This is a genomic window from Serratia sp. S4, assembly GCF_000347995.1.
GTDB classification, from domain to species: domain Bacteria; phylum Pseudomonadota; class Gammaproteobacteria; order Enterobacterales; family Enterobacteriaceae; genus Serratia; species Serratia quinivorans.
This window is the reverse complement of record NZ_KB661120.1, coordinates 575,230-632,335: the sequence shown is the minus strand read 5'-3', so window position 1 is coordinate 632,335 and position 57,106 is coordinate 575,230. Positions and strand designations below refer to the sequence as shown.

Annotated in this window: 54 protein-coding genes (2 of these 54 running past the window's edge); 26 read left to right on the top strand and 28 right to left on the bottom strand. The window is 57.2% G+C overall.

The features are described from left to right. Positions 1-247: the 3' portion of a homoprotocatechuate degradation operon regulator HpaR gene (hpaR, locus tag SERS4_RS0103570; RefSeq protein ID WP_012005077.1), read on the top strand. Its footprint begins 209 nt before the window's first position; 247 of the gene's 456 nt are visible here — the last part of the coding sequence; the start codon falls outside the window, past its left edge; its stop codon occupies positions 245-247. A gap of 49 nt (positions 248-296) precedes the next feature. On the opposite strand, the gene SERS4_RS0103565 is transcribed toward hpaR, so the two are convergent. From SERS4_RS0103565 to SERS4_RS0103545, 5 genes are read right to left on the bottom strand one after another with little or no spacing between them, the layout of a single operon-like run. Further along, positions 297-1,079: an SDR family oxidoreductase gene (locus SERS4_RS0103565; protein WP_017891524.1), complete on the bottom strand. Its 783-nt coding sequence runs from the start codon at positions 1,077-1,079 to the stop codon at positions 297-299. Between the two features lie 4 nt (positions 1,080-1,083). Further along, a complete protein-coding gene (locus SERS4_RS0103560) occupies positions 1,084-1,881 on the bottom strand; it encodes a MoaF C-terminal domain-containing protein (protein WP_017891523.1) in 798 nt (265 codons plus the stop codon). A 10-nt stretch (positions 1,882-1,891) separates the two neighbouring features. Then, entirely contained in the window at positions 1,892-2,674 is a 783-nt protein-coding gene (locus tag SERS4_RS0103555) for an SDR family NAD(P)-dependent oxidoreductase (protein WP_017891522.1), read from the bottom strand. Next, the gene (locus tag SERS4_RS0103550) at positions 2,667-3,254 is read right to left on the bottom strand and encodes a DUF3156 family protein (RefSeq protein ID WP_017891521.1); all 588 of its coding nucleotides are present in this window, start codon (positions 3,252-3,254) and stop codon (positions 2,667-2,669) included. Before SERS4_RS0103550 ends, SERS4_RS0103555 begins: the two co-directional genes overlap by 8 nt. Continuing rightward, positions 3,229-4,722, bottom strand: coding sequence for an APC family permease (locus SERS4_RS0103545; RefSeq protein ID WP_017891520.1), 1,494 nt, complete (start codon positions 4,720-4,722; stop codon positions 3,229-3,231). Before SERS4_RS0103545 ends, SERS4_RS0103550 begins: the two co-directional genes overlap by 26 nt. Before the next feature lie 563 nt (positions 4,723-5,285). Here SERS4_RS0103545 and SERS4_RS0103540 point away from each other — a divergent pair. From SERS4_RS0103540 to SERS4_RS0103525, 4 genes are all read left to right on the top strand, one after another. Then, the gene (locus SERS4_RS0103540; protein WP_012005071.1) at positions 5,286-5,933 is read left to right on the top strand and encodes a LuxR C-terminal-related transcriptional regulator; all 648 of its coding nucleotides are present in this window, start codon (positions 5,286-5,288) and stop codon (positions 5,931-5,933) included. A gap of 140 nt (positions 5,934-6,073) precedes the next feature. Next, on the top strand, positions 6,074-7,246 hold the full coding sequence (locus tag SERS4_RS0103535; protein WP_017891519.1) for an MFS transporter: 1,173 nt from the start codon (positions 6,074-6,076) through the stop codon (positions 7,244-7,246). A 13-nt stretch (positions 7,247-7,259) separates the two neighbouring features. Further along, a complete protein-coding gene (locus SERS4_RS0103530) occupies positions 7,260-8,372 on the top strand; it encodes a class II histone deacetylase (RefSeq protein ID WP_017891518.1) in 1,113 nt (370 codons plus the stop codon). 89 nt (positions 8,373-8,461) lie between these two features. Beyond that, positions 8,462-9,268, top strand: a complete 807-nt coding sequence (locus SERS4_RS0103525; RefSeq protein ID WP_017891517.1) for an alpha/beta hydrolase — start codon at positions 8,462-8,464, stop codon at positions 9,266-9,268. A gap of 37 nt (positions 9,269-9,305) precedes the next feature. On the opposite strand, the gene SERS4_RS0103520 is transcribed toward SERS4_RS0103525, so the two are convergent. The 3 genes from SERS4_RS0103520 to SERS4_RS0103510 all read right to left on the bottom strand — a co-directional run bounded on the left by SERS4_RS0103520 (position 9,306) and on the right by SERS4_RS0103510 (position 11,852). Beyond that, a complete protein-coding gene (locus tag SERS4_RS0103520) occupies positions 9,306-9,671 on the bottom strand; it encodes a cupin domain-containing protein (RefSeq protein ID WP_012005067.1) in 366 nt (121 codons plus the stop codon). Positions 9,672-9,692: 21 nt separating this feature from the next. Further along, the gene (locus tag SERS4_RS0103515; protein WP_026142182.1) at positions 9,693-10,994 is read right to left on the bottom strand and encodes an FAD-binding oxidoreductase; all 1,302 of its coding nucleotides are present in this window, start codon (positions 10,992-10,994) and stop codon (positions 9,693-9,695) included. Between the two features lie 99 nt (positions 10,995-11,093). Beyond that, positions 11,094-11,852: a response regulator transcription factor gene (locus tag SERS4_RS0103510; RefSeq protein ID WP_017891515.1), complete on the bottom strand. Its 759-nt coding sequence runs from the start codon at positions 11,850-11,852 to the stop codon at positions 11,094-11,096. Between the two features lie 266 nt (positions 11,853-12,118). On the opposite strand from SERS4_RS0103510, the gene SERS4_RS0103505 reads away from it, so the two are divergent. Next, the gene (locus SERS4_RS0103505) at positions 12,119-13,246 is read left to right on the top strand and encodes an iron-containing alcohol dehydrogenase (protein WP_017891514.1); all 1,128 of its coding nucleotides are present in this window, start codon (positions 12,119-12,121) and stop codon (positions 13,244-13,246) included. Positions 13,247-13,530: 284 nt separating this feature from the next. Here SERS4_RS0103505 and SERS4_RS0103495 read toward each other — a convergent pair whose 3' ends face one another. Next, a complete protein-coding gene (locus tag SERS4_RS0103495) occupies positions 13,531-14,106 on the bottom strand; it encodes a GNAT family N-acetyltransferase (RefSeq protein ID WP_253275382.1) in 576 nt (191 codons plus the stop codon). Positions 14,107-14,213: 107 nt separating this feature from the next. Beyond that, a complete protein-coding gene (locus tag SERS4_RS0103490) occupies positions 14,214-15,143 on the bottom strand; it encodes a LysR family transcriptional regulator (protein ID WP_017891511.1) in 930 nt (309 codons plus the stop codon). Positions 15,144-15,273: 130 nt separating this feature from the next. On the opposite strand from SERS4_RS0103490, the gene SERS4_RS0103485 reads away from it, so the two are divergent. The 3 genes from SERS4_RS0103485 (at position 15,274) to SERS4_RS0103470 (ending at position 19,364) form a co-directional block, all read left to right on the top strand. Continuing rightward, positions 15,274-16,614 (top strand): aspartate aminotransferase family protein, encoded by a 1,341-nt coding sequence (locus SERS4_RS0103485; RefSeq protein ID WP_017891510.1) that lies wholly within the window; start codon positions 15,274-15,276, stop codon positions 16,612-16,614. A gap of 15 nt (positions 16,615-16,629) precedes the next feature. Continuing rightward, positions 16,630-18,138: a CoA-acylating methylmalonate-semialdehyde dehydrogenase gene (locus SERS4_RS0103480; RefSeq protein ID WP_017891509.1), complete on the top strand. Its 1,509-nt coding sequence runs from the start codon at positions 16,630-16,632 to the stop codon at positions 18,136-18,138. 116 nt (positions 18,139-18,254) lie between these two features. Further along, positions 18,255-19,364 carry a P1 family peptidase gene (locus tag SERS4_RS0103470; protein ID WP_017891507.1) on the top strand — a complete coding sequence of 370 codons (1,110 nt, stop codon included), beginning with the start codon at positions 18,255-18,257 and terminating at the stop codon, positions 19,362-19,364. Between the two features lie 34 nt (positions 19,365-19,398). Here the strand turns inward: SERS4_RS0103470 and SERS4_RS0103465 are convergent, their stop codons facing one another. From SERS4_RS0103465 to SERS4_RS0103420, 9 genes are all read right to left on the bottom strand, one after another. After that, entirely contained in the window at positions 19,399-20,649 is a 1,251-nt protein-coding gene (locus SERS4_RS0103465) for a phospholipase D-like domain-containing protein (protein ID WP_017891506.1), read from the bottom strand. Further along, positions 20,642-21,292, bottom strand: a complete 651-nt coding sequence (locus SERS4_RS0103460; protein ID WP_017891505.1) for a MotA/TolQ/ExbB proton channel family protein — start codon at positions 21,290-21,292, stop codon at positions 20,642-20,644. Before SERS4_RS0103460 ends, SERS4_RS0103465 begins: the two co-directional genes overlap by 8 nt. A 19-nt stretch (positions 21,293-21,311) precedes the next feature. After that, entirely contained in the window at positions 21,312-23,555 is a 2,244-nt protein-coding gene (locus SERS4_RS0103455; protein WP_017891504.1) for a TonB-dependent receptor, read from the bottom strand. A gap of 39 nt (positions 23,556-23,594) precedes the next feature. Next, positions 23,595-24,341 carry an energy transducer TonB gene (locus tag SERS4_RS0103450; RefSeq protein WP_017891503.1) on the bottom strand — a complete coding sequence of 249 codons (747 nt, stop codon included), beginning with the start codon at positions 24,339-24,341 and terminating at the stop codon, positions 23,595-23,597. Position 24,342: 1 nt separating this feature from the next. Then, a complete protein-coding gene (locus tag SERS4_RS0103445; protein ID WP_012005055.1) occupies positions 24,343-24,750 on the bottom strand; it encodes a biopolymer transporter ExbD in 408 nt (135 codons plus the stop codon). Between the two features lie 235 nt (positions 24,751-24,985). Then, positions 24,986-25,312, bottom strand: coding sequence for a DNA-binding transcriptional regulator (locus SERS4_RS0103440; protein ID WP_017891502.1), 327 nt, complete (start codon positions 25,310-25,312; stop codon positions 24,986-24,988). Further along, a complete protein-coding gene (locus SERS4_RS0103435; protein ID WP_017891501.1) occupies positions 25,302-25,655 on the bottom strand; it encodes a type II toxin-antitoxin system RelE/ParE family toxin in 354 nt (117 codons plus the stop codon). Before SERS4_RS0103435 ends, SERS4_RS0103440 begins: the two co-directional genes overlap by 11 nt. A gap of 249 nt (positions 25,656-25,904) precedes the next feature. Then, complete coding sequence (locus SERS4_RS0103425; protein WP_012005053.1) at positions 25,905-26,825, bottom strand: L,D-transpeptidase family protein; 921 nt, start codon at positions 26,823-26,825, stop codon at positions 25,905-25,907. A 166-nt stretch (positions 26,826-26,991) separates the two neighbouring features. Continuing rightward, a complete protein-coding gene (locus tag SERS4_RS0103420) occupies positions 26,992-27,870 on the bottom strand; it encodes a helix-turn-helix domain-containing protein (RefSeq protein ID WP_017891498.1) in 879 nt (292 codons plus the stop codon). Positions 27,871-27,992: 122 nt separating this feature from the next. Between SERS4_RS0103420 and SERS4_RS0103415 the strand changes: the two genes are divergently transcribed. Next, positions 27,993-28,811, top strand: a complete 819-nt coding sequence (locus tag SERS4_RS0103415) for a helix-turn-helix domain-containing protein (protein WP_172641806.1) — start codon at positions 27,993-27,995, stop codon at positions 28,809-28,811. A gap of 20 nt (positions 28,812-28,831) precedes the next feature. Here the strand turns inward: SERS4_RS0103415 and SERS4_RS0103410 are convergent, their stop codons facing one another. The 6 genes from SERS4_RS0103410 to SERS4_RS0103385 form a co-directional block, all read right to left on the bottom strand. Further along, complete coding sequence (locus tag SERS4_RS0103410; RefSeq protein ID WP_017891496.1) at positions 28,832-29,602, bottom strand: 3-hydroxybutyrate dehydrogenase; 771 nt, start codon at positions 29,600-29,602, stop codon at positions 28,832-28,834. Between the two features lie 12 nt (positions 29,603-29,614). Continuing rightward, complete coding sequence (locus SERS4_RS0103405; protein ID WP_197724607.1) at positions 29,615-31,009, bottom strand: GntP family permease; 1,395 nt, start codon at positions 31,007-31,009, stop codon at positions 29,615-29,617. Positions 31,010-31,081: 72 nt separating this feature from the next. Then, the gene (locus tag SERS4_RS0103400) at positions 31,082-32,005 is read right to left on the bottom strand and encodes a 3-hydroxyacyl-CoA dehydrogenase family protein (protein ID WP_017891495.1); all 924 of its coding nucleotides are present in this window, start codon (positions 32,003-32,005) and stop codon (positions 31,082-31,084) included. Between the two features lie 17 nt (positions 32,006-32,022). Next, a complete protein-coding gene (locus tag SERS4_RS0103395; protein WP_017891494.1) occupies positions 32,023-33,204 on the bottom strand; it encodes an acetyl-CoA C-acetyltransferase in 1,182 nt (393 codons plus the stop codon). Between the two features lie 23 nt (positions 33,205-33,227). Beyond that, complete coding sequence (locus SERS4_RS0103390; protein ID WP_012005046.1) at positions 33,228-33,881, bottom strand: CoA transferase subunit B; 654 nt, start codon at positions 33,879-33,881, stop codon at positions 33,228-33,230. A 10-nt stretch (positions 33,882-33,891) separates the two neighbouring features. Then, positions 33,892-34,590, bottom strand: a complete 699-nt coding sequence (locus SERS4_RS0103385) for a CoA transferase subunit A (RefSeq protein WP_012005045.1) — start codon at positions 34,588-34,590, stop codon at positions 33,892-33,894. A gap of 169 nt (positions 34,591-34,759) precedes the next feature. Between SERS4_RS0103385 and SERS4_RS0103380 the strand changes: the two genes are divergently transcribed. From SERS4_RS0103380 to SERS4_RS0103365, 4 genes are all read left to right on the top strand, one after another. Further along, positions 34,760-35,662, top strand: coding sequence for a LysR family transcriptional regulator (locus tag SERS4_RS0103380; RefSeq protein ID WP_017891493.1), 903 nt, complete (start codon positions 34,760-34,762; stop codon positions 35,660-35,662). Positions 35,663-35,781: 119 nt separating this feature from the next. Then, complete coding sequence (locus SERS4_RS0103375; RefSeq protein ID WP_017891492.1) at positions 35,782-36,786, top strand: hypothetical protein; 1,005 nt, start codon at positions 35,782-35,784, stop codon at positions 36,784-36,786. After that, complete coding sequence (locus tag SERS4_RS0103370) at positions 36,786-37,178, top strand: hypothetical protein (protein WP_017891491.1); 393 nt, start codon at positions 36,786-36,788, stop codon at positions 37,176-37,178. The genes SERS4_RS0103375 and SERS4_RS0103370 overlap by 1 nt, the downstream gene beginning before the upstream one ends. Before the next feature lie 345 nt (positions 37,179-37,523). Then, entirely contained in the window at positions 37,524-38,600 is a 1,077-nt protein-coding gene (locus SERS4_RS0103365; RefSeq protein WP_017891490.1) for a YncE family protein, read from the top strand. A 168-nt stretch (positions 38,601-38,768) separates the two neighbouring features. Here SERS4_RS0103365 and SERS4_RS0103360 read toward each other — a convergent pair whose 3' ends face one another. Next, positions 38,769-39,104 carry a hypothetical protein gene (locus SERS4_RS0103360; RefSeq protein WP_017891489.1) on the bottom strand — a complete coding sequence of 112 codons (336 nt, stop codon included), beginning with the start codon at positions 39,102-39,104 and terminating at the stop codon, positions 38,769-38,771. A gap of 194 nt (positions 39,105-39,298) precedes the next feature. Here SERS4_RS0103360 and SERS4_RS0103355 point away from each other — a divergent pair, with 194 nt between their 5' ends. The 11 genes from SERS4_RS0103355 (at position 39,299) to SERS4_RS26090 (ending at position 54,937) form a co-directional block, all read left to right on the top strand. Further along, positions 39,299-40,672, top strand: a complete 1,374-nt coding sequence (locus tag SERS4_RS0103355; RefSeq protein ID WP_017891488.1) for a glutamine synthetase family protein — start codon at positions 39,299-39,301, stop codon at positions 40,670-40,672. A 63-nt stretch (positions 40,673-40,735) separates the two neighbouring features. Next, a complete protein-coding gene (locus SERS4_RS0103350) occupies positions 40,736-41,446 on the top strand; it encodes a trehalose-6-phosphate synthase (protein WP_017891487.1) in 711 nt (236 codons plus the stop codon). 238 nt (positions 41,447-41,684) lie between these two features. Then, positions 41,685-43,865 (top strand): carbon starvation CstA family protein, encoded by a 2,181-nt coding sequence (locus SERS4_RS0103345; protein ID WP_026142180.1) that lies wholly within the window; start codon positions 41,685-41,687, stop codon positions 43,863-43,865. Between the two features lie 66 nt (positions 43,866-43,931). Then, positions 43,932-44,135: a YbdD/YjiX family protein gene (locus SERS4_RS0103340; RefSeq protein ID WP_004953088.1), complete on the top strand. Its 204-nt coding sequence runs from the start codon at positions 43,932-43,934 to the stop codon at positions 44,133-44,135. Positions 44,136-44,147: 12 nt separating this feature from the next. After that, a complete protein-coding gene (gene yjiA, locus SERS4_RS0103335) occupies positions 44,148-45,110 on the top strand; it encodes a GTPase (RefSeq protein ID WP_017891485.1) in 963 nt (320 codons plus the stop codon). 418 nt (positions 45,111-45,528) lie between these two features. Continuing rightward, positions 45,529-45,813 carry a 2Fe-2S iron-sulfur cluster binding domain-containing protein gene (locus tag SERS4_RS0103330; protein ID WP_017891484.1) on the top strand — a complete coding sequence of 95 codons (285 nt, stop codon included), beginning with the start codon at positions 45,529-45,531 and terminating at the stop codon, positions 45,811-45,813. 16 nt (positions 45,814-45,829) lie between these two features. Further along, positions 45,830-46,759 carry a diiron oxygenase gene (locus SERS4_RS0103325; RefSeq protein WP_071592989.1) on the top strand — a complete coding sequence of 310 codons (930 nt, stop codon included), beginning with the start codon at positions 45,830-45,832 and terminating at the stop codon, positions 46,757-46,759. A 269-nt stretch (positions 46,760-47,028) separates the two neighbouring features. Beyond that, positions 47,029-52,563, top strand: coding sequence for a non-ribosomal peptide synthetase (locus SERS4_RS0103320; RefSeq protein WP_017891482.1), 5,535 nt, complete (start codon positions 47,029-47,031; stop codon positions 52,561-52,563). Next, positions 52,550-53,362 carry a cyclase family protein gene (locus SERS4_RS0103315; RefSeq protein ID WP_017891481.1) on the top strand — a complete coding sequence of 271 codons (813 nt, stop codon included), beginning with the start codon at positions 52,550-52,552 and terminating at the stop codon, positions 53,360-53,362. Before SERS4_RS0103320 ends, SERS4_RS0103315 begins: the two co-directional genes overlap by 14 nt. Next, positions 53,359-54,096, top strand: coding sequence for a tryptophan 2,3-dioxygenase family protein (locus SERS4_RS0103310; protein WP_017891480.1), 738 nt, complete (start codon positions 53,359-53,361; stop codon positions 54,094-54,096). The genes SERS4_RS0103315 and SERS4_RS0103310 overlap by 4 nt, the downstream gene beginning before the upstream one ends. 70 nt (positions 54,097-54,166) lie before the next feature. Continuing rightward, on the top strand, positions 54,167-54,937 hold the full coding sequence (locus tag SERS4_RS26090; protein ID WP_071592988.1) for a thioesterase II family protein: 771 nt from the start codon (positions 54,167-54,169) through the stop codon (positions 54,935-54,937). A gap of 3 nt (positions 54,938-54,940) precedes the next feature. Here SERS4_RS26090 and SERS4_RS0103295 read toward each other — a convergent pair whose 3' ends face one another. Further along, the gene (locus SERS4_RS0103295; RefSeq protein WP_017891477.1) at positions 54,941-56,110 is read right to left on the bottom strand and encodes an MFS transporter; all 1,170 of its coding nucleotides are present in this window, start codon (positions 56,108-56,110) and stop codon (positions 54,941-54,943) included. Between the two features lie 104 nt (positions 56,111-56,214). Between SERS4_RS0103295 and SERS4_RS0103290 the strand changes: the two genes are divergently transcribed. Then, positions 56,215-56,982, top strand: a complete 768-nt coding sequence (locus SERS4_RS0103290; protein ID WP_012005034.1) for a helix-turn-helix domain-containing protein — start codon at positions 56,215-56,217, stop codon at positions 56,980-56,982. Here SERS4_RS0103290 and SERS4_RS0103285 read toward each other — a convergent pair. After that, positions 56,979-57,106: the end of a LacI family DNA-binding transcriptional regulator gene (locus SERS4_RS0103285; RefSeq protein WP_156816636.1), read on the bottom strand. Its footprint extends 907 nt past the window's final position; the window shows 128 of its 1,035 coding nt (coding positions 908-1,035); its start codon lies off the right edge, out of view; it ends in the stop codon at positions 56,979-56,981. The two genes, SERS4_RS0103290 and SERS4_RS0103285, sit on opposite strands and share 4 nt — an antisense overlap.

Below are 57,106 nucleotides of genomic sequence, written 5' to 3'. Positions count from 1 at the left end.
GCGCGACAAGCTGATTTTCCGCCTGAAACCGGTTAACGATCAGCGCAAGCTGTATGTATCGCTGACCCAGCAGGGCCAGGAGCTGTATGAAGTGGCGCGCCATCAGGTGGAACAGGGCTACGCGGAGATTGAAGCCGCCTTTTCACAGCAGAAGATGGGCCAACTGATGACGCTGCTGGACGAACTGATCCGGCTTGGCGACCAACTGCCCGCCAACGTGACCGCCCATCCAACAAAAAAACCGTAGGGGCACTGCCTGCTGCGCCCGTATAAATCGGGACGAACCTGTTCGTCCCTTACGGATGGGCCTCGGGGAGTAATGCGCCGCCGTCCACCACCAGCGTTTGGCCGGTGATATAGGCCGCCACCGGAGAGGCGAGAAACACCATCGCCGCCGCGATGTCTTCCGGCTCCCCCAGCCGCCCAAGCGGTACCGCTGCAGCAATCGCCTGATTGACCGCCGCGCCCCCCAGATTGGCCATTGCCGGCGTGCGGATCATCCCCGGCTCCACGCCATTGACCCGGATGCCCGCCGCCGCCAGCTCCAGCGCCGCCGCCCGAATAAAACCGTTCACCCCGGCTTTAGAGGCGGCATAGTGCGCCAGCCCCGGATAAGCCACCCGTGGCCCGGTCACCGACGAGGTCACCAGAATGCTGCCGCCGCCCTGGCGCTGCATCCACGGCAACGCCGCCTGTGCCAGAAAAAACGGGGCCATCAGATTGACGCTCAGCGTGCGTTGCAACAGCACCACGTCAATCTCGGCAAAAGGGGTCAACGGGAAGTAGGCCGCGTTGTGAATCACCACATCCAGCCGCTGATGCTGCTGCCCCACCGCCGCCACCCGTTCGGCTATTTGCCCAGGGTCGGCCAAATCACAGGCCATCGCCTGCACCCGCCAGCCCTGCTGCTGCAGCGTCTCGGCGGCATCCTGCGCCTTTTGCAGTTGCAGATCCGCCATCACCACCGTCGCCCCCAGCCGGGCAAAGGCGCTGACAATCGCCAGCCCAATGCCCTGCGCGCCGCCGGTCACCAGCACCACCTGACCGCTAAAGGCATCGGCCGCATAAGTTGTCTTCATCGGTCTAGCCCTGTGGATGACGCGTGGTGTTCAGCACCTGTGCATGAGCACCCACGGCAAAATTGCTCAGCGCGCTGAAATCGTTTCCCTGATAACCGAGGATCTTACCGTCGGTGCGCATGCCCTGCAGATCAATCATCACCACGCCCAGCGTCGGCACGATCTTCTCGCGCCACACGAACAGGTAAAGTTTTTCCGCCACCTTCACGTAATGACAACGATCGACATCCGCCAACCCCTTCTCTACCCCGTCCAGACACTGCCAGGCATAAAAATTGTCGTTCAGGTAGATATGTTCGTAGCGTTCGGTCGGGCTGTAGGTGTACATATTGCGCATGCCGATTAACTCATCGGTGAAATCCGGCGGTGCAACGGTAGCATCATCCAGCGTGCCAAAATGGAACTCCGCATTGACCGCCGTCAGCGGCAACCCCTGCTCGACGCGGCTGAAGGCGTCCAGACGGGTTTGCTGTTCGTCCGGCAGCTGGCCGTAGACCGCCGTGAAATTGCCCTGATTGCGATCGCACACCAGCGTAATACTGGCGTTGTCCTGCGCGGGATCGAGAAAATCAATAAACAGAATACCGGGGCGAATGCTGGTGGCGCGATAAGCGATGCCCCGGTACTCGCCCCAGCTCAGCGTTTGCTGATCGACGAAATGACAGCTCAGCGTTTCCCCGTCGGCAAAGCGCAGTGCCAGCGTGGTGCCGCTCAGGCCGTGCTGCTGTTCCAGCGTATTGCTGTGCGGCGCAAAGCCTTCCGCCAGTGCGCCAACCTGAATGAATATCGCTTCTGTACTCATTTGCTGCTCCTTAAAGGGAAGTGAATGCCAAAGTCGGCACGTCGACAATGGTTGAGCCGCCGTCGGCCACCAGCGCCGCGCCGGTAATAATTGACGCCTCTGCCGAACAGAGAAAACGGCAGATGCCGGCGATTTCTTCGGCACTGGCCGGGCGGCGTAACGGCACGTCGCGGCACACCCGCTGGTAGGCTTGTTCCAGCGTCAGTTGGTGCGCGGCCATCAAAGGCTGCATCTCTTCATCCGCCATCGGCGTCGTCACCCAACCAGGGCACACCGCGTTGGCGCGCACCCCCAGCGGGCCGTAGTCACGGGCAATAGATCGCATCAGCCCGATCAGCGCATGTTTGGCAGTCACATAGCCGCAGACTTCCGGCCCGGCTGCCAGTGAAGCAATAGAGGCGACAAACAGCAGGTTGCCGCCGCTTTTCACCAGCTCCGGCAGGCAGGCACGGGCGCTGGCAAAGGCGCTGTTAAGGTTGCTGTCCAGCGCCTGACGCCAGTCATCGTCACCGATCTCGGTAATACGCCCCAATCCCATGCCGCCGGCGCAGCCGATCAGGCAGTCGATGCGCCCGGCCTGTTGCAAAATGGCCGGCAGCAGCAGGTTTTGCCAACACTCCCCGCTGGCGGCGTCGCCGACCAACGCCTGAGCGCCAATCTCATCGGCCAGTGCGGCCAGCGGTTCACGGCGGCGCCCGATGATAAACACCCGATCTCCATTGGCTGCCAATAACCGGGCGCAGGCAGCCCCCACGCCGGTGCCGCCACCGGTAATCACCACCACTCTACTCATCGATTTTCTCCATCAATTGACCGATCATCAGCAGGCTGCTGAGCAGCAACCGCCGTTGCTCCGGTTCCAGCCGCAGATAGCGACGACCGGCGGGCAAACGGCTGACCACTTCCGAAGCGGCAAAATGTTCGATCTCCAACCGCCAGCGACCGGCAACCACCGTCAGTTGAATACGACGAAAATCAAGTTGCTCCAGCGTTTGGCCGATCTGCGGATAACGCTGCAGGGCAGCTATCACCCGTTGCGCCGTTGCGTCATTCCAGCTGGCGCGATAAACCACACCGCTTCGCCGTAACCATCCCCCGGCGGTAATACGCAGCGTCAGCGGCTCTGTCAGCCGACAGTCCCCCTGCCGTTGAAAACGCTGGCTGACGATATGTGCCATAAACAGCGCGCTAACCTGTTCGCTGATGTCGACAACCGGCCCCTGTGGCAACGTCAGCCGCAGCAGACACGGCGTAATGCGCTCGCAGGCGTAGGGCTGCAGGTTGTTCGCCAGACGGCTGAGGGTCACCCCCGGCTGATAGCCCGCCGGGGAACGCTGCCAGAGGCGGTTAAGTGAGGGAAGTAAGCCGATCAAACTGCGCCTCCTCGTTTTCTGCCTTGGCAAAAGCGGTTTCCAGCACCTGCTCAACCGGCACCGGTTTGAACGGGTTGACCTTCTGTACGCACAGGGTCCAAAACAGTGCGTAAGCGGCTGTCAGGCCAATCATGATGCTGAAAGGGATATACACCGCGCGCGGGTTCATGCCTGGCGGAGTGATATAGATAATCGCCAGCACGATACCGACGCTGGAGACGATTTGCGGCAGCGGGAACCAGGGCGATTTGTAGGCACGCGGCAGATCCGGGCGGCGGATCCGCAGGATCACCACCGAGCAGGTCACCAGCAGGTAGGCCACGCCCCAGGCGCACACCGCCGCCAGCACCAGCGGAATGATACGGTCGAGATCGCCCTGGATGGCGAAGGCGTGCACACAGGGGATCAACACCGCCACCAGGATCCCCACCACCGGGGTTTTAAAACGCGGATGCAGATAAGCGAAAATGCGCGGCAGCGCGCCATCCAGCGCCATGCCGTAGAGAATACGCGGCACCGCCGCCATCAGCGTATTGATGGTCGCGGCCCCGGCCAGCAGCAGCCCGATGCCCAGCCAGTATTTGCCGAATTCCCCCATCACCTGGCCGGCAAAGGCCGGAATGGCCATCGGCGTGTCCAGCAGATGAACGCCATTGGCGGCATCCACCAGCACGTTTTCCACCTGGTGGCTGAGCGCGGCGCCGTATAACGCCATGCAAACCGCCACGCCGCATAGCCCCAGCGACATGGCACGCGGGATCACGCTGGCGGAGCGTTTGATCTCCGGCGCCATCGGCGTGACCAGTTCGCAGCCGACGAACATAAACATCGCCATACCGATCAGGCTAAATACCGCGAACGGATCGTTCAGGCTCAGCGTGCTGCCGAACCAGCCTTCCAGCGGTACCGCATGCGGTGACAACAGCCCGGCAATGCCGAAGATCACCAGCGTGCTCCACATGGCGAAGGTCAGCACGATTTCCGCCTTACCGAACGCCTCGATACCGAAGGCGTTGAGGATGCCGAACACAATCACCAGCCCAACCCCGACCATCCAGGAGGCATTGTGGGTTTCCATCAGGGTGTTGAGGTGCTCGAAATTCACCAGCGCCATGATGCCGGAGAGAATGGTTTCGGCGGTACCGGCAAAGATGTGCACGATCAGGTAGGCCGACAGTGCGCCGGTAATGGCAAAAAAGCGCCCCATGCCGCAGGCGATGTAGTCATATACCGAGCCGGAAGTCGGCAGTATCGCCGCCGCCTCGGAGAAGGTGGTGAGCTGAGCCTGCATCATGATAAAGGCGATCAGCATTGCCAGCGCGAACGTATCACCGCCGATACCGAAACCGCTGGTGACGGTGAGGATCACCGGACTGGCCATAATCACCCCGACCGAACTGGCCAGCGTGGTAGGGAATCCGACCTTGCCCCGCTCAAGATGGGCGTGAAGCCGCGACGACAGGTTCATGGGTATTTCCTCTTATAGTTTTATCGTTTTGCCCTGATGTTGCATTTGCAGGTGTAGCGTCGCCAGTGGCGGCAATATCACTATAGAGAGGAAAAGAAAATGCTGACTATCGTCCTTAAGAACGAGACCTAGCCATAGTTTTTTCGTCTTACCCTGGTCGCCCAGTCAGCCGTTATGGTTTTAACCGGATCGAAGCGGTTTTCACCGGGGAATAAGAGAGGTTGCGTTTGTCTATCGTTCTTAGGAACGAGACGCCAATGGCGGCTCAACGGGGCGATAAAAGGAGGATTCGTGGCGGGGACGTCACTCTAAATGGGAAATCGCTGTAAATTCAGCGGGAAGGATACAGCGCACTCGTTAATATATTAATGAAATATTGACCCCCAAGGACCGTCAGGGTCTTCAACCACCGGCCGCCACCTTGTTATTTATGTATTTTATTGCAATCCGGCTCACGTTGTTAATATGTTTTTATTGTGTTGCGAAATTGCTACAACTATGCTTGTATCGTTCATATATTGACCGAACCTTCCAGAGCGAACGGGTAAAGGGGGAAATGAATCATGCACACCGCACCATCCGATGCCTTTATCACTAGCTGCCTGAACACCATTGCGCACCTGATCCCGGTGTCCGCCGGGGTATTTTATTTGGTGAACTCGGATCTGCGGCCAGACCATTATATTTTGCATGGTATTTCCGATAAGACCCATCAGCAGTATTTGAATCATTTCCAGCAGATTGATCCGCTTAAACCGGCCAACTTCCACCAGCAGGATATCAATATGGTCGGTATGAGCCCGGCGGCGATCAACAATAACCGCCATTATTATCATGACTTTATGCTGCCCAATAATATGCGCGATATGACAGAGATATTTATCCGCCAGCGCAAGCGCATTGTCGCCGGGGTGTCTTTAATTCGCGATACGCCGTTTACCGAACTCGAACGCGGTCGTCTGCGCGCGGTGATGCCGCTGATTGAACTGGCGACCCGCGATCTGTTGCCCGAGGGGGAGGCCCAATTGCTGACCGCCAAGGAACAAGAGATCGTCAATATGGTGCGCGAAGGGGCCAGTAATAAACGCATCGCGCTGAAATTGGGTATTTCCCTGTCCACGGTAAAAACCCATATGCGTAATATTTTTGCCAAAACCGAAGTGGTCAATCGCACCGAATTGGTCGCCAGCAGCTTTATTGCTCACGGTTAATAAATTAAGCCATAGCAATGGCTTATGACCGATAAATAAAACGCGTTAATTATTCGCCATTAATGGCGCGGTTTCCGCCTGCCCAAAACAGGGTACCGCGGATATATCTGACCCAGACTTGCCCGGTGGAGATAATTTTTATGTCCAGTGATTCTGTTTCCGTACCCGCAGCCGGGGCGGCTCTCCCCTGCCCGCCGCGGCTGTTGACCGCCATTATTATCTTTGCCGCCATTGCGCCGGGCATTCTGATGACCGCACCGGCGGTAGCGGCACAACTGGCCAGCCAGTGGCAGCTGACCCCGGCACAAGTCGGCCACCTGTTTTCGACCGAACTGGGGGCGATGAGCCTGGCCACGCTACCCGCCTGGTGGTGGATTGGCCGCGTTAACTGGCGTCGGGTGGCAGCGCTGGCGGCAGGGGTGTTTATCGCCGGTAACCTGGCCTCGGCGTGGGTCAACGATTTCAGCCTGCTGCTGGGGTTGCGCTTTGTCGCTTCGCTGGCAGGCGGCACCCTGATGATCCTGTGCATCACCTGCGCCGCCGGCACCGCCAACCCCAGCCGGGTCTATGCCCTGTGGGTGCTGGGCCAACTGGTGCTGGGGACGATCGGGCTGCTGGTGCTGCCGCCGTTGTTTGCCCATTTTGGCCTGATGGCGGTTTATCTGATCCTGGCGGCCATCATGCTGTGCTGCCTGCCTCTGATCGCTGCCTTCCCCAGCGGATTTCACCCGGCACAATCCGCCGCCCGGTGCGCCGCAATCCCCTGGTTTCGTAAACTCTTCGCCGTGCTGGCGGTACTGACTTTTTACATCAGCCTGAGCGCGGTCTGGACCTTTATTGGCAGCATCGCTGCTGCCGCCGGTCTTTCACCGGTCAATAGCGGACAGATACTGGCCGCGGCCACGCTGTTCGGCATCGCCGGTGCCGGGGGTGCGGCGTTAATCAGAGGGCGGCACGCGGGTAATCGACTGATTTGGCTGAGCTATGGCTTGTTAATCGCCGGTATCGCGCTGCTGACTCGTGAGCCCCTGCTATTGCGCTTTGCGGTGGCCGCCGTGTTGTTCAAGTTCACCTGGACCTTTGTACTGCCGTTTATTCTGGCTCGCGTCGCCGGGCTGGATAACAACGGCAAGTTGATGAACAACATCAATCTGGTGATTGGCGGTGGCATGGCGATTGGCCCGACGCTGGCCGGTTATCTGATTGAATCTTTCGGCGGTTTCGACGCACTGCTGGCCGGGGCGCTGGGCTGCTCGCTGCTGTCGTTGCTGTTGATTTTGTTGGCTTCACCGCGCGCACGCCGCGCCGTTTAACAGGAGTAATAAGGTGAAAAGAAAAACCGGTTTCTTGTTTGATGAACGCTGCTTCTGGCATAGCACCGGCCTGCACGCCACTACGCTACCGGTCGGCGGCTGGGTGCAACCGCCTTCGGGGGCCGGCCATGCCGAGTCGCCGGAGACCAAACGGCGGATGAAGAACCTGATGGATGTGTCCGGCCTGTCGCGCCAGCTCTCACTGCTGAGCGCCGAGCTGGCGACCGATGAAGACCTGCTGCGCATTCACCCCGCCAACTATCTGCAACGTTTCAAACAGTTAAGCGACAACGGCGGCGGCATGCTGGGAGAGGAAGCTCCGCTGGGGCCGGGCAGTTATGAAATAGCCAAACTGTCCGCCGGGCTGGCCTGCGCCGCCGTCGAGGCGGTACTGCAGGGAGAGCTGGAAAACGCCTATGCGCTGTCGCGCCCACCCGGCCACCACTGCCTGCCGGACCAGTCGATGGGCTTTTGCTTTTTGGCCAATATTCCGATCGCCATCGAACGTGCCAAGGCCAAATACGGCCTGGGCAAAGTCGCGGTGCTCGACTGGGACGTGCATCACGGCAATGGTACCCAGCATATCTACTGGCAGCGGGATGACGTGTTGACGCTGTCGCTGCATCAGGACGGCTGCTTCCCCGCCGGGTACTCCGGTGAACAAGACCGTGGTGCCGGTGCGGGCGAAGGCTATAACATCAATATTCCGCTGTTGGCCGGGGCCGGTGACGACGGTTATCTGTACGCCATGCGCCAAATTGTCATCCCGGCGCTGGAGCAATTCCAGCCGGAGCTGATCATTGTCGCCTGCGGCTACGATGCCAACGCGCTCGATCCGCTGGCGCGCATGCAGTTGCACAGTGACAGTTTCCGCAGCATGACGGCTTTGGTGCAGGACGCCGCCGATCGTCTGTGCAACGGCAAACTGGTGATGGTACACGAAGGGGGTTACGCCGAATCCTACGTGCCGTTCTGTGGCCTGGCGGTGATGGAACAGCTCAGCGGCATCCGCACCGAAGTGCAGGATCCGCTGCTGGCCTTTATCCAGCAACAGCAGCCGCGCGACGCCTTTAATCAGTTCCAGCGTCAGGCTATCGACCGGCTGGCGCAGCAGTTCAAACTGTAATGTCTCTTCGGGGCACAGCACGTTGTGCCCCTTGGCAATTATGGCTTTGCCGCTACGCTGAATATGACCCTACCGTTGAGAACAATAATATGTCTGAACAAAAAATAAGCTTTATCAAAGGCAGCCAGGGCGATATTGCCGTGCATGACTGGGGCCATGATCAGCCGCGCTTTCTGGCGCTATTGGTACACGGGTACGGCGAACATCTTGGCCGCTATCAGTACGTGGCGCGCACGTTAGAGGCGCAGGGCGCACGGGTATTCGGCCCCGACCACCTTGGCCATGGGTTGTCGCAGGGCGAACGCGTATTGATTGAGGATTATGATGCCGTGGTCGACGACGTTCACCGCGTAGTTGAGCATTTTAAGGCTTTGCACCCTGATCTGCCGCTGGTGGTCATCGGCCATTCCATGGGCGGCATGATTGCCACCCGTTACGTTCAGCGTTATGGCGATAACGTACGTGCGCTGGTGCTGTCCGGCCCGTTGATCGGCGAAAGAACTCAGATCTCCGATCTGCTTGAATTGCCGAAGATCCCCGACGAACCGCTCGATACCGCCACCCTGTCGCGTGACCCGGCGGTGGGAGAGGCTTATCAGGCCGACCCGCTGGTATGGCATGGGCCATTCAAACGCCCGACGTTGCACGCCATGCAACAAATGCTGGCTAAAATCAACGCCGGGCCGGGCTTCGGCACACTGCCCACGCTGTGGATACACGGCGATGACGACCGGCTGGTGCTAATGGCGCAATCGCAAACCGCCATCAACCTGCTGAAGGGCAACGATTTTGAAGTCATGATCAATCCGGGCGGGCGGCATGAAAGCTTTAACGAGACTAACAAGGATCAGATATTAAGGCGGATCGGCGATTTTATTGAGCGGGTGCTGGGGTAGCGGATCCCCTCTCCAACGAAGAGGGGAAAGTTCGAGATTAGCCTTCGACAATCGCCAGATAGTGTTTCACAAAGCGATCGGAGGTGATCTCCCAGCGCACCGGGGTTCCCTTCTCGACAAACCACGAGTCACCGGCCTGATACTGCACGGATTGACCGGTGTTCTCATCGGTCAGGGTCGCGGTGCCTTCCCACACCGTGGCATGCTCGGCAAACGGATACTCCATCACGAAGGTGCCACGGGTGCAGCTAAAGATACCGCAGCTCAGGTTATCGGTCGGTTCCCCAAAAATGCCCGCCACGCCAACGTTCGGCTCACCGGCGATCACGGTGGCGCCCAGGTTGCTGACGCTACCAATTTCCAGCAGTTCAGGCAGCGGTTGTTTAAGCAGTAATGGTTTCATTTCTCTCTCCTCAGGTAACAATTAGCGGCGGCCTTTCCAGTAGCCGGAAGTCTGGTGCCACACCTTGCCGGCGGTAGTCATCACCCGCCGTAGTTTGTCCTTGCCGAAGATATTGACGTGTGGGATCGAGCTCATCAGATCGTAACGATCGGATCCTTCACTCATGCCCTCCGCCAACACCTTGCAAACGATATGGCTCGGGGTCACGCCAAAGCCGGAATAACCCTGCACGTAGAACACGTTGTCGTGCTGCGGCAAGGTACCGATCTGTGGGAACAGGTTGGCGCTGCAGCACAGCGGCCCGCCCCAGGCCAGGTCAATTTTGACGTCGTGCAAATAGGGGAACACCTTCAGCATCAGGTTGCGGTTCCAGGCTTTGAGATCCGCCGGAATGTATTCGATCAATCGGGTAGCGCTACCGAACAGCAGGCGGTTTTCGTTGGTCACCCGGTAATAATCAATCACCGGGCGGATATCGCTGTAGGCCCCGCGGATCGGGCTGATCTGGCGGATCAGCTCGTCAGACAGCGGTTCGGTCGCCAGTTGGAAAGCATAGGTATTAATGGTTTTGTTGTAGATGAACGGCTCCATGCCGTTGAGAAAACCGTTGCATGCCCACAGCATTTTGTTGGCACGCACTGACCCCATGGCGGTACGCACTTTTATGCGCGGGCCATACTCCACGTCAATCACACTGCTGTTTTCAAAGATCTTCACGCCGTAGCCACTCAACGCCTGGGCCTCGCCCAGTAGCAGATTGAGCGAATGTACGTGGCCGCCGCCCATGTGTTTCAATGCGCAGGTGTAAGCGTCCGATCCCACCACCTGCTTCACCTCGGCACCGGTATAGAGCTCGATCTCTTCATTCGGCGAGACCGCCTTAAACTCCTTCAACCAACTGCGCAGGGTTTTCTCCTGACGCGCATTGCTGCCGAGGTAGCCGTAGCCAAAGCAGAAATCAGCATCGATTTGGTATTTTTTGATGCGTTCGCGAATGATCCCGGCGCCGAGATTGCTGATTTTGAAGATGGTTTCCAACCCGGCCGGGCCGACGTGACGTTTGATCTTCTCCAGATCGTGGCCGATGCCGGCCATCACCTGCCCGCCGTTGCGTCCGGTGCCGCCGTAGCCCAAATGGCGGCCTTCCAGAATAGCGATATTGGTGATGCCCCGTTCCGCCAGCTCCAGCGCGGTGTTGATGCCGGAGAAGCCACCGCCGATGATCACCACGTCAACGTCCAGATCTTCTTCCAGCGTCGGGAAGCGCAGATCGTACTTTTTGGTTGCCGCGTAATAGGTTAAGGATTCGATATTATTATTCACTGCCGCACTCCCGATGCCCTGCTCTGTCATCGGATTATCGGCAAGCGGCCGGGCGGCCACCATGTCCCCTTAGGGACATTCGCAACAAATAATTAACACTCAGGCGCTGCGACGCAGCGGCGTGGCCAGCAGCAGGCTGAACAGTTCGGCCTGCGAGCCGATATCCAGCTTGCTGTAGATGTTCTTGCGGTGGTTTTTCACCGTACCCAGACTGATAAACAGCCGGTCGGCGATCTGCTGCGAGCCGCAGCCGTCGAGGATCAGATCCACAATCTCGCGCTCGCGTGGCGTCAACAGATAACGTGCCTGTACGGCACTGTCCGTTACCCGATCTGGCGTGGCAGGCGCAACCCGCACTTCGCCATGCAGGCGAGCGACGCTTTTCAACAGCGTCAATGCATCACGCAGGTCCGCCAGTTGTGGGGAACGTACTCCCACCGACTGGCGCGCCGAACCAAAAAACACCCCCAACCCGTGCTCCGTCGTCAGCGTCAGCAGCACACCGGCTTCGTCATGCCAGCCGGTCTTGCGATAAAAATTACGGTAATAATCCGTATGATAAAAACCACAGGGCGCCAGTTGGCGCAGGGTCAATACCTCGCCGCATCCCCCGCCGTTCAGCGCCTGATAAAACGGATCCTGCAGGTAAGCGCCCTGCTGATAGAGTTGATTGACCGCGTCACTGTTTTCTTTCTCGGTTTTGATCAGACAGCGCGGCGCCTGGCCGCGTTCGAAGGCGTAAACAATGGCATTATCAAAGGCGAAGAAACCTTCCAGCCAGGCCAGCAGGCTGGGATAGAAGCGCGGGGTCGCTACCGCATCGATCACTGCTGATAATCTTTCGACCTGAATATTCATCTTCGCCTCGCCATCATTAATAAATTAACAATCACTTTATTTCGGCTACGCCGTGGCCTGCTTGTTATAGAAAACACTCAATAGCGCCAAATGCAACAGCGCAATTGTTTACATGTTAAACAAATCACACCTTCACCCGGTTATTACCGTCTGGCTCAGCGACGCAGGGTTAATATATTAATGGAATGCCTTTCAGGCGGTGAAAAGCAGTGGTTCAGCCGCAGAGGCTGGATTATGCTGGGGTTTTCGCGCGCCAAGGAGAGACCATGACTACCAGCCTGACGATAGCCAACCGCCATACCTGGTTCGGCCACGGCAGTATCAGCCAACTGATCCCGCTACTGACCGCTGAACCACAGCCGACGCTGCTGTTTAGCTGTCGTTCATTCCTCAATGGCGCGGTGTACTCTTCTCTGGCCGATGCGCTGACGCCGCTGCTGATCGGCACTGAGATCGTCAGCCACGAGGCCTCACCGCAGGAGATTGACGCCTGGGTGGCACGCTGGCGCGGAAAAGCCCAGCGTGTCGTCGCCATCGGCGGTGGCAGCGTGCTGGATGCCGCCAAGGCGTTCGCTGCCCTGGTGGAGCACCCGCTGCCGACTCTGCGCTATATGGAAAAGATCGGCGATACCAAAATCAGCGGAGCCACGCTGCCGCTGATCGCCATTCCAACTACCGCCGGTACCGGCAGCGAAGTCACGCAAAATGCGGTGATCACCGACACTCAATTGAGCAAGGTGAAAGCCTCGCTGCGGCATAACAACTTTGTGCCACATACCGCCATTCTGGACCCGCAACTGCTGGAGGGTGCGCCGGACAAGGTGCTGGCCTACTGCGCCATCGACGCCTTCACCCATTTGTTCGAAGCCTATTTGTCCAAAACCGCCAACGCCATGACGCGTGAAATGTCACTGACCGGCATTCGCCATTTCCTGCTCGCCTGGCCGACGCTCAACCGCAGTGCCCAGGCGCGCGAGAACATTTTGCAGGCTTCCTACCTTGGTGGGCTGACGCTGAGCGCCGCCGGGCTGGGGGTGATCCACGGCATTGCCGGCGAGATAGGCGCCTTGCGTGATTATCACCACGGCCAGGTCTGCGGCCGCCTGCTGTTGCCGTTCCTCGAACTGCTGGCGCAAAGCGACCAACCGCAGCAACGAGCGCTGATGGCCGAACTTGCCGCCCGCCTGTTCCCCGACCAACAGGACAGCCCTGAGCGTTATCTGATCGACTTTATTACCCGCAACGCCATCGCCAGTTTCTGGCAGGACGACCTGCCGATCACCGCCGACGAACTGGCGGTAACGCTGGCAAAATCCAACAGCAAAAACTCGCTGATCGACTACAGCGCGCCGCAGCGGCAGCAGATGATCGAAGGCGCTTTCCGCGTCGAATAATTATATAATTCGATCAAAGTAATAGCGGGAGATGGGAAATGGGTATCGTCAGTTGGATTTTCACCGGCATCGCCATCGGCATCCTGGTCGGCGTGCTGATCAAGATTTTTGGCAAGAAGAAAGAGCAGTAAACGGCCTTTCAAAGGCAAGTTGCACCGAATGCCTGCTCGGCAATACCCTCTTTACGCACAGGTAACGGCGGTATATTTCCAGTTCGAGCAGGCAACGCCCCCCTGAAAAGTCCGTGCTTCAAATAAACCCAGGACGGGTGCTGCTCACCATTATTATTCCTGCTCGCACACCGGAAAAACATACGAATTCAGTACATGGTCCTGCCATTTTCCGTTAATTTTCAGATAAGACCGCGCAAAGCCTTCTTGTACAAAACCCAGTTTCGCCAGCGTATTTTTGCTGCGCTGATTATCCGCCAGATGATTGGCCATAATACGGTGTAAGCCATACTGCTGATGGACATAATCGAGGGCCGCTGCCAACACTTCAGACATCAATCCTCGTCCTTCATGTTGTTGATCCAGAGAGAATCCCAGATAGCCTGCCTGAAAAACCCCGTAGACAAAGTTGGTAAAATTGACGCTTCCTGCAATTTCATCCGAACCCTTTAATGAGAAAACCAACAGCAGGCATTTCTTATCCTGATAATCGGGCCAGGATGCGGCAATGCGCTGGCTGATACTGGCGTGGGAATAATAGTCCTCAGTACGTAGTGGCTCAAAAGGCGCAAATTTCTGTTTATTGCTCAGCAAGAAGGTCTGCATCGCCGGGACGAAATGCTCCGTCAAACAATAGACCTCGGTTCTGGCGGTAGAGAAGAGTTTTACTTTTCCCGTGTTCATTTTCATGTCCCTGTGTCACTCAGTTAACCGGTTGTATTTCAATCGCCTGCGAGGAGGTTATACCATGGTTTTCGTGGGCTTTTGGCAGGGCATAAACCCTACCGCATGATTGATCACGCTGTTCCATGGGTCGCCAGCAGGCATTCGTGGAACAGCTTGACCACCCGCTGTGGGCTGGGTGAACGCCGCAGCACGCTGGAATACTCGCAATGGTAACGAAACAGCGCCGGTTTGATCGCCCGCATCATATTCTGCGCGACAAAAAACGCCGCATAGTGGTCGGGCAGGAAACCCACGTACTTGCCGGAGAGGATTAAGGTGGCGATAGATTCCTGGGCAAAGCCCGTCGCCTTGCGCTGCAAATGCTGCTGCAGGCTCAGCTCCATATTCGGCGAGTGATAACCTAATCCGGCAAAGGCATAATTGTGCAACAGATCCCAATTCAGCATTTCATGATCGGCGGAAAATAATTCATGCTGCGCGCCGCAATATAAGAACATCCTCTCACTAAATAATGAACTATAAGATAAACTTTCCGCACTGCGGTGCATGGGAATAATGCCAATCTGAAATTGTCCGTCAATAACGCCACGCTCAATGGTATTTATTGGCTCCACATACATTTGCAAAGACACTTCCGGCGCCTGCTCGCTAAATAAGGCAATCGCCCGGCCAATATGCGCCTGCGGGTTGCTGACGGTATGGTCAAATATCGCCACGTGCAGTTGCCCACCCAAGCGCTGGTGTACGTCATCCACCCCACGGCGAAAAGCCTCGGTGGCCGCCAGCAGGTTAATGGTTTCCTGGTAAATCAGCAGCCCTTCGTCAGTGACCGCAAACCCCTCGCGCCCGCGGTGGCACAGCGTCAGCCCCAGCCGTTGCTCCAGATCCTTAATGTGTTTGCTGATGGTCGACAGGCTGATATTCAGCTCCAGTTCGGCGGCGCTCATGCCACCACAGTCGACCACCACCTTAAACACCCGCAGCAAGCGCAGATCCATATCCGACAACTGCCCTAAAATCGCACGCTTTTTTACTTGCATAAAACCTTAAGTAAGTTTCGATATTTGATTATTCACATTAGTGAAGAAGCGGAACATAGTCAATTTGAAGCAACAATTCATTAACACGTCAGATTATTAACCCTACCTATTCTCCCGCCCGGAGGGAAAAATGGCTGATTTAAATCACCCTGAAAATAAGCCCGAACCTGAATGGTTAGAAGCCCATTGGATGCCGTTTACCGGTAACCGTAATTTTAAAGCCAACCCGCGAATGATAAGCCATGCTGAAGGCGTTTATTATACCAGCCAGGACGGCCGCAAAATTTTTGACGGTTTATCCGGGTTATGGTGCTGCGGGTTGGGCCATGGCCGCCAGGAAATTGCCGAGGCGGCCTACCGACAACTCTCTCGGCTGGATTATTCTCCGGCGTTTCAGTTTGGCCATGCATTATCTTTCGAACTGGCCAACAAGATTAAGGCCATGACGCCTGCCGGGCTGGACTATGTGTTTTTCACCGGCTCCGGCTCTGAAGCGGCGGACACCTCGTTAAAAATGGCCCGTGCCTACTGGCGCGCCAAGGGTCAGGCAGGCAAAACCTGTTTTATCGGCCGCGAAAAGGGTTACCACGGCGTTAACTTCGGTGGTATTGCGGTGGGCGGCATCGCCGGCAACCGGAAAGCCTTTGGCACCAGCGCCGAAGCAGATCATCTGCCGCATACCCTGCTGGCAGGTAACGCCTTTTCACGCGGTATGCCCGAACAGGGCGCAGAACTGGCGGAAGAGCTGAACCGCATCATTACGCTACGTGACGCCTCAACCATCGCCGCGGTGATTATTGAGCCGTTCTCCGGTTCCGCCGGGGTGATTGTGCCACCGGTCGGTTATCTGCAACGCATCCGCGAGATCTGCACTCAACACAATATCCTGCTGATTTTTGACGAAGTGATCACCGCCTTCGGTCGCTGCGGTGCCCTGACCGGGGCCGAAGCCTTTGGCGTCACGCCGGACATCATGAATATCGCCAAACAGGTGACCAACGGCGCCCAGCCGATGGGCGCGGTGGTGGTTCGGCCAGAGATTTATCAGGCCTTTATGACCACCGATGAACCCGAGTATTTGCTTGAGTTCCCGCACGGCTACACCTATTCCGCCCACCCGGTCAGCTGTGCGGTAGGGCTGGCGACGCTGGATATCATTGAACGCGAGCAGATGATTGAACGGGTGCAGGCACTTGCGCCCTATTTCGAGCAGGCGGTACACGGTTTACAGGGTTGCCGTCACGTCACCGACATTCGCAACTTTGGTCTGGCAGCCGGCATCACGCTGGCGGCGCGACCGGGGGAAGCGGCACGCAGGCCGTATGAAGTGGCGATGCGCTGCTGGGAAAAAGGCTTTTATGTTCGCTACGGCGGCGACACCCTGCAGCTGGCACCGCCGTTTATCAGTAGCGAGGCGCAGATCGATTCGTTGATCAACGCCCTGGGCGACGCCATCAACGCAACAGAATAATCAGGAGCGAATGCCATGCCTATTGCACATTGGATCAACGGTCAGTCCGCCCTCGGCGGCAGCCGCAGCCAGCCGGTATTCGATCCGGCGACCGGACAGTCCCAACAGGAAGTGTTGCTGGCCGACCGGGCCACGGTAGCAAGCGCCATCGATGCGGCCGAGCAGGCCTACCCGGCCTGGCGCGATACCCCGCCGCTGAAGCGGGCCAGAATTATGATCCGCCTGAAAACATTGCTGGAGCAGCACGCCGACCGCATCTGTCAGTTGATTACCGCCGAGCACGGCAAGGTGCTCAGCGACGCCATGGGCGAACTGCAGCGCGGCATCGAAAATATTGAGTACGCCAGCTATGCACCGGAGTTGCTCAAAGGCGAACACAGCAAGGATGCCGGGCCGGGTATCGACAGCTGGAGCGAATTCCAGCCGCTGGGGGTGGTGGCAGGCATCACGCCGTTTAACTTCCCGGCAATGGTGCCGCTGTGGATGTGGCCGATGGCAGTGGTTTGCGGCAACACTTTTGTGCTGAAACCCTCAGAACGTGTGCCCTCCTCCACGCTGTATATCGCCCAACTGGCGTCAGAGGCCGGGCTGCCGCCCGGAGTGCTGAATCTGGTCAATGGCGACCGCGAGGCGGTAGAAACCCTGTTGCACGACCCACGCGTTAAAGCGGTGAGTTTTGTCGGATCAACGCCGGTAGCGGAGCATATTTATCACACCGGTTGCGGCCAAAACAAACGAGTACAGGCCTTGGGTGGGGCGAAAAATCACGCGGTAGTGCTGCCGGACGCCGACATCGCCGGCAGCGTCAGCGCGCTGATGGGGGCGGCTTTCGGTTCCTGCGGGCAGCGTTGTATGGCGATCCCACTGGTGGTGGCGGTAGGGGATGACACCGCCGACGCGCTGATCGCCGGGCTACGGCAGCAAATGACCAACATGCGGATTGGTGCCGGTAGCGACAACCGTAACGATATGGGGCCGCTGGTCACCCACCAGCATTATCAGAAGGTGAAAAGCTACATCGATCAGGGCGTCGAAGAAGGAGCCAGCCTGGTGGTCGACGGCCGCGAGCTGCAGGTACGGGACGACAGTGGACAACTCAGTCAGGGGTATTTCCTCGGCCCGACGCTGTTTGACCATGTGCGGCCCGGCATGCGGATTTATCAGGAAGAGATCTTCGGCCCGGTGCTGGGTCTGGTACGAGTCGGCTCGCTGAAAGAAGCGATGGCGCTGATTGATGCCCATGAATACGGCAACGGCACCTGCCTGTTCACCCGCGACGGCGAGGCGGCACGCTACTTCTCCAGCCATATACAGGTCGGCATGGTGGGGATCAACGTCGCCCTGCCGGTGCCGGTGGCCTACCACTCCTTTGGCGGCTGGAAACGCTCGCTGTTCGGTGACCTGCACGCCTACGGCCCGGATGCGGTGCGCTTTTACACCAAACGCAAAACCATCACCCAGCGCTGGCCATCATCCAGCGATGCCCAATATGCCAGCTTCAGTTTCCCATCCGGGCAGGGTTAAGCCATGACAGAACATAAATTCAAAGGCAATCTCAGCGTCCTCGACGTGGTGCTGAGCTACATGCGCAACCGGCAGGCCGTCCCGCTGGTTGAACCCTCAATTGAAGGAGAATAACCATGTCGCAGCGCGCTCAGGATTTGGGCATTAAAATCGGCCACGGCGTTGCCGGCCCGCTGAACGCCATCACCGACGTGCCCGGCGTCCGCGTCGGCCACGCCAGCATCCACGCCGATCTGGCCGACGGCCGCAGCGTACACACCGGCGTCACGGTGATCGAGCCACGGGCCGGTCAGGCCCGGCAATCCCCCTGCTTTGCCGGGGTGCACGTACTCAACGGCAACGGCGACGCCACCGGGTTGGAGTGGATCCGTGAAGCCGGCCTGCTCACCAGCCCCATTGCCTTTACCAACACCCACAGCGTCGGCGTGGTGCGCGACAGCCTGATCGCGCTGGAGCGCGAAACGCTCCCCGCCGACGATAAGGCGGTGTACTGGAATATGCCGGTGGTGATGGAAACCTTCGACGGCCTGCTCAACGACATCAACGGCTTTCACGTCAAGCCCGAGCATGTACGGCAGGCGCTGCAGGCAGCACATAACGGTTTGCCACAGGAAGGTGCGGTCGGCGGCGGCAGCGGTATGATCTGCCATGAGTTTAAGGGGGGTATCGGCACCGCATCCCGTCGTCTGCCTGCAGACCGTGGCGGTTGGACGGTCGGGGCCATCGTGCAGGCCAACCACGGCAAACGTACGTCGCTGCTGGTTGGCGGCTATCCGGTCGGTCGCCATCTGGGGCATATTCACTCGCCATTCACCCCACAACTGCCACATCCGGGCATGGGGTCAATTGTCGTCACGCTGGCCACCGACGCCCCGCTGTTGCCACACCAATGTACGCGTTTGGCCCAACGCGCCAGCATCGGCATTGCGCGCACCGGCGGCGGTACTGAAGATTCGAGCGGTGATATTTTTATCGCCTTCGCCACCGGCAACGACGGGCTGCCGCCAGCCGACTACGCCGACAAAGGGGCCTTCACCACGCCACTACGTATGGTGAATAACGATTACATCTCCGAACTGTTTGCGGCGGCGGCCGAAGCGGTGGAGGAGGCAATTATCAATGCCCTGCTGGCGGCCAATACTATTTCCGGTAACGGCCACCGGGCGGAAGGACTAAGTGCCGGGCAGTTGCTGACCGCGCTGGAACAAGCCGGCTGGCGAGCATAAGAGTAGAGGCGCGGCATGCCGCGCCCTGTATCAGTCAGGACTCACCACCCGGTTTGGGGGCCGGGTAGTCATAATCGAGCTTGATCGGTTCGGCGTAAACGCTGTCCCATAGCTGGCTGTAGAGCATATCCAGCCGCTGGCTCATCGCCGGATTGTGCAGCACCAACTCCAGATTGCGCGAGTTATCCAGATAACCGCCGGTCCAGTTGCTGGTGCCGATCCACGCCGTTTCGCCGTCAATGGTCATGATTTTGCTGTGGATCACCCGGGCGAACGGGATAAAGCCGCTGCTGGCCGGGGGAATAGTGACAATTCTCACCTGCACGTTCGGCACTACCGCCAGGCTTTTCAGCCAGGCGATATCCGGTTTTTTGGTGTTCCAGTTGGCGACCATCAGATCAACCTGCACGCCGCGGGCGGCAGCGCTGCGCAGGGCATTGTCGATCGTCGCGTAATAAGGCCGGGTGTGGTCTGGGCCAAAAGACAACGGTGCATAGTCCATCACCTGCACCCGTACTCGCTGTTTGGCCGTAGCCAGCAGGCGCGGCAACTCCACCTGCGAGTCAATCACCCCGGCCGGATTATAGGCACGCGGACTGGCGACCAAATAGTTACCCTGCGGCGTTGCGGCCTTTGGCTGGTAAGGCCGTTGCGGCACCGGCTTACCCGCCGCCAGCAAAGCCTGAGCTTGCCAATCCTGCTCGAAGATCGCCTGGATCTGCCCGACCACCCCGGCATCGCTGATGCGCAGCCCGGTTTCATGGATATGCGCCAGCGCACGCCAGTCGAAGTTCTGGCTGCCGACAAACGCCTGCTCACCGTCCACCAGCAGGTATTTGGCATGCAAAATACCGCCGCTCAGCCGCTGATAAGGAATAATGCGCAGCTCCAGGTTAGGGATCGCCTTAAGCTGCTCCAGCGTCTCAGGGGTAGAGATGCGGATGCCCTTCTCTTCCATCAGAAAACGGATCTTCACTCCGCGTTCGCCCGCAGCCTTCAGGTGTTGCAGCACGCCATCCAGCAGCGAACCCTGTTGGTTCGCCACGTAGAACTGGCCCAGATCGATGCGGGTTTTCGCCGCATCGAACATCTGCTGCCACACTTGCGCGGTGTTACGCAGGTCATCCGCCTGCAACGCGGTTTCCACCGGCGCGGTATACACCAGCTCGTAGCCGGGAATATCAAAACGCGCCGTCGCACTCTGGCTCAACATCAACAGGCAGCTACCCCATAACGCAGTGTAAAGGCGGCCCAGCGGCCGCCGTGGTTGACGGCCATTAGGCATAGCGCGGTGCCTCACTGTCAACCCATTGCTCGCGGTTGCCGTTTTCCGGACGGCTGGCTGGCGCACCGGCGCGGATCAGCAGCACTTTGAGCAGCTCGTTAATGCGTTCCATGCGGCTTTGCAGATAGTTGTTGCCCACCAGGCACAACAACGCGATGGCGATCCCCAGCCCGGTGGCGTACAACGCAGTACCCATCCCGGCAGAAACCAGGCTCGGCTCGGAGACCCCAGAGGCCGCCAGCGCCTTAAAGGTTTCGATAATCCCCATCACCGTCCCCAGCAGCCCCAACAGCGGTGCGGCGGTCACGATGGTTTCCAGCAGCCACAGGCCACGCGCCATCAGCGGCTTGCTCAGCAGGTACTGGGCGTCGATCAAATCCCCGATCGCTTCACGGTCGCCGGCACGGTGCTTTTGCTCCAGCACCGGTGAAATTACCGCCAACGGCAGGCTGTTGCGCTGGGTCAGCTCATCCGGCAGATCGGCGGTGCGGCGAACGTCCAGCGTTAATGCCTGCTCCAGTCGGCGTGCCTGGCGCTGGGTGTAGGCGAAATACAGCGCGCGTTCGATAATGATCACCAGCGCAATCGCCAGTGCGGCGTACATCACGTAGAAAATAATGTCGTGCATTAAATTGGCATTCATCATTCAGATCTCGGATTGGTTAAAAGGTGGCTTCCAGCGATACGCTGAAGGTACGTTCTTCCCCGACGTTGTAGTACGGCGTACTGGCCTTCACGCCGCCATACGGCGCTGCGTTGAAGGTGGTGGTGCGCACCGATGTCAGGTACTCCTTGTCGAACAGGTTGCTGATACCAAAACGCAACGCCGCGCTCTTGACGATCTTCTTGTCTACCGGCAGATGCACCCCCGCCGCCAGATCGAACACCGTGCGGCCGCCGATCTTCTCGTCGTTAGTCAGGTCGCCGTAGAACGAACTGACGTATTTGCCGCTGACGCTGCTGTAATACAGGCCATCGTCATAGCCCAACGTCATGTTAAGCAGGTTTTTCGGCACGTTCGGCACCTCTTTGCCACTGGTCGGCAGCGGCTGGCCGCCGTTGCTGACAATGTCGCTCTTCTGCCTGGACTGGGTGTAGGTGTACGAGGTGTAGTAGTTGAAGTTATGCGGCAGCTGGCCGCTCCATTCCAGCTCCAGCCCTTTGTTCTCCACATTGCCGATGTTCATCATCTCGTAATCGCCGGACGAGTTGGTGGTGGAGATTTGACGATCGCTGTAGCGCATATAGAACAGCGTGGCACTCATCAGCATATTTTCCTGCTGGAAACGCCAGCCCAGCTCGTGGTTCCAGCTCAGTTCCGGCTTGGTACTAAGCGAGTCGCCCACGTTGTACAGCACGTAGTTCGGCGGAGTACGCATGTTGCGCGTCAGGTTGTAGAACACCTGATTTTCCTGATTCAGCTTGTAGCTGGCGCTGAAGTTAGGCAGGAACTCATGATATTTGGCATCACGCTTTTCCGGCACGTTGTACAGGCTGCCCTTGTTATCCCCTTTTCGCTCAACGTACTGATAAGCCAGCCCGCCGACAAAGGTCCAGTCCGGCGTGGCGAACCAGGTGTCCTGCAGCCAGACTTTTTGCGCCGGGGTGATGGTGTATTGGTTGCGCCCCTGCACGGTTTTGCCATTGGCGTCCTTCACCTGATCGCTGCCGCCCGGTTTGCCAGAGAGTTGCTCCGGGTTACCGTCGTCCTTGATGCCGATAAACGGCTGGGTCTGCGACTGGCGCGCACGTTCATACCAGTAGCCGATATCCAGGCTGTGCTGATCGTTGATGTCCCACTTCAGCTTGGTAGTAATGCCCGGCCGCCAGGTTTGCGTCCAGGAAGGGCGGTAATAGGTGTTGGACTGCAAATTGCTCAGATCGTACTGACCGGCCTTATCCGAAGTATTGGACAACACCGAAGCGGTCTGGCCGGTGAAGCTGCCGCCATTACCCCAGTAGTAATAGGGTTGCAGAGTCAACGCCAGGTTGTCGCGCAGTTGCAGCTTCTGGGTGAACGACAACGTGAAGGTGTCAAACGGGTTGCGGTTGAGTTTGTAGTACTTGTTCAACTGGCCCTTGCTGTTGTACTCCGGCGTGGTGGCGTAGTCGGTATAACGGCCGTCATTTTCAAACTGCGCCTTGCTCAGGGTGTTGTAGTTGACGTTATTCTGCTGGTTGTACTTCATGATCAGGTTGCTGCTGTTGCCGTTGCCGTCCTCATACAACGAGTTCATTTCGAACTTGTTGGAGTACTCGCGCCCTTCCCCGCGCCACTTTTTCGCCTCGGTGTGCGAGTAGGAGATCCAGTTGCTGAAGCCGTTGTACTCACCGGTCTCCAGACGGGCGAAGGTTTTGCTCAGGTTGTTGCTGCCCAGCGTCTGTTTGACGAAGCCACCGAAATCTTTTGCCGGACGGCGCGTTACCATACCAATGTTGCCACCGCTGGAACCGATATGCGGGCCATCCACCTCAGACGAACCCTGGGTGACGAACACCTCCTCCAGGTTTTCCGAGTCGCCCAGCAGGTTTGGGTAAACCGCGTAGTTGCCGGAATCGTTAATCGGAATGCCGTCCATCGACAGGCCGATTTGATCGGAGTTCATACCGCGCATGGTGTAATCGACGCCGCTCAGGCCGCTGGCGTCGTTGCTGTTGACGTTCAGGCCCGGGGTATATTTCAGTTTGTCGATGGCGTTGGCCGCCGCCGGCATTTTATCCATTGCCTCTTTGGTGACGGTCGATCGCCCCTTGGCGCTATCGTCCTGCACCATCATGCCGCCGCCCAGCGACTGCCCTTTTACGCTGATGGTACCGACGTCGGTCGAGTCCGCCGCCAGCGCCGCCCCCGGCAATATCGCCGACATCACCGCCAGATAAAGCCCAGATCGATTGAAAGATTTCATTGTTCACTTCCCATAAAAATCAAACTGTTATGCCAGGCGTCAAGGCGCCTGATAATTGAACGTGGCTGAAAATCGTTTTGTTGTTTGCCCGTTGAAAGCCTCGCTTGGGAACGGCTTCACCTGGCTGATGCTTTGCAGACTGCTTAGCGCCGCACGGTTGAGCAGCATGCTGGCCGCTTTATTGGCGATGCCGGACGAGAGCACCCGACCGCTGCGATCGACCTCCAGCCAGACCTCGACGTTGCCCTGCGGCCGCTCAAGTGACGCCTGCCGCCCGCTTGGATAGCGCTTGCGCTGCTCCAGCTCACGACGCAGCGCCTGCAGATAACCGTTTTCGATTGCCTGCACATTCACTTTCGGCGCCGCCGGGGCGACCGGAGCGGGTTGTGCCACCGGTTTGCTGACCAGCGCCTTCGGCGCTGCAGGGGCCGCAACAGGTTTAGCCTTCTCCACCGGCCTGGCTTTTTCTTTTACTGGCTTGGGCTTGGGTTTCGGCTGTGGTTTGGGCACCGGTTTGGCTTCGATAATCGGCTCCGGTGCCGGCACAACCGGTTCGGGGATCGCTTCCGGCTCTGGCGGCGGGGGTTCGGGTTGCGGCTCCGGTGGTGTTTCCGCTTGAGGTTCTGGTGCAGGTTCAGGCTCGACCAACGCCAATTCCATGGCGGTTTCGTCATAGCGCGGCTGAATTTTCAGCGCCGCCTGCTGGCTGGCAAACAGTACGCAGCCGACGACGATCAGCGCCGGTAACCAACTGAAAAGGTGACGTGAACGATAGAGCAGATACATGTCACAGCTTCCGTGTGGCGATAGAGACAGAGTAAAAACCGCCCTGACGCAGGTTATCCATCACCGCCACCAGCCGCTCTACCGCGACGCCCTTGTCGCTGTTGACGATAATGGTGGTGGTCTGGTTTTCCTGTTGCTGTTGCTTTAGCGTGCTGACCAGCGCACTCAGCGCCAACGGCTGGCCGTCGAGCTGCAGTTGATCTTCGGCACCCAGCGTAATGATCGCCTTCTTCTGCGGTTTCAACTGCTGCGCACTGCCGGCGGACGGCAACTGAGTTTTCAGCCCGAGGGCCGGGATCACATTCAGGCTAATCAACACAAAAAACACCAGCAAAAACATCATCACGTCGATCATCGGGATCAGTTCGATGTGCGCTTTGTTCTTCTTCGGCTCGTTCCAGTTACGCATGGCACTCCCTCCCAAAAGCAAAGCAGCCAATATAGAGAGCCTATGTTTACCTTTTGTTACGCTTGTGTGATCTTATTCTCACAGTGAACACATTTTGAGAGAATATTCCCAGCGAGTAACGGGTCAGAGGGGTTATATAACTGGTTAATTGGATATGATTTTTAATGGAATAATGACGAAGGAGAACTTATAGCGATTAATGCATAGGAAGGGAGTTTGTGATTATCCTGACACTTTATAGCAAGATCTTCAGACCGTGCTTTTGCACCAGAGAAAGCAGTTTTAATGACGGGCCACCCGGCAGCTTTGCTCCGGACTCCCATTTTTGAATGGTTGACAGACTGGTATTCAAATAGCGGGCAAAAACCGGCTGACTCAGATGCAATTGTTCACGCAGCGCCTTAATCTGATGCGGTTGTAATGCCTCTAACGGAACCAGACAGGACTCATCAAAACTACGCATTGTCTCTTGTGAAATGGCCCCAACGCGCTGCAGACCCTGAGCAGCACTGTGAATGGCTTCAAACGCGGGGCTACGAAACTCAGTCTTATTATTCTTCATGACAAATCTCCACCCATTCTTTTTGCTCAATCAGTGCAGCTATTGCCTCAGCGCTCAAACAGCCATATTGTGTCGCCAACTTTCGAAATGCCTGCAACTCAGCCCTATTGATACTGGGCTGACTCTGCTTGGCAAACAGGAAAGTGTACACCCAGCTACTACCGCTTTTTGCCAATACCAGCGCCCGTTCTCGATTACAATTCAAACGTTTTTTGAATACGCCGCCACCTAAATCAATGGCTAAACCTCTCTGTACATCCTGAATTGCTTCGCACAAAACCACATCGGTTATGCCATGAGCATAAGCTTTTTTCGTAAACCACTTGGTTTTAAAGGTACGCATGGCGGCTGATATCCTATCGGCAATAAATGTAGCACTTAGTGATGCACTTTCCAATGACAGTTTGGCCTACCAACATCTTCGCGATGTCCGTTTAGCGCAACAGAAAAAATTGTTTTTTGCTAAAAGCGCTGAGTCTTTAGAGTCGCTTAAGTAATGAGAAAGAAATAACTGTGGCGATGTGCGCAAAACGGTGTTCTTCAGGCATAAAAAAAGACGCCCGCAGGCGCCTTGTTTGCAGTACTGATTTAATCAGTTCACTTTAACCGGCATACCGGAACGGGCTTTCATTGCCGCGTCCACTTCGCTCTGGTTAACGGCTGGGTCCATCATCACTTTGCCTACTGGCGCAGAGATGGTCAACGGCACCGGGTCTTTCGACTTCAGCTGCTCTTCGTTAGCGGAAAGCGGGTTGTGCACTTCCAGGTAACGGGAACCGTCCGGCTCTACGCTGACTTTGATCGGCTCGTTGATAAATTGCACACGAGTCCCGACCGGCACGTTATCGAACAGGAACTTGATGTCGTCAGCACGCAGACGCACGCAGCCGTGGCTCACGCGCAGACCGATACCGAAGTTGGCGTTGGTACCGTGGATCGCATACAGACGACCAACGTACAACGCATACAGCCCCATCGGGTTGTCAGGACCGGCCGGGAATACCGCTGGCAGGATCTCGCCGTCAGCGGCGTATTCTGCGCGCATCTTGGCGGTTGGCGTCCAGGTTGGGCCGTCTTTCTTGCGCTGTACCGTAGTGGTCCAGTTCAGAGGGGTATCTTTACCCAACTGGCCGATACCGATTGGCAGCACGATTACCGTGTTGGTGCCTTTCGGGTAGTAGTACAGACGCATCTCGGCGCTGTTGATGATGATGCCTTCACGCGGAGCGTCAGGCAGGATCAACTGCTGAGGGATGGTCAGGGTGCTGCCGGCCTTCGGCAGGAACGGATCCACACCCGGGTTGGCTTCCAGCATATTGCTCAGGCCCATCTGGTATTGAGCGGCAAAGCTCTCCAGCGGCAGCTTGCTGTCTTCCGGTACGGTGATTTGGATGTTCTCACCCACCAGACGGCTGTCTTTGGCAGGTAAAGGATAGACAACGGCGAAGGCAGCTTGGCTGAATACCACCAGTGCCGTAAACAGGGTTAGTAACGCGCGAATGCTCATTTTCATCTTCGTGTAGGTTATGGCCACTGGCAGTTATAGGTTATTTCGGCCATGAAAGACCGGATGCGCATTATATGTGCACATCGACCTAAGTGTGAAACATTACCGGCGCAATATCGAACTTTTTTGTAACCTGGTGCGGCACGAAGAGGAGTAACTGTGAAAACCGCCGCTAAAACGCGGCGATTGGCGGTGACATCAGGCGGATAGGGATCAGATATTCGCAGCGGATCGCCGTACCTCCAGCGCTGCAAACGCCCCCCAACGCGGGATAAAAACGCTCGATATCCTTACCCGGCCGCCGTATTGCTTTCATCATGGGTATCGCGGTGTCATACAGGCGGGCGATAAAGTTTTGTAACTCTTCAACCTGCCCCTGATAGGTAAAGCTGGCGTAGTCGCCCTGCTCGATCAGTACCCGTTCGCCTTCTGCCCGCTCGTCCGCCAACGCCAGGGTATAAGCCATTCGTTGCCTACCGCGTAGCCTGCTGTCGGCCTCCAGACTGGTAAGGCCATAGACCACCGCCAAGGTTTCGGCTTCCTTCGGCATCATCTGCCGCCAGGCATGCTGACGCAGCTCGTTTTTCGAATGCAGCAATTGCCCCAACGTACAACTGCGGTGCTGGGTGTGGCCAATCAATTGCATTGCCGGCAGCGTAATGATCTCCGCCTGTGGTAATGGCGCATCCATCAGCCGCAGCGGAGGCTGCATCCCCAGCCCTGACCAGTCGGTACTGCGGCGATAACCGGCCGGCGGCATACCGAACTGCTTTTTGAAACAGCGGGTGAAAGTCTGCTGGGAATCAAACTGATACTTGTCGGCGATAAAGGCCACGCCGTGGTTGGTGAGCCGCAGTTCGCGTGCGGCGGCCGTCAGCCGCCTGCGCCGGGCGTAAGTTCCCAGGATTTCGCCGGTTAACTCTTTGAATAACCGCTGCAGGTGCCATTTGGAATAGCCTGATTTGGCCGCAATATCGTCGAGCGTCAGCGGCTGGTCGAGGTTCTGCTCGATCCAGGCCAGCAGTGCCGTAATGACCTGTTGTTGATACATAGCGCCACCTTATCTCCTGAGAGTGCTAAAACCAGCGCTCACTGTATCGGTCGCGGTGCTAGACCACATTGCACAATCAGGACATAATGTTTTTCAATTACGCCAAACTGAGAATTATTCTCATGACCTTTATCACCGAGCCGCGTTTCGATATCGATCAGGTACCGCGTGCCATTTTTGCCGTGCAGGGTTCCACCATTGATAAAGATTGGGAGATCACCCATCACCGGCACCGCAAAGCACAGCTGATTTATACGGTGCGCGGCATGATCCGCTGCGAGGTGGAAAACGGTCTGTGGCTGGTGCCGCCACAGTGTGCGTTATGGATGCCCAGCAATGTGCTGCATAACGCCCAGGGGGCCAGTGCCAGCGAGTGCTACTGCCTGTTTGTCGATCAGGATGCTATCGCCGGGTTGCCGACCCACTGCTGTACGCTGGCGGTGTCCCCGCTGCTGCGTGAACTGCTGTTCCAGGCCAGCGCTTTCGAACAGCTGTACGACCAACAAGGCCCGGAAGGACGATTGGCCGGCGTATTGTTGGATCAGTTGGTCAAGGCGCCGGTTGAGAATCTGCACCTGCCGGTCTCCAATGACGCGCGCATTCGCCAGTTAACAGAGCGGCTGCTGGCCAACCCGGCGGACAAGGCGACACTTGGCCAATGGGCGCAGCATATCGGCATGAGCGAACGCTCGCTCAACCGCACTCTGCAACAACAAATGGGCATGAGCTTTGGCCACTGGCGGCGACAATTGCACGTGGTGCTGGCGCTGCAACGGCTGACCCAGGGTGACAGCGTGCAACGGGTGGCGCTGGATCTGGGCTACGAAAGCGCCAGCGGTTTTGTCACCATGTTCAGAAAAGCGGTGGGTAAACCGCCGGCGCGCTATCTGGCAGAGAAAAACGCGGCGGACCGGGCGCAAGGGGCCGGGATCGTCATGTAGTACCGAAACCGGCCACAAAGTTACTGTGCCAACCAGCCGCCATCCATATTCCAGGCGGCACCGCGCACCTGCACTGCGGCGTCGCTGCACAGAAACAGCGCCAGTTCCCCCAACTGCTCCGGCGTCACAAACTCCAGCGAGGGCTGTTTCTCCGCCAGCAGGTCATTGCGCGCCTGCTGTGGATCGGTGCCGGCGGCAATCCGTTGGTCAATTTGCTGCTGCACCAACGGCGTCAGCACCCAACCGGGACAGATGGCATTGCAGGTAATGGCGCTACGCGCGGTTTCCAGCGCGATGGTTTTGGTCAGCCCCACCACGCCGTGTTTGGCCGCCACATAGGCCGCCTTGTCTTTGGATGCCACCAACCCATGCACCGAGGCAACGTTGATAATCCGTCCCCAACCGCGCTCTCGCATACCCGGCAGTGCCAGGCGGCTGGTGTGGAACACCGACGACAGATTAATCGCAATAATCGCGTTCCATTTATCGGCCGGGAATGACTCCAGGGGTGAAACATGCTGAATACCGGCGTTATTAACCAGAATGTCGGTGCCACCAAACTCCAGCTCGACATAACGCATCAGATCGGCGATCTGTTGCGGATCGCTGAGATCTGCGTCGTGGTAGCCGGGCGCGGCGCCCAAACCTGCGATATGTGCCTTCGCCTGCCCCACCTCGCCAAAACCGTTGAGGATCACCTGGGCGCCCGCGGCCGCCAGGCTGGCGGCCAGCCCGAGGCCGATACCGCTGGTCGAACCGGTCACCAGTGCCCTTTTGCCTTGTAAATTCATGTTGTTGCTCCTTTAAACAATGCCGGTCAGGTAGAACACGCCAATCACAAACAGCACTGCGGCGCTCTTAATCAGGGTGATGGCGAAGATGCCGCCATAGGCCTGCCGATGGCTAAGACCGGTGATCGCCAGCAGGGTGATCACCGCACCGTTATGCGGCAAGGTGTCCATGCCACCGCTGGCCATGGAGGCCACCCGGTGCAGCACTTCCAGTGGGATATTCGCGGCGTGGGCGGCGGCGATAAATGATTCGGACATGGCCGCCAGCGCGATACTCATGCCGCCGGAGGCCGAACCGGTGATGCCCGCCAGCAGCGTGACGCTGACCGCCTCGTTCACCAGCGGGTTGGGAATGGTTGCCAGCGCCTTCGACAGCACCAGAAACCCCGGCAGTGCCGCGATCACTGCGCCAAAGCCGTATTCCGAAGCGGTGTTCATCGCGGCCAAAATCGCCCCGCCGACCGCCGTTTTACTGCCCTCCGCCAGCCGTCCGCGAACGTTGCGGAAACCAAAAATCAGCACCAGCAGAATACCCGACACCAACGCCGCCTCCACCGCCCAAATGGCGGTGATCTTGCCGATCTCGGTGGTGATCGGCTTGGCCAACCCCGGCAGGGTCAACTCGTGGCTGACGCCATACCACTGCGGGATCCAGTGGGTAAAGCCCAGGTTCAGTAAACCCACCAGGATCAACGGCATAATGGCGATCAGCGGATTGGGTAAATTGATGTTGTCCGGGGTTTCAGGCTCGTTGAGCAGTTCGGTGCCGTAGCCTTCACCCCGTGCCTGTGCCTTGCGGCGCTGGCGTTCAAGATAAAACAGGCCAACCGCGATGATAAACAGCGAGCCAATCAACCCCAGCCAGGGCGCGGCCCAGGCATTGGTGCCGAAAAAACTGGTCGGAATGATGTTCTGGATCTGTGGCGTGCCGGGCAACGCATCCATGGTGAAGGAAAACGCGCCGAGCGCCACCGTCGCCGGGATCAGTCGTTTGGGGATACCGCTCTGGCGAAACAGCTCGGCGGCGAAGGGATAGACCGCGAACGCCACCACAAACAGCGAGACGCCGCCGTAGGTCAGCAGTGCACAGACCAGCACAATCACCGGGATAGCGTGGCGACGGCCGAGGATGTTAATCGCCGCTGCCACAATCGAGCGGGAAAAACCGGACAGTTCAATCAGTTTGCCAAACACCGCCCCCAGCAGAAACACCGGGAAGTAGAGTTTGACGAAGCCGACCATCTTTTCCATAAACAGCCCGGTGAAGGTTGGGGCGACCGCGCCGGGATCGGTCAATAACACCGCGCCCAGCGCGGCGATCGGGGCAAACAAAATAACGCTGTAGCCGCGATAGGCGGCCAGCATCAGGACTCCCAGTGCTGCCAGGGCAATCAGAACGCTCATCATCACTCCCTATTGCCCTTGATGTCTGAACCACGCCAGCCATATTGAGCAACTCATTATTGTTGTTGGGTGCGGTTAAGGTTTCAGAGCAAAACGCAGTTGGTGCGCCCGCCGCTGTTGAATGCGTTCCCTGCGTGCTTCATCCCAGTGATAAAATCCCTGGCCGCTGCGTTGGCCAGTGTTGCCCTGGCGGAGCCGGCTTTCCACCAGCGCCATCATGCTGTCATCGGTCGCCAGCTCCGGCAGCAAGTGGCGGGCGATATCCGCCACCGTCTCCAGACCGGTCATATCGGCGGCCTCCAACGGCCCGACCATCGCGTAACGCCGCCCAAGCGAGGCGCGCATCACCTGATCCACCACCTGCGGACTGGCAATGCCGCTTTGCACGATGTGCAGCGCCTCGCGCAGCAGCGCAAACTGCAGCCGGTTGCCAACGAACCCCGGTGCGGCACGGTCCAGCAGCACCGCCTCCAGCGCCATGCTACTGAGTAATTCCTGCACCGCGGTCAGATAACGGGGATCGGTGGCACTGCCGGGTACGATCTCCACCAGCGGGATCAGGTGCGGCGGATTCCAAAAATGGGCGATCAACAGGCGCTGCGGATGGATCATTCTGACCGCCAACTCATCCGGCGGCAGACCGCTGGTGTTGCTGGCGATCACCGCATCGTCGGCAATCAGCCCTTCCAGCTGTTCGTACAAGGCGTGCTTGAGCGCCAGGCGCTCGGGGATCGCCTCGATCAACAGCCGGGCGCGGGCCACATCGTTCAGATCGTCGGTCACGCTCAGACGTGCCAGCACCGTCGCCTGCTCTGCCGCCGCAAACTGCCCAACCTCGATCAGCTCCGCCAGAATACTGCCCGCGACCGCCGCAACCTCCGCCAGCCGCTGCGAGTCCGGGTCATACAGCAGGACGTCGTGGCCGTGGCGGGCAAAGTGGGTGGCGATGCCAACCCCCATCAGCCCGGCGCCCAGCACCACAGTCTCAGATGAACGCATAGTTTCCTCCTGGGTTATCAGCCGCGCTCAACCGCCAGCGCCACGCCCAGTCCGCCGCCGATGCACAGCATCGCCAGCCCCTTGTTGACCTCACGGCGCTGCATCTCATACAGCAGCGTGACCAAAATACGGCAACCGGAAGCCCCGATCGGATGCCCGAGCGCTATCGCCCCGCCGTTAACATTGACCCTGGCGCTGTCCCACTCCAGTTCGCGGCCGACGGCCAGCGCCTGTGCGGCAAAGGCTTCATTGGCCTCGATCAAATCGACTTCGCTCAGCGACCAACCGGCGTTGGCCAGACAGCGACGTGCCGCCGGTACCGGGCCAATCCCCATGATCGCCGGATCAACACCCGATGCCGAATAGCCGGCAATGCGCGCCAGCACCGGCATCTTCAGCTCTGCCGCCTTCGCCGCGCTCATCAACAGCACCGCCGCCGCACCGTCGTTAATTGAGGAAGCGTTACCGGCGGTCACCGTGCCGTCTTTGCGGAACGCCGGACGCAGCCGGGCCAGACTTTCCAGCGTGGCGTCGCCGCGGGGTTGCTCGTCACTGGCCACCCGCTGCACTTCCCCTTTGGGTTTGGCGACCTCGACCGGAGTGATTTCCGCCACAAAACGTCCGGCCTGTTGGGCGGCCTGGGTTTTCTGTTGCGAACGCAGCGCAAACTCATCCTGCTCGCTGCGACTAATGGCGTATTTCTCCGCCAAATTTTCGGCGGTGATACCCATGTGATAATCGTTGAAGGCATCCCACAGGCCGTCCTGGATCACGCTGTCGGTCAACTGAGCGTGACCCAGCCGCAGCCCGGCACGCGCGCCGTTCATCAGATACGGCGACTGACTCATGCTTTCCTGCCCCCCGGCGATAATCACCTCGGCGTCACCACAGCGGATCGCCTGCACCGCCAGATGAATCGCCTTCAGACCGGAGCCACAGACTTTGTTGATGGTTAGCGCCGGCACGCTATGGGGCAGCCCGGCGTTCAATGCGGTCTGGCGTGCCGGGTTCTGCCCACAACCGGCCGTCAGCACCTGCCCGAGGATCACCTCATCCACCTGCTCCGCTGCAACCCCGCTGCGGGCCAGCAGGGCTTTCACCACCACCGTGCCCAGATCCACCGCCGACAATGAGGCCAACGCGCCCTGAAAACTGCCAATCGGCGTGCGAGTCGCCGCTACAATCACTACCTGTTGCATGGTTTTCTCCCTGGATAACATCATCAGAAGCGCATCTCCGGCACCTGAGTCGGCACTATCAGCCGACCGGCGGTTTTGGCGACAATCTCCTCCACGCTGACGCCGGGCGCACGTTCGCGCAGCACAAAGGCACCGTTTTCAATTTCCAGATAGGCCAGATCGGTCAGAACCTTGCGAATGCAACCGGCACCGGTCAACGGCAACGTGCAGCGCGGTAACAGCTTGGACTCGCCACTCTTTGACGCGTGGGTCATCACCACAATGATGTTCTCCGCACCGGCCACCAGATCCATCGCGCCGCCCATGCCCTTAACCAACTTGCCGGGGATCATCCACGAGGCGATGTTGCCTTCGACGTCCACTTCAAAAGCGCCCAATACGGTGAGATCGACATGGCCGCCACGGATCATGGCGAACGACTGCGCCGAGTCGAAAATCGAGGCGCCGATACGGGCGGTGACCGTCTGCTTACCGGCGTTGATCATGTCGGCATCCAGCTCAGCTTCGGTCGGGAAGCCGCCCATTCCCAGCAGGCCGTTTTCGGATTGCAGCATCACGTCCATGCCCGGCGGCACATAGTTGGCCACCAGCGTCGGAATGCCGATCCCCAGATTGACGTAGTCGCCGTCACGCAGTTCTTGTGCCACGCGCTGCGCCATTTGTTCACGGGTAAGCATGGGGTTCTCCTCAGGTACGCAGAGTGCGCTGTTCAATGCGCTTTTCGAAACTGCCCTGGATCAGGCGGTCAACGTAGATGCCGGGGGTGTGGATCGCGGCCGGATCCAGTTCGCCCGGTGCGACGATCTCTTCCACCTCCACCACGGTGATTCGCCCGGCGGTGGCCATCAGCGGGTTAAAGTTCTGTGCGGTGTGGCGATAGATAACATTGCCGAAGTGATCGGCTTTCCAGCCCTTGATGATGGCGAAGTCACCGGTGATCGCCTGCTCCATGATGTAGGGGCGGCCGTTGAATTCGCGGACCTCCTTGCCTTCGGCCACCGGGGTGCCGTAGCCAGTAGCGGTGAAGAACGCCGGAATACCGGCGCCCCCGGCACGGATTTTTTCTGCCAGAGAGCCCTGCGGCGTCAGTTCCACTTCCAGCTCACCGCTGATCGCCTGCTGCTCGAACAGCGCGTTCTCACCAACGTAGGAGGCCACCACCTTGCGGATCTGCCGGTTTTCCAGCAGCAGGCCGAGGCCAAAGCCGTCGACGCCGCAGTTGTTTGATACCACCGTCAGGCCGGTCACTCCCAGGCGACGGATCTCATTAATCAGGTTTTCCGGGATGCCGCACAGGCCGAAACCGCCCGCCAACACCGTCATATTGTCCGTCAGGCCTGCCAGCGCTTCCTGGTAGCTTGCGACGCGTTTATCGAGCCCTGCCATTGGCTGCCTCTGAGTATTCTGTGGCCGTGGGCGGCATGCCCCTGCCTGTGCAAAGGCATCATCAGGTCACAAAAATGATTTGTTAATTTTGTTTTTGTGCCCCATTGATTTAAAATTTTTATTAATAAATTGTTAATTACTGTTTTCAAAAGAGTTAAATAATTCAAAAATGAAAATGAGCATCAAACAGTTACGCGCGTTTTTAGCGGTAGCTCACACTCTTAACTTCGCCCAGGCGAGCGAACGGCTGAATATTTCGCAGCCGGCGCTGAGTCTCGCCATTCGCGGACTGGAAGAGGTGCTGGGGGGACAGTTGCTGCTGCGTACCACCCGGCGTGTGGCGCTGACGCCGGAAGGGGAAAGCTTCTTCCCGATGGCGCGCCAACTGTTGGCGGACTGGGACAATGCGGAAGAGGCGATGCGTCAGCGCTTTACCCTGCAACTGGGCAAAGTGGCGATCGCTGCCATGCCTTCGTTCGCCGCCAACCCGCTGCCGCCGATCCTGAAAGTGTTTCGCGATCACTACGCCGGGATCAACGTGGCGGTGCACGACGTGATTAACGAGCAGGTGTTCGAGATGATCCGCGAAGGCCGGGTGGAAATGGGCATTGCCTTCGAGCCGGAGCCCAGCGATACCCTGCACTTCACCCCGTTGTGCAACGATCGCTTTGTCGCGGTGGTGCCAAAGCATTCACCGCTGGCGAGCCGGGCGCAGGTGAGCTGGAAAGAGTTGCTGACGCTGGACTTTATTACCCTGCAGCGCCCTTCTGCGGTGCGTCTGTTGCTGGAACAAACGCTGGCCAAAAGCGGCAGAACGCTGGAGGTGGCGTTTGAAAGCCACCAGTTGGTGACGGTCGGCCGCATGGTGGCTAACGGACTGGGCGCCAGCGCGGTACCGGCGCTGTGTGAACAACAGATGGGCGAGTTAGGTGCAACCTGCGTGCCGTTATTCGGCCCGGTGATTGAACGCCGGGTCGGACTGATCCGCCTCGCCCAGCACCGTCTGTCTTCGGCGGCTCAGGCGCTGGCCGGGGTGATTGAACGGGAAATGGCGATGAGTGGGATGGAATGAGGAGTTTGACGGGATAATTCAGTTTTTTCAGAGAATTCTGCCCCCGTAGCCTGAACCCGAACCTGTTCTCATTCTACAGAAAATGTTAAGTTTCCGTAAAAATAGGGAGTTCATTCGACATGGAACACAAGCCCAGCAGTATTACGCCAGGCTATTGCATCGCTCAGCAGGCTGGCCCTTTGGCCTATCAAGCCCACTATCTGTTTGGCGGCAAGCCCTCAAAAGCAGCCGACTATTTTCTGCAACTCAATGCCGACACGCCAATAGTACAACCGGGGCAAATGCTGATCGTTGCCGACCCGCGTAATCCGAATCAGGCGGCGCAGCTCGCCATGTTGATGCAGGCCAAGACTCGCACCAGCAAGGCAGTGCAAGCGGGTGGCGGTGATTTTTCCGCTTTTTTACACCGCAACTATGCCGCCATCGCCGCTTTCACCAGCTACGGTGATACCGTCATCGGACTGGCTTCTGATGCCGGTGAACGTTACTTTGGCCAGATCAAAAACATCCTGATCGACATTGAAAAAACCTATCAGAATCAATTCCGCATGAGCGGTGCGCTGATCGGCACCCAGTTTCAGGTGGAGCGTGCACGGCTGTTTGGTACATTAAAACCGTTACTCAATCGCCTTACCCGCGCCCAGCTCAATATGAAAGAATATAGCCAGATTAAGCATGCTCTGGGGCTTTCCAGCAAATCACTGGTGCATGAATGGAGTACCGCCGGAGTCGGCGCGATTAAGGGCTATTCCAACTATATCGACAGCGCCAGCCGCGCTGCGAAATTTATGAAAGCCGGCGGTTGGGTTGGCATCGGCCTCAGTGGTTTGAATACCACCAATGACGTTTATAACGCCTGCACCAGCGGCCGGGAACAGGAATGCACCAAAATCGCGGTTAAGGGGTACAGTAATTTTGCTGCGAGTACTTCAGCCGGGATTATAGGCGGAAGGTTTGGCACCGCCATAGGTATGGGTGCATGTGCAATAGTACTCGGCTCCGTAACTGCTGGTGTCGGTGCACTGGCTTGTGGGGTAGCAGGAGCTGCGGCAGGTGGAGCACTCGGTTCTGCTGCCGGTAGTGCGGCTTCTGATTATTTTACTAATTACATTTTTGGTGAGTGATGAAAATAGTTGTCATCATAGGCTTTTTACTTTTACTGCTCAGTGCCCTGATTCAGTTTATTTACTATCGCCGAAACAAAGCCGAATTCAGTGAGTTTTATCAAAATTATGTGGGCAACAAGCTGCTCGTTCCCCCGTTTGTCGTCTTCGCTGACAATCTGGGCTTTATCGGTGTATCACTTAAGGCCCAGTGGTTTCTTTGGCTATTAAACAATCGGAAAATAAAAATAGACCGCAACACCTACCTGGATAGCAAGGCCTACGAATTTGTACAAAATACCGCATCGAAGAAATTACAACGCTGGATCCGTAATGACTTCAGGCTCTTAATGCTTCAGGGTGCGATCTTGATTCTTATGTGTATTCTTATTTATTTTATAGATAAAACATAAAGTTAGAAATTTATAATGAAGAAACCCTCAAGTACATTTCCATTCTGACACTTTTTATCACAATGATATTCAACCACCATCACCCAGTCAGCCCCTGCGAACTGGGCTGGCAACCGCTATCGAACGGGCAATGGCCGCCAGCCAATCCTCCACACTGTGATTTTCACCCCAGCCTGCATTGAAATAACTCCCATTCTCAATAAATAATGATTACTATTCTCAAGAACAGGATCCGGTGCGCCACGACGCGACCGGCAGGACTTTACCTTCAATTCAATGTTGAGCTTTCTTGACCTCAGGGCAACGGCTCTGCGGCGACAGGCTTTTTAACTCCATGGAGAGGTTATGAACTCTGCAACAACTCGCAACCGCCGTTTCGGCACACGCACCGCTTTCCCACTGCTGCTGCTCACTTCAATGCTGTTTTCTGCCCCGCTGCTGGCCCAGGGCGAGCCAGAACTGCTGCGTAAACCGATCGCGAAAGGCGCTTATGAGATGGTCTACAGCCAGGGCGAGAACGCACTGTATCTGGCCACTTCGCAAAGCCGCAAGCTGGATAAAGGTGGCGTAGTCTATCGTTTGGATCCGCAGACGCTGGATATCACCCAGATCATTCACAACGACATCAAACCCTTCGGCGCAGCCATTAACAGCAAAACCGACACGCTGTTCTTCGGCAATACCACCAGCAACTCGGTGACCGCCATCGATGGCAAAACCGGTGAGGTGAAAGGCCGTCTGGTGCTGGACGCGCGCAAGCGTTCCGAGACGGTAAAACCCCTGGCTCCGCGTGAGCTGGTCGCCGATGCCACCACCGATACCCTGTATATCACCGGGCTGGGTGAGTCCAGCGTGGTTTGGGTGGTCGACGGCAAGGATCTGACCCTGCGCACCACCATCACCGAAACCGGCAAATACGGCACCGGCCTGGCGCTGGACGCCGCTGCCAGCCGTCTGTATGTAACCAACGCCGACGGCGAACTGGTGACTATCGACACCAAAACCAACAAGGTCGTCAGCCGCAAGAAGCTCGATGAGTCCAAAGAGCACTTCTTCCTGAACATCAGCCTGGATCCGGCCACTCACCGCGCCTTTATCACCGACTCCAAGCAGGCGCAGGTGTTGGTTGTAGATACCCGCGACGGCAAAATTCTGAGCAAGATCGACGTGCCGGAATCGCTGGCGGTGTTGTTCAACCCGGCGCGCAATGAAGTCTACGTGACCCATCGCCAGGCGGGTGAAGTGAGCGTGATTGACGCCAAGAGCTACAAGCTGCTGCAAACCATCAAGACGCCGACTCACCCGAACAGCCTGGCGCTGTCACCGGATGGCCAGACGCTGTACGTCAGCGTCAAGCAGGCTTCCAGCCGTGAGAAAGAAGCCACGGCGCCGGATGACGTGATCCGCATCGCTTTGAAATAACACCGACAGGGGCACTCTCGTCAGTTATTTTGTCCCCTCTCCCTTGGGAGAGGGTTAGGGTGAGGGGATACACATCGACACAAAGCCCCTCACCCCGGCCCTCTCCCCCTGGAGAGGAGGATGTTCTCCTAAGCAGTGTTGCACATAGTTATTCAGAGCTTTACTTCACTAACTGCCATTAAATGAGTCGACGTGCTTACCCACCAGCTCGTCGGCATCCTGGATCACCGCTTTTTTAGTGGTACGCTGGTAAAGGCACAGCTCTTTGCCTGGCTTGTTGTGCATAAACGCCTGCGGGTAACGGCCGCTAATCAGCAGCGCCGAGTAACCGACGTCGTCGCCATAATGAATAATGCTTCCGGCGGCTTTGGCACCTTTCAATCCGCTGGCTTTCAGACAGGCCGCTTGCAGCGCTTTATCGCCACTGGCCCAGGCAGCCTCCGACGACGCCGCGACGTTGAACGCCGTGATGGCGGCGATAAATACGATTAAAGATCTGATCATCAACTTCTCCCCTGAATAACCCAATGATTCGCAGTATATGCGGCTGTTTATTATTCAGCCATCGGACGGCGACGCATTATTTACATTTTTTTTATTCCGGGCGGAAATAAAGTTACGGCGTTTTTACAGACAGTTTTTAGGGCCACGGATAACATCATTACATCGCCAATATGGCCTCACGAGACGGATGTTTCATGTATTCTAATATTATTGGCTTCAACCCAATGCTGGCGGATATTACCGCCGCGCAGCCACGTCCCTTTGGCAAGGAAGTTGAACAGTATTTACAGCGTTATCCGGATACCGAACACGTCGATATTTATCTCAACGATTTAAACGGTCAATTCCGCGGCAAACGGCTGCCGGTCGCCGAGTTGTTCGCGCTGGAAAATGGCTGTTATTTCCCGCTGTCGATCTACGCCATGGATCTCGCAGGCCAGGTCATTGAAGAAAGCGGGCTGGGCCAGCAGGCCGGGGAGCCGGACAGGTTGTGCCTGCCGGTACCGGGCACATTGCGCCCCTGCGCCCGTGACCCACAGCACCACGCTCAGTTGCTGCTGACGATGAAAAATGCCGAAGGTGAGGCCTGCGAACTGGAACCGCGCGTGGTGCTGCAACAGATTCTCAAACGCCTGCAGGCCAAAGGCTACTACCCGGTGATCGCGGCAGAACTGGAGTTTTATCTGCATGACTCGCAGCAACAACCCGCCGTTGCCGGCCAGTGCCCGACGCAAAGTTTTTCTGTCGATGCCCCGGAACGCCACCACACCCTGCTCAACGACATCGAACATCAGGCCAGACTGCAGGCGCTGCCGCTCACCGGCGTGGTGGCCGAAGCGGCCTCCGGTCAGTACGAACTGAACCTGCACCACAGTGCCCGGGTGCTGGAAGCCTGCGACCAGGTGCTGGCCCTGAAACGGCTAACACGCCAGATAGCGGAGAAACACCACCAGCACGCCTGCTTTATGGCCAAACCCTGCGCGCAATCCGCCGGCAGCGGTTTGCACTTTCATATCAGCCTGCAAGATGAACAGGGCAACAACCTGCTGACCGGCGCTCCGGGCGAACTGAGCGACAACATGCAACAGGCGATGGCCGGAATGCTGGCATTGATGCCAGCCTCGATGGCCATCCTGGCACCGAACGTCAACGCCTTCCGCCGTTTTCGCCCGGGTATGCATGTGCCACTGCGTGCCTCCTGGGGGCACAACAACCGCACCGTCGCACTACGCCTGCCCTGTGCCGACAGCGCCAACCAACGAATCGAATACCGGCTGGCCGGGGCCGACGCCAATCCTTATCTGGCGGTGGCGATAATACTCGGCGGCCTATTGCACGGGCTGGAGCAGCCCCTGCCGTTGCCCCCAAGCACCAACGGCTACGAAAACGACAGCGCCGCACCACTGCCACTCAACCAGCGGGAGGCACTTACGCTGTTTCGCCGCTGTCAGCCGCTGCGCGAGCTGCTTGGCCCGGCATTTTGCACCCTGTGGTACACCTGCAAAACCGCCGAACTGCGCCGCTTTGAAGGGCAGGTCACCGCCGCGGAAGTCAGTTGGATGCTTTAACCCGCCGGGTTCTGCATTCATCGGGCGAATATATTCGCCCCATAATTGAACAAGGAACAAAACATGTCTCGTTTGGTTTTGATCTCGAATAAACAGTGTGACAGCAAAGACCTGGCCTGCGCTACGCAGGCGCTATCCTCCGTTGACGCCAGTGATGATGAGCAAGGCCTGTGGCTGGGCTGGAACGGCGACGTGCAGAACTTTGGCGCCGCGCCGCTGCGCCCGGTCAACCATCAGCACCGCAGCGGCTATCAGCAAGTGACCTTTCCGCTGTCCACCGAAGAGTTTAACTTCCACTATCAGGGTTACTATCACGATGGCCTGTGGCCGGTATTCCATAACCACCCGGAGAAGGCGCATTTCACGCCCGAGAACTACCGCGCTTACCGCCAGCTCAACCAGCACTTCGCCGATATCGCCTGCGAGTATGTGTGCCCGAACGACATCATCTGCATTGATGATTATCAGTTGCTGCCCTGCGGCCAGGCGCTGAAGGAACAGGGGCTGTTGAACCCCTGCGCGTTTTTCTTCCATTTGCCGTTCCCGTCGGCGGCGCTGCTCAGGCAGATCCCCGAGCATCAGGGGTTAATCGAGTCGCTATTTTTCTACGACCTGATTGGCTTTCAGTCGCTGGACGATCGCAACAACTTCCTCAATTATCTGGCCAATGAATACCCGGTCGAGATGCTGCCCGACGATCGGCTGCAGGTTAACGGCCATATCTTTGCCACCGGCATCTTCCCGGCCGGGATCAACGCCCGCAACATCTACTGACCCACCGCCCGGTTGGCGTTGCCGCACAGCGCCCAACCGCTCACCCCGGGATTTTGACCGCTTAGCTCCCCTATAGCACCGCTGACTGAAATTCAGATGTCTTCCCCTGCCCCGACCCGCAATGATGAGCTGTTCCTATACCTATACCCGAACGTTATCCGCACCCGGGCCGCGTGCCTAAACATCTTATAAGCGGATTAACTCACTCATTTTGCAGATTTGAACTAAGGACACCTCAATGAACCGAGAGGGGATTTTAAAACACATACCCTGGATGCTGCTGGGGATACTCGGCGCTTCCTGCCTGGGTGTGGTGGCGCTGCGTCGCGGCGAACACATCAGCGCACTGTGGATCATCGTCGCCTCGGTGGCGGTGTATCTGGTGGCGTACCGTTATTACAGCTTGTACATCGCCACCAAGGTGATGAAGCTGGACGCCTTCCGCGCCACCCCGGCGGTGGTCAACAACGACGGCCTGAACTATGTGCCGACCAACAAGTACGTGCTGTTCGGCCACCACTTCGCCGCCATTGCCGGCGCAGGCCCGCTGGTCGGCCCGGTGCTGGCAGCACAGGTCGGCTATTTGCCCGGCACGCTGTGGCTGTTGGGCGGCGTGGTGCTGGCGGGGGCGGTGCAGGACTTTTTAGTGCTGTTCATCTCCTCACGCCGCAACGGTGCTTCGCTCGGTGAGATCATCAAAAAGGAAATGGGGCCGATACCGGGCACCATCGCGCTGTTTGGCTGCTTCCTGATTATGATCATTATTCTGGCGGTGCTGGCCCTGATCGTGGTGAAAGCGCTGGCGGAAAGCCCATGGGGCGTGTTCACCGTTTGCTCTACCGTGCCGATTGCCCTGTTTATGGGTATTTACATGCGCTTCCTGCGCCCCGGCCGGGTCGGTGAGATCTCGCTGATTGGCATCGTGCTGCTGGTGCTCTCGATCTGGTTCGGCGGCGTGATCGCCCACGACCCGTTCTGGGGCCCGGCGCTGACCTTTAAAGACACCACCATCACCTATACGCTGATTGGCTATGCGTTTATCTCCGCGCTGCTGCCGGTGTGGCTGATCCTGGCGCCGCGCGACTATCTGGCGACCTTCCTGAAAATCGGCGTGATCGTCGGGCTGGCGATTGGCATCGTGATCCTCAACCCTGAGCTGAAAATGCCGGCGATGACCCAGTTTATCGACGGCACCGGCCCGGTGTGGAAAGGCTCGGTGTTCCCGTTCCTGTTCATTACCATCGCCTGTGGCGCGGTCTCCGGCTTCCATGCGCTGATCGCCTCCGGCACCACGCCGAAGCTGTTGGCCAATGAAAAAGACGCGCGCTTTATCGGTTACGGCGCGATGCTGATGGAGTCCTTCGTCGCCATCATGGCGCTGGTCGCGGCTTCCATTATCGAACCGGGCCTGTACTTCGCCATGAACACCCCACCGGCGGCCCTGGGCATCACCATGCCGGACCTGCACCGTTTGGGCACCGAAGACGCCCCGATGATCATGGCCTCTCTGCGTGATGTGACGGCCCATGCAGCGGCGACCGTCAGTTCCTGGGGCTTTGTCATCAGCCCGGAACAGATCCTGCAGACCGCCAAAGACATCGGTGAACCTTCAGTGCTGAACCGCGCCGGTGGCGCACCAACCCTGGCGGTGGGTATCGCCCACGTATTCCACCAGATCATTCCTGGCGCCAATATGGGCTTCTGGTACCACTTCGGCATTCTGTTTGAAGCGATGTTCATCCTGACCGCACTGGACGCCGGCACCCGTTCCGGCCGCTTTATGCTGCAGGACCTGTTGGGCAACTTTGTGCCGTTCCTGAAAAAAACCGACTCACTGGTGGCCGGTATTGTCGGCACCGCCGGTTGTGTGGGTCTGTGGGGCTACCTGCTGTATCAGGGGGTGGTCGATCCGCTCGGCGGCGTGAAGAGCCTGTGGCCGCTGTTCGGCATCTCCAACCAGATGCTGGCCGCCGTGGCGCTGGTGCTGGGGACCGTGGTGCTGATCAAGATGAAGCGCACCAAATACATTTGGGTCACCGTGGTACCGGCCGTCTGGCTGCTGATTTGTACCACCTACGCCCTGGGCCTGAAGCTGTTTAGCAACAACCCGCAGCTGGAAGGCTTCTTCTTCCAGGCCGGCGAGTACAAGCGCAAAATCGCCGAAGGCGGCGCTGAGCTGAGCACCCAGCAGGTCGCCAACATGAACCATATCGTGGTGAACAACTACACCAACGCCGGGCTGAGTATTCTGTTCCTGCTGGTGGTGTACAGCATCATCTTCTATGGGGTGAAAACCGCCATGGCGGCGCACAAAAACCCGAACCGCAGCGATCAGGAAACGCCTTACGTGCCGGTGCCTGAAGAAGCGCCATCCAACGGCGTAACTGAGGGGGACGTCAAAGTTTCACCGCAGCACTGATGGTGATTTAACGGATACCCTGCATAATGAAATCTATTATGCAGGGTCATTTTTGGGGAGAAGGCTATGTTCGGTAATCTCGGCCAGGCGGGTAAATATCTCGGGCAGGCGGCGCGCATGTTGGTCGGCGTGCCTGACTACGATACCTACGTCCAGCATATGAAAGACAACCATCCGGACAAGCCGGTGATGACCTATAAAGAGTTTTTCCGCGAACGCCAGCAGGCCCGCTACGGTGGGGACGGCAAAGGCGGCATGCGCTGTTGTTAACAAGGACCTGTAATGAAACCCATCGCAGTCACCATTCTGACCGGCTTTTTGGGCGCCGGTAAAACCACCCTGCTCCGCCATATTCTCAACGCCGAACACGGCTACAAGATTGCTGTGATTGAAAACGAATTCGGCGAAGTGCCAATCGACAATGCATTGATTGGCGATCGCGCCAGCCGCATCACCACCCTGAGCAACGGCTGCATCTGCTGCAGTAAATCCAACGAGCTGGCTGACGCGCTGCTGGACTTGCTGGACGGTGTCGCTCAGGGCCAACTGGAGTTCGACCGGCTGATCATCGAATGCACCGGCATGGCCGATCCCGGCCCGATCACCCAGACCTTTTTCTCGCACGAAATCCTCTGCGAACGCTTCCTGCTGGACGGCATCATTACCCTGGTGGACGCCGCACATGCCGATCAACAACTCAACCAGTTCAGCATCGCGCAGGCGCAGGTGGGCTACGCCGACCGTATTTTGCTGACCAAAACCGACGTGGCGCCGGACTGTGAAGCGCTGACCCAACGGCTGCAACAGATGAACGCCCGCGCCCCGGTTTATAAAGTGACGCACGGCGATATCGATCTGGGCGTGCTGTTCGACATCGAAGGCTTTGTGCTGAACGACAAGCTGAACCTGACGCCGCCCGCCCCGCTGTTCCGCCGCATTCCACAGGCGCAAAACAACATTCGTTCGATTGTGGTGTACCACGACCAACCGCTGGAGCTGATGCAGGTTTCCGAAGTGATGGAAGGCCTGCTGCTGGAATACGCCGACAGCATGCTGCGTTATAAGGGGATTTTGTCGATCAAAGACGAGCCGCGCCGGTTGTTATTCCAGGGCGTACAACGGCTGTATAACGCCGACTGGGATCGCGAGTGGCTGCCCGACGAGGAACGCCGCAGTACGCTGGTGTTTATTGGCGTGGACTTACCGGAAGAGACGATCCGGGAGCGGTTTGCCGGGTTGGGTTGAGATAGCGACGGTGCGCATTGCACCAGCCAAAGGGTAAGTGAAAGCTTGCCCTTTTTCGTTAACGGGACCAGATCCCAACGTTGGCCTCCAATGGAGATGAATATTCAACGCTCCTGGTGGTGGTCTCTTAAAAATAAAATACTTTTAAAAAAAATTATTACAAAAGGTACATCTTGCAATATGAACATCTGCACCTGTAAAAATAAAAAAAGAAATAATTAACAAATTAACTATTAAAAAATAAAAAGGCAAATCAGACATTAATTAAATGTTAAGATTATTAACCATTCATGTTGACAACAAACAACACAGCAGCTAGTGTTATTCCGCCATTGAGGAGCATAATAAAAATCTCATTCAACCAGGGAAGAATAATGGACACCAAACCATTTAATTAATAGCTAAGGAAATTCCCACCATGATTTCACAATCACAAATCACCCGCTATCAGGTTATTCTTGATGGTGAGGACACGGGTAGCTTTTGCTCAGAGAAGTCACTATTAGATAACTTTGAAAGTAAAGGTATCGATATTCCACATTTATGTCGCGCGGGAAAATGCGGCTGTTGCAAAATGTTGTTAGTCAAAGGTGAAGTGCGTCATGGAAAACAAAGCGCCTTGGCCGAAGATGAGCTTGAGGAAAATATTATATTAGCTTGCTGTACCTATCCGCTGTCGGATATTGAAGTCGAACTCTACTAAAAAAAGGATTCTTTCCGTGAGTATAATTGAAACAACCCTGAAAAAATGGGATCGTGCTGCTATTGTCCGTTCCCGTCCGCGTCGCATACTTAATGAGCAAGATTACCAATCCAGGCAATACTTCCCTACAGAACGCCTACCGCTTTGCATGCACCCGCGCGTGACTGCGTTGGGTGACGAAGCGCTGCGCTATATTCAGGTCCAAACGCTTTATCACTATCTGAATGGTATTGCCAACATTGAGCTGGATATTATTAATGACTCAACCTACAAGCTGTACAAAAATACCGCCGGTGTCGATTTCCCCGCGGATATGCGCCTGGATGCATTAACCGTCGTTGTAGATGAGTCCTATCATGCTCTGGTCGCACTAGACCTTATCAATCAGGTCGAACATATGACGGGCATAACGCCGCTGAGCATGCCGAAAGATACCGAAGCGTCCTTCGCGCTCGCGCTCGCGCTCGGTCAGACCCTGGACGAACACCGAGAATTACTCCGGCTTGTGTGCGTTTCCCTGTCAGAACAGGCGTTAACTACCGATCTCATCGATGTCATCGACAATGAAGATATTTTCCCCTCCTTCTATCTGATCATGAAAGACCATGTCGCGGACGAAGGCCGACACGCCCGCTTTTCTCAACAGATACTTGGGCATATATGGCGCCACAGCGATACGCATGTAAAAGAGGCCATGAAACGCCCCATCCTGACCTTTATTGAACACTATACGACAGATGCCATCGCTAAAGAATTTAGCGCCCGGATGTTAGGTCATTTGAATATGGATACAGAAGCCATCGTTGCCGTCATCCACGACACTTACCCACCTACCGACGCCAAACCATGGGAAACCAATAATATTGTTACTCAGCAGATGCTGCTGGCGCTGGATAAAGCGGGCATACTCGAAGACCTGCCTATTTCACAAATAACTCAGGCATAGAACCGAAAAACAGAATAAAAACTGGGTATCAGCACCGGATGCTCACGTTACACGATTACTAGGAAGCCAATGTGGAACTACTAAACATAGTATTCTCAGGTGATATCCATTGCGGGGAAACGCTCACCTCAGAAATAAAAGAATATGGTCATCATATTTACCCGTTATCCTCATCCCCTCTGCCGGCCGGAAAAATCGACCTGATAATAACAACAGAAAATCATCAGGATAAATTACAACGACTACAAAAATTATCTGAAAACGTTCTGGTGATATCGTCCAACAAAGAAATAATCACCGATATTGATAGTTTACAAAAACAAGAATACTTATCTCTGTACTTTGTTCAAAAAGAAAAAATCGGCTACCTGTGCGGCAGCCTGGCACCCGATGCCAAACATAACCAACGGAATAACGCGACACAGCTGAAAGACTTAATCTGCGACATAGTGGTCTCTCTGTCGCGTGGCATACCGCCTGACAATATCAGTTTGCCTCCTTGCATTGGCCAAAAATATTATTCCGCGTCGCCAGAACGTCTGCGCGCTTTGATCGTCACGCTTTTACAACGGCTGGGTGACCAAACCCAAGGGCGTTGCGCGACCGATATCTGTTTCATCACCTGGCGGAAAGAGGCTGACTTCTATACTCTTGCCGAAGACCAGGTCAGGCCGGAGAATCAAAACCTGCGGCATTTCCTCTTCAATGAAACCGGCATTCTCAAACAAAACCGATACGCGCAAACCAATGCGATAATCTCCCTGGCCCCCGCCGGTGATGGCGTGTTGGTCACGGTGACCGGGGACGATTCGCGTTTCCAACGCTTCACCGACTATCTGGACGCGCTGCTCAGCTCTCAGAACGATCCCGCTACCGCGTCGCTGGTCGTTTCTCCCGATGAAATACGCCAGTTGACGTCCTTCAATAATACTGCGGATGTGACTCTGCTTTCCCAGGATATTGTCACCCTGTTTCGTCGTACGGCGGCGGCAAATTCGGCGCTTATCGCCTTGCATACCGACGAGAGAGAATACAGCTACGGTGAGCTGGATGACGCCTCTGACAGAATGGCTTGCTGGCTGCTCGAACACCGCTGCGACGTAGACGGCCACGACGTTATCGCCGTATCCATGCAGAAATCCGCCCTGCTGCCGATCGTGATGCTGGGTATCCTGAAAAGTAATAAGACCTATGTTCTGCTCGACCCACAGGCCCCGTCAACCCGCAATCAGAATATCCTTGATGACGTGCAACCCACGCTGATCCTGGCCGATACCACTCTGCAGGCAGGGGACGCGCCGTGCATTGATCCGGCAACCATTAACTACCAGGAAATGACCCTGCCGGCGTTACATCTCCCCCAGCAATCAGATAGCCTGGCTTACCTCTGTTACACTTCGGGCACCACAGGCAAAGCCAAGGGCGTCATGATCACCCGCGAGGGGCTTGCCAATGTCGCGCAAAACCATCGCGACTTCATGCGGTTGGAAACCGGCAGTAAAGTCCTGTCGATTGCCTCTCTGGGCTTTGACGCTTTTGGCTGGGATGTTTATGGCGCCTTGATCAGCGGATCAACGCTCTACCTCGCCCCTACGGCACTGCATACCGAAACCGATGCCTTATTCCGTTACCTCGCTCGGCACAAGGTGAACCATATCACCATTACCCCGGCCATCCTTGAGTTGCTGCCGCGTGAAGCCTGGTGCGGATTAAAATCGATGATTGTAATGGGCGATGCGCCGCCGGCGGATGTGGTGGCTTGGTGGGCGGCGCAGACTCGCCTGTGCAACGGCTATGGCCCGACAGAAGCCACCATCGCTACCTCTCTGTGCGAATATCAGCCCGGCGTTGCCTGGAACTGCATTGGCAAACCGCTAAAGAATTACCGCTGCCATATCCTGGATACGCACAATAATCTGCAACCCCTCGGCTTTGAGGGTGAATTGTGCATCGCCGGCCACGGCCTTGCCCGTGGTTATTTGAATCAGCCCGAATTGACCGGCGAAAAATTCATCACATTGGACCTACCCACCAGTCAGGGTAAAGAACGCATTTACAAAACGGGCGATATCGCCAAATGGGATAAACAGGGCAATATTATTTTTGTTGGCCGCAAAGACCATCAGGTCAAGATCCGCGGCGTGCGGATCGAAATTGGCGAAGTGGAAACGGCCATTCGCACCCATCCGCAGGTAGAAAGCGTGTGCGTGGTAGCCAAACCGCAAACCGCCAGCAAAGCACTGGTGGCGTTTGTGCAAGCGTCGTCGCCGACCCTGACCGCCGATGCCTTGCGGCATTCGCTGGCCCCCCTGCTGCATGCCGCCGCCATTCCGACCGTTTTCGTTTTCTTGCCTGCATTGCCGTTGACCACCAATGGCAAAGTGGCACGCCAACAGTTGGAAAACTGGGTTATAGAAGACAATGACAACGATATAGCGCTGCCGGAAACCGAAACGGAAGTGATCCTGGAACGCATTGTGACCGAAGCCATCGGCTGTGCCCGCGCCGACGTCACGCAAGACTTTATCTGCCTGGGCGCACACTCGCTTACCATGAGTAAAATCGTTTCGCTTGTCGCCCGGGATTTGTGCTGTCGTCTGAATATCGCCGACCTTTTCCAAAACAATACAATACGTAAGCTGGCTGAATATATCGAGAATAAGTCGGTCTCCGCAGACAAAGCCGTCCCCATCGGCGAACAACGCCGTGCGGCGCTCAACCCCCAGCAAAATTTACTGTGGTACCTGAGCGCGCTGAATCCTGATGATTGCAGTTATAACCTGCCCATTGCGGTGGAGATCCGCGGGCCGCTAAATCTTTCGCTGTTCGAGCAGGCCATCAATTTCATTTATGAAAAACATGAAAGCCTGCGTACTCAATTCGGCGAGGATCAGGGTATCGCCTATCAGCATGCGCTGCCGCATATTCCCATTAACCTTGCCGGGCATATTCTCACCGGGCAGCATCCACCTCTGGAAGACAGAGTGAAACAGCTTTGCGCCGTCCCCTTCGATATTACCCGCCACCCGCCGGTCACCCTGCGTTTGGTGCAGTACCATGACCAGCACCACGTGTTAGTCTGGGTGAAACATAACATTCTGACCGATGCCTGGAGTGAGGACCTCATCCTCAACGATCTTTGGCGGCAATATAATCACCTGTGCAGCGGGGGCCTCTACGCCCTGCCGGCGCCAGAGGTTCAAACAATTGATATCGTCAATGATGCCGGGGCCCCCCGCCTTGAGAGCGATATCGCCTACTGGCAGCAAAAATTGCACGCGTGCAGAGAGTTGGATTTACCCTTAGACATGCCTCGCCCCCTGGCGCCGACGCATGCCGGCGAACGCATATGCCGTCGGTTAGATCCCGCTATCGCGGGGCTACTGGAACAGCGCGCCAAGGTATTAGGCGCGACCCCCTTCGTTTTACTTACCGCAGCGCTGACCTATCTGCTGAGCAAATACACCAATCAGGACGATATTGTCATTGGCAGCGCCATCGCCGCGCGCGACAATCTTTACCTGGAGCAGGTAAGCGGATTCCACGTCAATACCGTGCCGTTGCGTACGGTGCTGAGCGCGGGCGACACCCTGGCAACCCTGGTCGGTAAAATGACGGAAACCTGCACTGGATCCTATCGGCACCAACAGCTGTCCTTCGACCGCATTCTCCACCAGCTTGATTATGAGCGCGTATCGAACAAAAATCCGTTGTTCCAAATTATGGCCATTTTGCAAAACGCCGGGGACGTATGCCAGGCGGGCCTCCATGACTGTTCATTGAAAAAATTGCCAGTGTCTTCGGGTTTCTCAATGTTCGACATGACCTGGAATTTCAGCCTGACTGCAGACGGCATCAGCATTGAGCTTGATTACGCCAGCGAGTTGTTCCACGCCGCCAGATTACAGATGATGCTGAACAATTATGAACAGGTGCTGCATCAGCTGCTAACGCAATCCCCCTCAATGGCACTTGCCGCCATTAACCCTCTCAGCGAGGCAGAGCAATCCCGACTTTTACAGCTGGCGAGCAATACGACACAGAGTGCGCGCGGGACGCTGATCGAGCAAATTCACGACCTGGCACGCAGGCAGCCGAATTTACCGGCGGTGAGCTGCGAAAAAGAGAGTTACAGCTATGAGCAACTGTGGCACCTCTCAGAGCATATCGCCCATTATCTGAGTGAGCTGGACAGCAACGCGTTTTCTGTCGGCATCATGATGGAAAAGAGCTGTAGGGTGGTGGCGCTGATCCTCGGTGCACTCAAGGCCGGCAAATACTATATTCCCATCGACGTCCATTACCCGGCAGATCGCGTGCGGTACATGATTGACAATGCGCGAACGAGAATCCTGGTCACTGACGAAGCAAACGCCGCGCTGCCGGCGGACTGCCCGCACGCGACTTTCGAGTCAATACTGTCTGCCCGCCCCGCCGTTGAGCAAACGCGTTCGAACAGGGAAGAGGATCCGCTGGCTTACATCATGTATACCTCCGGCTCTACCGGTAACCCGAAAGGCGTGATGATTAGCCACAGCAATCTGAACAATTTCACCAATGACTTTGCCGACAGACTGGCCCTGGGGCCTGCTGACAAGATGTTGAGCCTGACGAGCATCAGTTTCGATATTTTCGGCCTGGAGCTGTTTTGCTCTTTGGTCTCGGGCGCCCATGTCGTGCTGTGCCCACGGGAAACCGCAATGGATCCTGTCAGGCTTTATCATTTTATCGAGCAGCAGCAACCCAGCGTCATTCAGGCGACCCCTACCGTCTGGGGTACCATCGTCAGCCATTTACCGGCAGCTGGCAGCCGGACGTTGACGGTGCTGTGCGGCGGTGAAAAAATGCCCGTCGCGCTGCTTTCACAGCTGCGGCGTATCGCCACTCAGGTGCTGCAGGTCTATGGGCCGACGGAAACCACCATCTGGTCAACCTGCGCCGATCTGACCTTTGAGGGCAACAGTACCTGCATCGGCACACCGATAAACATGACTGAGGCCTTCATCATGGACTCGGCCGGCGGCCTGGTGCCCAGCGGCACTTACGGCGAGCTTTGCCTGGGCGGCGCCAGCGTATCTCCGGGCTACTGGAACAACGGTGTGCTGAGCGCCCAGGCGTTCGTCAAACGCCAGGTCCTTGGCAGCGTCCGTTACCTGTATAAAACCGGCGACATCGCGCGTTTCGACAGCCGCGGGCAATTGGAATATCTGGGCCGTAACGATCACCAGGTAAAAATTCGCGGCCATCGCATTGAGCTCAGCGAGATTGACCTTAATTTATCCTCCATGGATAGCATCGCGCATGCCTTGAGTCTGATCGTCGGAGAAGGGAATAACGCCAGGATCGTCAGTTATCTGCAAATGGCACCCGGCGCGGAGTTAAACGAGAAATCCGTGCGCGCGGCGTTAAAGAGCAGGCTGCCCAACATCATGATCCCCTCCAGCTTTATGGTACTGTCCGCTTTCCCGCTGACCAACAACAACAAGATCGACGTTCGCAGGCTTCCTGCCCCGACGATAACCTACTCGGCCTCCGAAACGGACTACGTGCCACCGGCCAGCGAGGCGGAACGCGCCATGCAGGAGATCTGGCAGACCGTGTTGCTGCAGGAACACATCAGCGTGACGGACAGTTTTTTCAGCCTGGGCGGCAACTCGCTACAGATCCCACGGCTATTGCACGCCATTCGCCAGGCGATGCACATTTCTCTCACTATTCGCGAATTCATCCTGCACAGCCAAATTCGCGAGCTGACTGCGCTGATGCTCACCAAAACCAGGGAGGAAGCACATGGAGTGCATTGAGGTGACCTACCGCGGCCAGCGCCACCGGGTGCATCACCATGAGCGGATCCCGCTGTCCACCATGCTTAAATTCGGCAACAACCCAACCAATATCTACGGCGTGGCGCCGGCGAGCACGGCGCCCTTGCGCTACGGCGATTCGCTGGCCAGCGTAGAGCATGGGGGGACATGCAATGCCTCCCTTATCTCTTTGGTGCCGCATTGTCACGGTACCCACACGGAGTGCGTCGGGCACATCATGCCTGGCGAACATAACGTGGCAGAGTTGGTTTTCGAGCCATTCATTGCCGCCACGCTGATTCGAGTGCCGCTGCGAAGGGCGGGCGAAATGTCGGAAACTTATAATGCGAGCGCCCGGAGAACGGACCTGATCATTACCCGTGCGGCGATCGACGATGCCCTGTCGCAGGTGGCGCCGCATTATCTTCAGGCGTTGGTGATCGCCGCCAAAGCGCCGAGCTGGCGGCTGGCGGATGAAATACCGCCTTATTTCAGCCACCAGGCGATGGCGCGCATCGTTGAGCTTGGCGTTCATCACCTGTTGGTTGATGTGCCTTCGATCGACCGATTGCACGATGGCGGCAGGATGGACAACCACCGCTGCTTTTGGGGAATGGGCCTGCCAGCAACGGAGGCGCGCACAAGATTGCGCTGCTCCGTAACGGAAATGGCGCAGGTCTCGCCGGCAACCCCGGTCGGCAGCTATTTCCTGTCATTGCATTTGCCAGATTGTTCGGGCGACGCCCTCCCCAGCAAGCCCATTTTGTTTCCGTTCTCCCGAGGGAATGACGCAGCATGAATTACTCAAGTTATTTGCAGTTAAATCAGCTACTCGCTTTGCAGCAACCGGCCTCGCCGCCGAGTGAACACCGCAACGAAAACCTCTTTATCATTACGCATCAGACGTACGAACTGTGGTTCAAACAGCTGATCGATGAGCTCCACTGCCTTATCGATCAGATAGAAAACGGCGACATAGCCGCCGCTAACAACGGGCTGATCCGCATCAACGCCATCACGAAAACCGTGGTGAACCAGATTGAGGTGATTTTCACGCTGAAATTCCATGAGTTTCAAAAATTTCGCGGTTACCTCGGTTCCGCCAGCGGATTTCAGTCCTACCAATTTGCGGGCATTGAGGCGCTGTTGGGTAAAGCGAACGGTAAAAAGTTGCAGCAGTACGGTGAAGATCCGGCCATTCAGAAAATGCTTGGAGCGATCATTCGCCCAATTTCGCTCTGGCAAGCGGTTCGACGCCATTTGCTTCTGCTCAACGATCGCCAGGGACAGCAGGCCGAGTCCTTCAAGGCCATCATAAAAACCGTACTGGAGGAAGCTTCCTGCGAGTCACTGTTGCTCAATCAGCTGCTGGATCTGGACTCGCTGCTGCAGGAATGGCGCTATCGGCACGTCAAGCTGGTGGAAAGAACCATCGGCCAACGAAAAGGCACCGGCGGATCCGCCGGTTCCGACTACCTGAAATCCACGCTGTTTACACCGATCTTTGACGAACTGTGGGAGGCGATCAACTGATCGCCTTAACCGGAAACCAGGGGATCGCGCGATCCCCTTTCCCTTCATCCTGAACGGCGATTAACCTGCCATGCATACTATACAATCCCGGGGAACTGATCGGTGCCTGAAAGCGCTGACCCCCACACGTCAGGGTAAATTGCGACTGATTTGCTTTCCTCATGCCGGAGGGAGTGCCGGCATCTTCCGTGCCTGGAGCTGCCTGCTGCACCCTGACATCGAACTGTTCGCCATACAATATCCCGGGCGCGAAGACCGGGCGGACGAAGTGCCAGCGTGCCAGCACCGCAGGCTGGTGACCGAACTGCAGCAGGCTCTGGCCCCCCTGCAGGACAAACCCTGCGTCTTTTTCGGCCACAGCCTTGGCGGCAGACTGGCATTGGCGACCGCGCTCTCAGCCAGGTTGTCGCCCATAATGTTGATCGCATCCGCCTGCTCCACGCCCTACGTAGCAAAGCACGGTCATTTGCTGCGCATGACGCGCGACGCGCTGATTGAAACACTTCACGAATCTGGGCAAACAGGTGAAATCACCGACGAAAGCGCCGAGCTGCTTGACGCCTATTTGCCGCTTATCCGTGCCGATCTCCTGCTTGCCAGTCAGATTATTTTCCCACGGGAAACTCATTTCCCGATCCCGCTGGCGGTTTTTTATGGCGAGGACGATCTTTGGGTCGACAGGCAGGATCTGGCGGATTGGCGGTTGCTGGCCGGGGGCGAAGTGCATGAACAACGCTTCCCCGGCAGGCACCTCTTTTTGAACGAACAGCGCAATGCGGTGATAGAAGCGCTTCATGCCTTGCTGGCGGGCCCGCTGAGCGCCCCGCCAACGCCCTGCTGAGGGTTACGCCTGCTCGCTATTGCGTTTACCCAATGTGACGGTGCGTTCACCACGCACCACGGTCAACGCCAGCAGCAGCGCGCAGGCGCTACTCGTCATCAGTACGATGCCCGGCCGCTGCGCCAACCCGGCCAGCACCAGCCCCGCCGCCAGCATCAGGTAGTACATCAGGCCAAGGATTGCGCCCGCGGTGCCCATGCAATCCTTATAATTTCGCAGCGCCCGCGCCAGAATATTTGGGATCGCGATGCCGTAGGCCATCACCACCAGCATCATCGGCAGCACGAACCACAGCTTATCTTCCAACAGGAACACCAGGCCGCCGCCGATCAACGCCAATACGCAGGCCAGCATCAGCAGTGGCGTAAACAGCCACTGTTTGGCGATGAGAAACTTGTTGATTGCCGCGCCGATCCCGACGCCGGCGGCCAGCACCAACCCGGTATAGCCAAACCACTGCGGCGGAAGGCCCAGCGCTTCAAACCGAAACGGTGCCAGTTGGTAATAGCTGAACATGCAGACGTTGAACAGGGCCACCAGCCATGCGCTGCGCCAGATATCGCCGTCTTTCACCATTCTGCCAAACGTGCCGAAGAAGGAGCTTTTCACCACCTGCGGCGGGCGCGTTTCCGGCAACTGCCATGCGGCATAGGCCAGCAGCAAGGCGGCCAACGCCGCCAGCCCGGCAAACACCCCCTGATAACCCCAGTAATGGGTTAACAGGGCGCCGCTCAGCACCCCCACCGCAGGGCTGAGCGCCATCGCAATCCCCATCACGGAAAACACCCGCGCCAGCTCATAACCGTCGAACCGATCGCGAATGGCAGTCTGGGTGCCTACGGACCCCACCGCTGCACCAAACGCCGCCAGTACCCTGGCCGCCAACAGCAGGGTAAAGCCGGTGCTGAAGATGGCGATGATCGACGCCAGCAGATACAGCGCCAAACCGGCCAAAATGGTGGGGCGCCGGCCGATCACGTCACACAAACGGCCCCAGATGACAACCCCGAAAGCAAAAGCGAAAAAGTAACAGGACAGGGTTTGCGCCGCGACCTCCGCGCTGACGTGAAAACCGTCGGCAATGTGCGTGAGCGCCGGGCTATAGATCGTTTCCACAATTTGGGGAAACATCATCATCAGTGTCGCCAGGGTAAGGGTCAGTCTGCGTTGCATGGTACATCCCGTATCCATAAAGAAAGTAGGCCACAAAGTAGCACCTTCCCCACCCTGGCCATTACAATATAAAAGACAAAAAACTTATAAAATCGGACAGACTTATGGCATGGCTCAGCGCACAGGATGAATTTGATCCCGATGCTATCAACAATAGCGTGTTAGGCATTGCGGCCGAGCTGGCACAACATGATTCCGGGCCGCACTGGCACAACATGGGGCAGTTGCTGTTCAGCCAACGGGGCTGTATGCGCATCACGCTCAATGAAAGCATTTGCCTCCTGCCGCCGGCGCGCATTGCCTGGATCCCACCGTTGGTGGTGCACCGTGTTCAGGTTACCGGCGTGGCGGGTTATCGCTCGGTTTATCTCGACAACCACCGCTACCCCGGCCTTTCGCCCCATCTGGAAGTGCTGTCGGCCTCTTCTTTGCTGCGGGAAGTGCTGGAGCGGATCGCCCTCGCCGACTTTACCACCCAGTGGGAAAGCGGCCCCAGCGCCAATATTCTTGCCGTATGCCTGGACGAAATACGGCATGCACAGCGCGAACTGACCTTATTGCCGCTGCCCAAGGACCGCCGCTTACGACAACTGGCCGGCATGGAGGAAGTACCGCCGCTCAATGAGCTGGCGCGCTACAGCGGCGCTTCGGAGAAAACCATCAGCCGTATCTTTCGTAAGGAGACCGGATTGAGCTACCAGCAGTGGCGCCAGCAATGGCGTTTGATCAAAGCCATTGAGCTGCTGGCGGAGGGATACGGCCTGTCAGATATCGCCGGTAAGCTTGAATTCTCCAGCGACAGCGCCTTCTCAACCTTCTTTAAAAATATGACCGGCAGTTCGCCGCGCGCCTATATGCTGATCCGCCGTTAACCGCGCGCCTTCTCTGCCAACCAATAAGGCCCCGTCGCCACCGAATCACGCAGCATCAGGCTGGCCGGGAAAGTGGGGCGCTTGCTCAGTTCGCCGCCGTCCAGCATCGACACCAGCCGATGGA

Excerpts from the sequence above, each read along its gene's own strand:
- SERS4_RS0103565 (WP_017891524.1), bottom strand. The coding sequence starts at position 1,079 with ATGAAGACAACTTATGCGGCCGATGCCTTTAGCGGTCAGGTGGTGCTG.
- SERS4_RS0103560 (WP_017891523.1), bottom strand. The coding sequence starts at position 1,881 with ATGAGTACAGAAGCGATATTCATTCAGGTTGGCGCACTGGCGGAAGGC.
- SERS4_RS0103555 (WP_017891522.1), bottom strand. The coding sequence starts at position 2,674 with ATGAGTAGAGTGGTGGTGATTACCGGTGGCGGCACCGGCGTGGGGGCT.
- SERS4_RS0103545 (WP_017891520.1), bottom strand. The coding sequence starts at position 4,722 with ATGAACCTGTCGTCGCGGCTTCACGCCCATCTTGAGCGGGGCAAGGTC.
- SERS4_RS0103540 (WP_012005071.1), top strand. The coding sequence starts at position 5,286 with ATGCACACCGCACCATCCGATGCCTTTATCACTAGCTGCCTGAACACC.
- SERS4_RS0103535 (WP_017891519.1), top strand. The coding sequence starts at position 6,074 with ATGTCCAGTGATTCTGTTTCCGTACCCGCAGCCGGGGCGGCTCTCCCC.
- SERS4_RS0103525 (WP_017891517.1), top strand. The coding sequence starts at position 8,462 with ATGTCTGAACAAAAAATAAGCTTTATCAAAGGCAGCCAGGGCGATATT.
- SERS4_RS0103520 (WP_012005067.1), bottom strand. The coding sequence starts at position 9,671 with ATGAAACCATTACTGCTTAAACAACCGCTGCCTGAACTGCTGGAAATT.
- SERS4_RS0103510 (WP_017891515.1), bottom strand. The coding sequence starts at position 11,852 with ATGAATATTCAGGTCGAAAGATTATCAGCAGTGATCGATGCGGTAGCG.
- SERS4_RS0103505 (WP_017891514.1), top strand. The coding sequence starts at position 12,119 with ATGACTACCAGCCTGACGATAGCCAACCGCCATACCTGGTTCGGCCAC.
- SERS4_RS0103495 (WP_253275382.1), bottom strand. The coding sequence starts at position 14,106 with ATGAAAATGAACACGGGAAAAGTAAAACTCTTCTCTACCGCCAGAACC.
- SERS4_RS0103490 (WP_017891511.1), bottom strand. The coding sequence starts at position 15,143 with ATGCAAGTAAAAAAGCGTGCGATTTTAGGGCAGTTGTCGGATATGGAT.
- SERS4_RS0103485 (WP_017891510.1), top strand. The coding sequence starts at position 15,274 with ATGGCTGATTTAAATCACCCTGAAAATAAGCCCGAACCTGAATGGTTA.
- SERS4_RS0103480 (WP_017891509.1), top strand. The coding sequence starts at position 16,630 with ATGCCTATTGCACATTGGATCAACGGTCAGTCCGCCCTCGGCGGCAGC.
- SERS4_RS0103470 (WP_017891507.1), top strand. The coding sequence starts at position 18,255 with ATGTCGCAGCGCGCTCAGGATTTGGGCATTAAAATCGGCCACGGCGTT.
- SERS4_RS0103465 (WP_017891506.1), bottom strand. The coding sequence starts at position 20,649 with ATGCCTAATGGCCGTCAACCACGGCGGCCGCTGGGCCGCCTTTACACT.
- SERS4_RS0103460 (WP_017891505.1), bottom strand. The coding sequence starts at position 21,292 with ATGAATGCCAATTTAATGCACGACATTATTTTCTACGTGATGTACGCC.
- SERS4_RS0103455 (WP_017891504.1), bottom strand. The coding sequence starts at position 23,555 with ATGAAATCTTTCAATCGATCTGGGCTTTATCTGGCGGTGATGTCGGCG.
- SERS4_RS0103450 (WP_017891503.1), bottom strand. The coding sequence starts at position 24,341 with ATGTATCTGCTCTATCGTTCACGTCACCTTTTCAGTTGGTTACCGGCG.
- SERS4_RS0103445 (WP_012005055.1), bottom strand. The coding sequence starts at position 24,750 with ATGCGTAACTGGAACGAGCCGAAGAAGAACAAAGCGCACATCGAACTG.
- SERS4_RS0103440 (WP_017891502.1), bottom strand. The coding sequence starts at position 25,312 with ATGAAGAATAATAAGACTGAGTTTCGTAGCCCCGCGTTTGAAGCCATT.
- SERS4_RS0103435 (WP_017891501.1), bottom strand. The coding sequence starts at position 25,655 with ATGCGTACCTTTAAAACCAAGTGGTTTACGAAAAAAGCTTATGCTCAT.
- SERS4_RS0103425 (WP_012005053.1), bottom strand. The coding sequence starts at position 26,825 with ATGAAAATGAGCATTCGCGCGTTACTAACCCTGTTTACGGCACTGGTG.
- SERS4_RS0103420 (WP_017891498.1), bottom strand. The coding sequence starts at position 27,870 with ATGTATCAACAACAGGTCATTACGGCACTGCTGGCCTGGATCGAGCAG.
- SERS4_RS0103415 (WP_172641806.1), top strand. The coding sequence starts at position 27,993 with ATGACCTTTATCACCGAGCCGCGTTTCGATATCGATCAGGTACCGCGT.
- SERS4_RS0103410 (WP_017891496.1), bottom strand. The coding sequence starts at position 29,602 with ATGAATTTACAAGGCAAAAGGGCACTGGTGACCGGTTCGACCAGCGGT.
- SERS4_RS0103405 (WP_197724607.1), bottom strand. The coding sequence starts at position 31,009 with ATGATGAGCGTTCTGATTGCCCTGGCAGCACTGGGAGTCCTGATGCTG.
- SERS4_RS0103400 (WP_017891495.1), bottom strand. The coding sequence starts at position 32,005 with ATGCGTTCATCTGAGACTGTGGTGCTGGGCGCCGGGCTGATGGGGGTT.
- SERS4_RS0103395 (WP_017891494.1), bottom strand. The coding sequence starts at position 33,204 with ATGCAACAGGTAGTGATTGTAGCGGCGACTCGCACGCCGATTGGCAGT.
- SERS4_RS0103390 (WP_012005046.1), bottom strand. The coding sequence starts at position 33,881 with ATGCTTACCCGTGAACAAATGGCGCAGCGCGTGGCACAAGAACTGCGT.
- SERS4_RS0103385 (WP_012005045.1), bottom strand. The coding sequence starts at position 34,590 with ATGGCAGGGCTCGATAAACGCGTCGCAAGCTACCAGGAAGCGCTGGCA.
- SERS4_RS0103380 (WP_017891493.1), top strand. The coding sequence starts at position 34,760 with ATGAAAATGAGCATCAAACAGTTACGCGCGTTTTTAGCGGTAGCTCAC.
- SERS4_RS0103375 (WP_017891492.1), top strand. The coding sequence starts at position 35,782 with ATGGAACACAAGCCCAGCAGTATTACGCCAGGCTATTGCATCGCTCAG.
- SERS4_RS0103370 (WP_017891491.1), top strand. The coding sequence starts at position 36,786 with ATGAAAATAGTTGTCATCATAGGCTTTTTACTTTTACTGCTCAGTGCC.
- SERS4_RS0103365 (WP_017891490.1), top strand. The coding sequence starts at position 37,524 with ATGAACTCTGCAACAACTCGCAACCGCCGTTTCGGCACACGCACCGCT.
- SERS4_RS0103360 (WP_017891489.1), bottom strand. The coding sequence starts at position 39,104 with ATGATCAGATCTTTAATCGTATTTATCGCCGCCATCACGGCGTTCAAC.
- SERS4_RS0103355 (WP_017891488.1), top strand. The coding sequence starts at position 39,299 with ATGTATTCTAATATTATTGGCTTCAACCCAATGCTGGCGGATATTACC.
- SERS4_RS0103350 (WP_017891487.1), top strand. The coding sequence starts at position 40,736 with ATGTCTCGTTTGGTTTTGATCTCGAATAAACAGTGTGACAGCAAAGAC.
- SERS4_RS0103345 (WP_026142180.1), top strand. The coding sequence starts at position 41,685 with ATGAACCGAGAGGGGATTTTAAAACACATACCCTGGATGCTGCTGGGG.
- SERS4_RS0103340 (WP_004953088.1), top strand. The coding sequence starts at position 43,932 with ATGTTCGGTAATCTCGGCCAGGCGGGTAAATATCTCGGGCAGGCGGCG.
- yjiA (WP_017891485.1), top strand. The coding sequence starts at position 44,148 with ATGAAACCCATCGCAGTCACCATTCTGACCGGCTTTTTGGGCGCCGGT.
- SERS4_RS0103330 (WP_017891484.1), top strand. The coding sequence starts at position 45,529 with ATGATTTCACAATCACAAATCACCCGCTATCAGGTTATTCTTGATGGT.
- SERS4_RS0103315 (WP_017891481.1), top strand. The coding sequence starts at position 52,550 with ATGGAGTGCATTGAGGTGACCTACCGCGGCCAGCGCCACCGGGTGCAT.
- SERS4_RS0103310 (WP_017891480.1), top strand. The coding sequence starts at position 53,359 with ATGAATTACTCAAGTTATTTGCAGTTAAATCAGCTACTCGCTTTGCAG.
- SERS4_RS26090 (WP_071592988.1), top strand. The coding sequence starts at position 54,167 with ATGCATACTATACAATCCCGGGGAACTGATCGGTGCCTGAAAGCGCTG.
- SERS4_RS0103295 (WP_017891477.1), bottom strand. The coding sequence starts at position 56,110 with ATGCAACGCAGACTGACCCTTACCCTGGCGACACTGATGATGATGTTT.
- SERS4_RS0103290 (WP_012005034.1), top strand. The coding sequence starts at position 56,215 with ATGGCATGGCTCAGCGCACAGGATGAATTTGATCCCGATGCTATCAAC.